We start from the raw sequence: 42609 nt of genomic DNA on the forward strand, positions 1-42609 counted from the left end.
TCGAGATGAGTTCTCACTAGACTTTTAAAGTCTCTGAAGGGCCGTTGAAGACTACAACGTTGATAGGCAGGATGTGGAAGTGGTGCGAGCCATTAAGCTAACCTGTACTAATTACCCGTGAGGCTTAACCATACAACGCCAAACGCGTTTTRTGACAGCGTAACAGACAGAAGTTAAGAAACTAAAGTAGACATTTACTTGATATCAGAATTCCRRATTTTAGTTGATTGCTAAGGCGATTAACGACCCAAATTTGCTTGGTGACAATAGCGTTTTGGACCCACCTGACCCCATGCCGAACTCAGTAGTGAAACGAAACAGCGCCGATGATAGTGTGGCATTTGCCATGTGAAAGTAGGACATTGCCAGGCTCCAAATTAAAGAAAGCCCGATTCGAAAGAGTCGGGCTTTTTTGCGTCTGGAGCTGTCAGCTTTCAGCCGTCAGCTGAAATGTGGGGGTGTTTTACAGAGTCTCCCTCAGCAACAAAACCCTGTAGGAGGCACGTCAGTGCCGTATCTAGACCTTAACCAACACATTCATGGCTAAAGCCATTCCTACAACGACACTCTTCCTAGAACCTAGAACCTAGAAGCTAGAACCTAGAAGCTAGAACCTAGAAGCTAGAACCTAGAAGCTAGAACCTAGAAGCTAGAACTTAGAGCCTTTATGACTTACTCTTTCTAACTCGCAAATCGTGTTTTGTTCAGCTTACTCCCCTTGTCTTTGTTCAGCCTTGGCTAATTGAATGTATTTGGTTTCTACTAGCTGTGAGAGTGGAACAAGTTCGAAGCCTTGCTGTTGTAGTTTTGGGAGTGCTTGCTGTAGAAATGCAACGGTTTCTGGGTAGGGGTGTGCAATAGCGATTGCATAGTTGAAGTGCTCAGCTTTGGTCTTTAGTTCTTCAAGTTGATGTTGTAGCTGGCTTTGGGTGATATTGTTATCAAGGAATACATGACGAGATACGTTTGCGACACCATAAAGGTTGGCAACATTTTGCGCTTCACTTTGGCTAGTTGTTCGACTATCTAAGAAGTACAAACCACGCTTTTTTAGGACTTCCATGGTCCATTTCATAGGCTCAGTAAGCTGTGTTAGCTCAGACCCCATATGATTATTGACACCTTTTACTTGTGGCAATGAGGCTAACGCATGGCCGAGAGTAGTTTGTAACTCGGACTTAGTCATGGTATCTGTTAGGGCTCCTGGACCAAGCGCTTTGCTTTTATCAAGCGCTTGCATTGGAACATGTAAAAGCAATTCTTTATGAGTTTTACTGGCACGCTCTGCAAAAATTTGCGAATAGGGGGTATGGGGCAAGATTGAGAATGTCACTTGCCCTGGTAATTTTAATATTTCAAGATCGCGCTGATGATTACCTATATCATCGATTACTATGGCTATTTGCTTTGCTTGGCAGAATAGCGGTAGGCAACATACGGCGAGTAATAAGCCTGTTCGTAGATTCACTTTTTGTAATTATTATATCCATTGTGAGCATTTACTTACTGCATAATAACTAGCTGCTTTGCTGTAAGTTGCTTTTTGTCTTGTCTATCTAGAAGTGAGCTAAAAAGCGCCAATTCTTGAATGTTTTTTATTATAACGTCTTGGTCAATTTCTGAAAGCATTGTTTGATTAATACTCACATCTGGGGGAATCCCTTTACCATCGATTGATTGACCTGCAGGTGTATAATAGCGTGCTGTGGTCAGTTTTAATGCCGTATTACCGTTACCTAATGGAATAAGCGACTGCACAGAGCCTTTACCAAATGAGGTTTCGCCAATTAGCACTGCTCGTTGATTATCTCTTAATGCTGCTGCGAGTATTTCAGCCGCAGATGCTGAGTTCTCGTTAATAAGTAGGGCGATAGGGGCACCATTGAGTATGTCACCCTTATGCGCTTGATACTTTTGATTGGCTTCGTTGAAGCGACCTCTGGTTGAAACAATAGTGCCGTTATCTAAAAACAGATCAGCGACTTCAATGGCCCCTTGTAATGTACCACCAGGGTTGTCACGTAAATCAATTATTAGCCCAGAAAGTGGAAAGCTATTGGTGACTTGCATTTTTGCAAGTTCTCTAGCAACATCGTGCAATGTGTGATTGTTAAATGCATTGATACTGATTAGTGCAACGCCTGTATCTGCTAAATAGCCACTAACGCTCTGCAAATTAATTTGTTGGCGTTTAATCGAGAAGTTGAGCTCAGCTTCTGTCTCCCTTTTAACTGCTACATCGACAGCGCTTTGCCCGCTTTCACGAATTAATTTCGCTACTTCTTCAATGCTTTTATCTATAATTGGCTGTTGATTTATACCAATAACTTCATCATTTACTTGTAAACCAGCAACTGCTGCAGGTGATTTATCAATGATGTTGACTATAAATACTCGACCATCTTCTACTTTGACTTCGATACCTAGTCCTGTGTATCGACCATTAGTGCTACTGAAGATGGCATCGAGCTCATTCTCATCCAGATACTTTGAATAAGGGTCAAGGCGTTCGAACAATTCTTCGACTTGTAAATTATCTGGCTGGTTAACAAATGAATTTTGTAGTTTAAGATCATCTACATAATACGTATGAATATTAAAAAGGATTTCGTTTAATTCATGATGCTGAAGAGACTGTAACGAGGGCTTAGAATGAGCCTGAAACGATTGCAGCATCAGGCAGAGAAAGGTTATAAGCATCACTAAAGACAGCTGAGTGAAAAACTTAGCTGGGGAAAAGTGTGCTTTGCAAGAATGTTTAGTTTTTAGCATCAGCTGCTCCTCATAGAGTGCAGCTATTTAATCAATTAAATGCGTCTGCACCATTTTACAGGATTTACTGCGCGTCCTTTGTGGCGTATTTCGAAGTATAGACCAGGATCCGGTTGTCCGCCGCTTTGACCTACTAAAGCAATTGTCTCCCCTTCTCTAACAAGGTCGCCAACATCGCGAAGTAGAGTTTGTGCGTGGCCATACAAGCTCATGAAACCATCGCCATGATCAATAGCGATAACCCAACCAAAGCCATTTAGCCAGTCAGCGTAAACAACTTGGCCGTTCTGTACGCTTTTTACATTACTGCCTTCTTTAGCGCTGATAAGTACGCCTTTCCAATCTATGTTGCCGTGCTTACGTTGCCCAAAGCGATGGCGTAATGACCCTTTAGTTGGCCAGTCAAGTTTGCCTTTACTACTTTGTAAGCCTAGTAGTTCTACTTTTTGGTTTCGTTCTTGTTCTAGCTCTTCTATTGCGGTTATTAGGGTTTGCTCGTTTTCTTTTAAATAATCAATTGAGCTCTTTGTTTCTTTTAATGCTGATTGTAGTTTATTGAGGTTAGTTTTACGTTCTTGCTGTGCATTGACTAAGGCTTGCTGACGTCTTTTTTGTTCGTCATATAAAGCAACTAGGCGTTGTTTAGTTTTTTCAAGTTCAGCTTGGTTGTCTGCAATTTCTTGCTGCAGTGCTTTGAGCTCTTCAATTTGTTCGATGCGTGCTTTATTTAAGTAATTATAATAACTTAGTGTACGTTCAATTTTGGCAGTGTCTTGCTGGTTAAGCAGCATTTTTGAGTAGTCATGGCTACCAGCCATGTAAGCACTTTTTAACTGTGCAGCTAATAAGGTTTGTCGCTGTGCTTGTTGGGCTTTCAGCTTTTGTGCCTTTGCTTGCTGTTCACGCTGTTGTTGCTCGTTTTCTTTAACCGATTGGGCTGCAAGATTTAATGCTTTTGCATTTTTAGCAATGTCGAGTTCATGGGCGCGGAGATCTTTGCGCATTTGGGCAATTGACTTGCGTTGACCTTTAAGTTCAGCCTCTGTTTTTTGTAAAGCTGATTGAATATCTGATAGGTCTTTTTTGGTTTGATCTTCATTAGCAACAACCGAAGTTGCTACTAATGAAGTCAGTATTAAACCAATTTTAAGGAAGTGGTTAATACATTTACTCATAGCTTATTTCAGCGTCATGATTGGTTTACCAGTCATTTCACTTGGCTGCTCTAAGCCGAGTAGGTGGAGCATGGTTGGTGCCACGTCACTTAATGTCTTACCATCATGCGGTGTTGCATCACGGCCAACATAGATAAATGGCACAGGCTCACTTGTATGTGCAGTATGTGCTTGCCCCGTTGCTGGGTTAGCCATTTGTTCAGCATTGCCATGATCGGCTGTGATCAGAGCTTCACCGCCATGTTCTTCAAGTGCTGCAACCACACGACCAATACAGTGATCAACTGCTTCACAAGCTTTAACTGCAGCTTCAAATACACCTGAGTGACCTACCATGTCTCCGTTAGGGTAGTTACAGATGATAGCATCGTATTTACCGCTAGCGATTGCTTCAACAAGTTTATCGGTCAGCATTTCAGAGTTCATTTCTGGTTGCAGATCATAGGTTGCTATTTGAGGTGATGGGATCAGTTCGCGAGTCTCACCAACAAACTCATCTTCACGGCCACCGCTGAAGAAGAAGGTAACGTGTGCGTATTTTTCTGTTTCAGAAATACGTAGCTGTGTTTTACCTTGTTTCTCTAACCATTCGCCCAATACGTTTGTTAAGGGTTCCGGTGCAAATGCAATCGGCGCTTTGATGTCTGCTGCATACTCAGTCATCATTACAAAAGCGCTTAACTTAGGTGATTTTTTCTTATCAAAACCACTGAAGTCAGCATCAACAAAGGCACGAGTCATTTCTCGTGCTCGGTCAGCTCTGAAGTTAGCAAAAATAACTGTATCACCGTCATTAATTTCAGCAGCTGATTGGCCCTCTGGCACAACAGTTGTTGCAGCAACAAATTCATCGTTTTCGTCACGTGCATAAGCGGCTTCAAGTGCGGTAACGCCATCTGTATAGCTGTATTCAGCAATGCCACTAACCATAACGTCATAAGCAAGTTCGACACGGTTCCAACGGTTATCACGATCCATTGCATAGTAACGACCAACAAGCGTAGCTAAACGGCCGCAGCCAACTTCTGTAAATACTGCTTCGATTCGTTCAATTGATGCTTTTGCACTGCGTGGCGGCGTGTCACGGCCGTCTAAGAAACCGTGAAAGTAAACTTCTTTTGCACCGCGCTTGGCTGCAAGTTCAATCGTTGCGACAATGTGATCTTCATGACTATGAACACCACCTGGGCTTAAAAGACCCATAATATGAACGGCTTTGCCAGCCTTTACAGCTTTGTCAATATTATCAACAAGTGCTGGGTTGCTATCGAACTCACCATCATCAATCGCTTTAGTAATGCGAGTGAAATCTTGGTAAACAATACGGCCAGCACCTAAATTTACGTGGCCTACTTCAGAGTTACCCATTTGTCCTGCAGGTAAACCAACATCAAGTCCCGAACCTGAAATTAATGTATGTGGGCGGGTTGCCCAAAGGTTATCGAGTACTGGGGTATTAGCAGCAAGAATAGCGTTACTTTCTGTGTCTTCACGGTATCCCCAACCGTCTAAGATCATTAATACCAATGGTTTTTTATGCTCTGTCATTATAGCTCCTGAAGATTGGCACTTATATATCACTAGCATACCGTGTTTTATGGTTTTGATCAGCTATCAATATGTCATATTAAAATATTTCACGCCCTAGCATTTTCAATTCAAGCACGTATACTTGCGTGGCAAATTTTAATTAACCCATGGCTATGCGCTGTGGCACCTAAATTTCTTAGTGGAAAACGCATGGATCAATATATTGAATTTATCTCAAATCATCCGGTTTTGAGCATTATCTGGTTGGCATTAGTCGCAATGCTGATCAGCAGTTGGTTTAAAAGTAAATTTTCGGCTATTCGTCAAATCAATCCACAGCAACTTACTTTGCTAATTAACCGTGATGATGGTCAAGTCGTTGATATACGTTCACAAAAAGAGTTTAACTCTGGCCGTATTGCAGGCGCAACTCACTTAAATCCAGAAAAAGCAAAGCAATCTGATTTTTCAAGCCTTGAAAAGTTTAAGACTAAACCCATTATACTAGTATGTACCACGGGCATGACTGCCTCAGGTATCGGAACTGCAATGCATAAAGCAGGTTTTGAGCGTGTTTATGTATTAGCGGGCGGTATGGGCGCTTGGCAATCAGCTAGCTTACCAACAACGACCGGTCGTTAAACAAAGCAGCTAACAGCCCGATAGAGGAATTATTATGAGTAAAGTTGTTCTTTACACCAAAGCATACTGTCCATTCTGCCAACGCGCTTTGGCGTTATTAGAGAGCAAAGGTGTAAACTACACGAATATCGATATTGGTGTTCACCCTGAGCGTCGTGATGAAATGATCGACAAAGCTAATGGTGGTTACACGGTTCCGCAAATTTTCATTAATGATGAACATATCGGCGGTTGTGACGACATGATGGCAATTGAAGCGCAAGGCCTTTTAGACGCAAAGCTTAACGCTTAATAAATTTTAAATATAAAAACGAATACAAGTTAGGAATTACAATGAACGAAGAAAATCAAAACGCAGCAGCAGAACAACAAGCAGGCGCTCAATTCTCAATTCAACGCATTTATACTAAAGATGTTTCTTTTGAGACACCTAATTCACCTGCTATTTTCCAAAAAGAGTGGACCCCTGAAGTTAAGCTAGACTTAGATACTCGTTCTAACAAATTAGAAGAAGGCGTGTTTGAAGTTGTTCTTGCTTTAACTGTGACGGCTTCAATCGGTGAAGAAACAGCATTCCTTTGTGAAATCCAACAAGCGGGTATTTTCACTATCGGTGAAGTTGAAGAAGTTCAGCTTGCGCACATGTTAGGTGCTTTCTGCCCGAACGTACTTTTCCCTTACGCTCGTGAAGCAGTATCAAACCTAGTTAACCGTGGTACTTTCCCACAATTAAACTTAGCGCCAGTTAACTTTGACGCACTATTTGCTCAATACATGCAACAACGTGCTGCTCAAGACCAACAGGCAACTGCAGACGCATAAGCTATGAGTACAGCACAATCAGCTGTTACAGTATTAGGGGCGGGGTCTTATGGCACCGCCCTTGCTATTTGCTTTGCCAGAAATGGTCACCCAGTTACCTTGTGGGGCCGCAATAGCGATGACGTTGCTACGCTTGCAGCTGAGCGGAAGAATCAACGTTATGTTCCTGATGTTAGCTTTCCTGAAACGCTTCAACTAGAAGCTAATTTAGAAACGGCAGTTAAAGCAAGCAAGATCATTCTTGTTGTTGTGCCAAGTCATGCGTTTGCAGGCACGCTTCAAAAAATTAAACCTTGGTTGTCAGAAGGTGCCGAAGTTGCATGGGCTACTAAAGGTTTAGAACCTAATACTGGCCGTTTATTGCAAGAAGTAGCAGTGCAAGAGCTTGGGGATGATATCCCATTGGCTGTGCTTTCTGGGCCTACTTTTGCTAAAGAAATGGCAATGGGCTTACCAACGGCTATTTCGGTATCGTCGACTTCTAAAGATTTTGCAAAGCAGCTGGCAGACCTTTTACACTGTGGACGTTCATTTAGGGTGTATAACAATGATGATTTCATTGGTATACAACTTGGCGGCGCGGTTAAAAATGTGATTGCAATTGGCGCAGGTATGTCTGACGGCTTTGGTTTTGGTGCTAATGCACGAACAGCCTTGATCACTCGTGGTTTAGCTGAGCTTTGTCGTTTAGGTTGTGCATTAGGTGCTCGTTCAGATACCTTTATGGGGATGGCTGGCCTTGGTGACTTAATCTTAACCTGTACAGATAACCAATCTCGTAACCGTCGTTTTGGTCTTGCGCTTGGTAAAGGTGAAGGGGTTGAAGCTGCGATTGAATCAATAGGTCAGGTCGTAGAAGGCTATAGAAATACCAAGGAAGTGTACCTACTTGCTGAGCGTACAGGCATAGAAATGCCAATTACGGAGCAAATTTACAAAGTGCTTTATGAAAATAAAGATGTAAAAGAAGCTGCGATGGCGTTGCTTGGCCGTGAGCAAAAATCCGAATAAACAATCTTAAAAATTCAGATTGTGCACTGTAAAATAAAAAACGCGATTCATGAATCGCGTTTTTTATTTGCAATTTTAACTGCTAGCTAGATTGCTGGTTCTCTAACGTGTCATTAATAAATTCGCTGACTTGCTCGGCTTTTAATGGTTTACAGTAATAATAACCTTGCTGGAAATGACAACCCATAATATGCAGCATATAGGCCTGCTCCTCAGTTTCCACTCCTTCAGCAACCACATTTATATCCAAATATTTAGCTAGTCGCACTATGGTGGCAGTGATATTGCGATCTTGTTCATTCTTATCGATGTCTTTTACGAATGACTTGTCGATTTTGAGCGTATCTATTGGAAAACGCTTTAGGTAACTTAGCGATGAATGGCCAGTGCCAAAGTCATCAAGCGCGATATGTACACCAATTGATTTAATCCGTTTCATTTGCTGTTCTGCAAACTCAGGGTTATCCATCATGGCGCTTTCAGTGATTTCAAGTTCTAAGCAATGTGCAGGCACGTCAAATTTAGCCAAGTTGTCGATTAGCGTTTCGATAAGGCTGCTTTGTTGAAAGTGTAAGGCTGAAATATTAATAGCTACATTACCAAATGAAATGCTTTGCTTTCGCCACTGAGCCAGCTGATTAAGAAGTTGCTCCATCAGTAATTGGGTGAGCGGAATAATTGCCCCATTTTGTTCTGCGAGAGGAATAAACTCATCAGGAATAATGATGCTGCCATCCTCTTGTGGCCAACGAACTAAAGCCTCAAAACCGTACAATTGGTTGTGCTGAGCATCAAACTTAGGTTGAAAGTAAAGCTCAAACTCATTGTTGGTAATCGCTCTAAATAAAGCGCTTTCTTTGGTTAATTCGGTTGGGTCGAGCGTGTGGCGGTCTTTATCAAAAAACTGATAAGTATTACGGCCCATTTTCTTAGCATGATTTAGGGCACTATTTGCGCTGCGCATTAAGTTTTCACAGTTGTATGCATTGTCTGGGTAGATAGCAAGGCCACAACACGCTGTTAGCGAGGTTTCAAAACCATCTAACATAAAAGGGGTCTTAAATTGTTGTAGTACGATGTCTGCGGTCTTTTTGGCGAAGAACACCGTTTTGCCAGAGTATAGGTAGGGCGGCACCAGTACCGCGAATTCATCAGCACCAATTCTTGCAATAGTAAAGCCTGAATTTAGGGAGTCGGTTAAACGACAGGCGACTTCTTTTAACAGAACATCGCCAATCGTGTGGCCTAGTGAGTCATTAATTTTTTTGAAATTGTCTATGTCGATAAAGATGATCAACAGGCTTGGGTAAGTGTCATTACAGGCTTTAATTGCTTTTTCAAGTGATTCTATAAAAATGGCGCGGTTTGATAAGCCTGTTATGCTGTCTTTGGTAGTGAGCTTGAGCATAGCTCGCTCGTTATTCTTACGAGCAGTCACATCAGAAAACATACCAACGTATCTTACAGAGCTTTTCGCAAAGCGTGGTGTGGTCACTTTTGTTATACACAAATCAATGGCGTAGGGTTGCCCATCTCTACGTAAATTCCAAATTTCGCCAGACCAATAACCGTCATTACTTAACTCCTGTTGTATGATTTCTTCGAGTTGCTTATCGCGACCAGCTTGCGTTAATGCTTTGAATTTTTTGCCAAGTACATCGTTTTTTTTATAACCCGATATTTCACTAAATGCGTTATTGATTTCTATGATCCGAAACTGCTCATCGCTGACCCAAATTCCATCTTTAGACTGAGAGAGTAGGGCATCCAATAGCGTCATCTTTTGATTTCTTTGATAATAGATGACCGCTCCAATAAGGATGACAATAGCTAAAAGAATCAGCAGTAAAAGGGGCGCTATGTTTGGGGCTTGCGAGATAGTGGGATTTGAAACAGCAGTAGAAGCAGCACTAGAAAAGTGCTGCATCAGCAAAATGATACTGCCTACTTGGGCGAAAAAGCGCATTAAAATCCATCTTTAGGGAACAAACTAACCTATTTAGGTTAGTCCATAAAAAATGGTCGTGCTAAACAATTAGTAAATATTTATTACGAGCGTTTTTTCAATAAGTTATTGACCGTTCACAAACCCCAGTTGACGCCAAGACTCATAAACAAATACAGCCACAGAGTTAGATAAGTTCATGCTACGGCTATCTTTTTGCATCGGAATGCGAACTCGCTGCTCTTTAGGTAATGATTGAATGAGCTCATCAGGTAGGCCGCGGGTTTCTGGACCAAACACTAAACAATCGCCTGGTTGGTATTGCGCTTGGTGGTGAAATTGGCTGCCTTTAGTGGTACACGCATAGACTTTTTTCGGCTGGCACTTTTCAAGATATGCTTCAAACGACGCATGGCGCTGTACATGGCTAAATTCATGATAATCAAGACCAGCACGTTTGACCCGTTTATCATCCCACTCAAAACCAAGTGGTTCAATTAGGTGCAGCGCATAACCCGTGTTCGCGCATAAGCGAATGATATTACCCGTGTTCGGTGGAATTTCTGGTTGGTACAACACAATATCAAGCATTTGAATCTCATTTAAAAAGGATTAGATCTGCTGCTGAGTATACACGAACTAGAATGAAAAGATGATATACTCAGTCTAGTTACTCTCTGAAGGTAAGTTGTTGTGCAGCATCGTAGTTATGAGTTTTGGGTTAGAACAGCAAGTCTAGTCACCATTGTAATGGTGAGTTTGATGATTGCGGCAAAAAGCTGGGCTTGGCTTGCATCAGGCTCAGCCTCGATGCTCGGTTCATTGACTGATTCGTTAATGGATATCACTGCATCACTGATGAGCTTTTTAGTCCTAGGTTATGCATTACGTCCTGCTGATGATGATCATCGCTTTGGTCACGGTAAAGCTGAAGCGTTAGCTGGGCTTGCACAAGCCGCTTTTATTGCCGGCTCGGGTTGTTTCTTAGCTTTTCATGCTGTTGAGCGCTTATTTAACCCTGTTATTTTAAAGCACTCTGATCTCGGTATTTGGGTTAGTATTTTTGCTATCGTTTGTACGCTTGTGGTGGTATTTGTTCAAACAAAAGTGATTAATCACACTGAGTCAATTGCGATTAAAGCAGACTCTATTCATTATAAAGGCGATTTAATCTTAAACTTGGCTGTATTACTGGCAATCGTATTAGCTAAGTACGGTGTCGCTTATGCCGATCCATTGTTTGCTATTGGTGTGGCTGTTTATTTGCTTTATAACAGCTGGGATATTGCTCGTGAAAGTGCTGACCACTTAATGGATAAAGAGCTCCCAGACGAAGAGAAACAACAAATACTGGCCATTGTGAATAGTCATCAAGACGTGTTTGGCGCCCATGATATCCGTACTCGCCAAGGTGGTAAAATTAAGTTTATTCAGATGCATTTAGAGCTTGAAGATTCATTATCATTGATCAGGGCGCATCAAGTTGCAGATGAAGTAGAGGCCTTAATTCAAACTCATTTTGATTGTGAAATGGATATTCTCATGCACCTAGACCCGCTTTCAGTGGTTAATAAAACACGTCAAAGTGCAGCACAAAACTGATAAAAATCACTGAGTACAGCCTGCCTTATCTCGTCGCGTTCGCATAAAAGTTCGTGGCGAGCACCAGCATAGCTTTTTAGTTGTGCCTGTTTTTGTTTATGTGTAAGTGCAAACTGAGCGGCGTTATCGACTACGGTATCTTGCTCAGCACTGGCGATAAACAAAGGAATATCGACTTTTTTATCGACTAAAGAGGCGATAAAATCAAACGATGCATTGAGCCAACCATAGGTTACCCCACCTAACTGTAAATCATTTTCTGCAGCATACAGCTCTCTGAACAGTTTATAGCGAATTTCACTACTGGTTAGCTCATTGGCTGCAAAGTCGACCGGTAAGTAGTCGCTTTGGCCAAATGCATAACTGTGGCTAAGACCAATTAAAGATGCAATTTTAGCAGCCAGTTTTGCTACAGGCTTTGGTGTCCCTTTGGTATAAATATCAAACATGGGCGCTGACAAAAATGCCCCCGAAAATTGATGTTGATATCGTGACAGGTAATCATAGGCAATGGCGCTCCCCATTGAGTGTCCGAGCAGTACTTGTTTTCCTTGCCAGTGTTGCTTCACTACTGTATCTATAAACATAGCAAAGTCATCAGCATAATCAGTAAAGCGGTTTACATAGCCTTTATGTGTGTTTTCTAAATGGCGATAAGAGCGGCCTTGTCCTTGGTGATCAACACTAAAAACAGCAAAGCCATTTTGATATAGCTCCCATAGCAACTCTTTGTATTTAACCAAAGACTCTATTCGACCACTACTAATAACAACAGCGGTTTTTGCTTGGCGAGGAATAGCATAACCGTAATAAAGCTTACCATGAGCTGTACTCAGAAAGTCTTGCTGTAATTGCTCAGAAAAGAACTTATTAATATTAGGTATGTTACTGACAAGGCTTGCTTCGCTGCTATAAAACATTTACTCACTCTTAAAAGGAAGGCGGATGTTTACACAAAGTCCACCGTGTTCTTGGTTTTCAAGTGTTAGTGTACCATCATGTACTGAGATAGCATTCTTTGCAATTGCAAGACCTAAACCGGTACCACCTGTACTCCTATCGCGGGAATGCTCTTGACGAAAGAAAGGTTCACAAAGTCTTGCAAGGTTACTTTCTTCAACCCCTTTACCGTCATCACAAATAGTGATGTAGATAGCATCTGATTCAATTAAACCTATTGAAATAGAGTGCTCAGCGTATTTAATCGCATTACGTAGAACATTCTCGAGGGCGCTGGCAATTAAGGTTTCGTCACATTTGATGTCGGCTGTTAGTGCCCCATTGACAATGAGCTCTTTATTATTTTGCTTGGCTTCAAATTTAGCATCGTTTAGTACGTGATCAACAATCACTTGCAGAGATTGTTTACTTAACGCCAGTGTTTGGCTTTTAGCCTCTAAGCGAGATACTTGGAGGACATCAGCAATCATTTTATCGAGCTGATTTGCCTCTTTTTCAATGCGTTCTAAATAAGCGTTTTGTGCGTCATCGGCTTGCATTTGCGCAAGTCCTGTGGCCATTTTTAAACGCGTTAATGGTGAGCGTAGTTCATGGGAAATATCTGCGAGTAATCGCTTTTGGGCGCTAATAAGCTGCTCAAGTTGCACTGCCATGGTATTAAAGTCTCGGCCAAGTACACCTAGCTCATCTTGACGAGTAGGGGATACATCGGCACGGGCAGTTAAATCACCATGAGCCAGTTTTTTTGCGGTTTCTTTTAGACTATTAATAGGGGCAATTAAATTACGGCTAAAGAAGAAACTAAGCATTAATGAAGCAATTAAAGCAATGAGTAGTTTTAGCCAAATTGGCATCAGCCATAAGCTGACAAAAAACGGTTTTTTGCGTTTTTCATCAATCTCGTAGAGATAAAATTTACCTTCAGGTACATTCAATACTACAGGCCCATAGGCTTGATATTCATCGGTAAAAATAATTTGCGGACGCATATATTTGGTAAAGTTAAGCAAGCTCAAATCAATGTCTTTGGATACCGGTTCGCTGAGCATCTCAACACCATGCACCTCACCATTTAAGTACAATAATTTATGTTTGGATAAGCGCGGATGAGATAGTACCTCTTGAGTAGATTTACCGTGTTTAGCAACTATGCGTTCAATACTTTTAGCGGTGTACTCAAGATTTTTAAGCATCGGTCCACGCAGGTCATCATTGCCTACATTGCTCGTTAACTGGCTTAAAAACACCAATATAGTGATAGTGGCTATGACAGTAACCCAAAACCAGGCAAAGATTTTTAAAAATAAATAGTGGCGGGGATGCTTTAGCCAGCTCGGTGTTTGCATATTATTCGCCTTGTATTAGTACATAACCACTGCCACGCATGGTTTTGATCCGTTCATTACTCACGTGTTCTGCAATCTTTTTACGAATGTTACTTACATGCATATCGATTGAGCGGTCAAAAGGGGCGAGGCGTCTACCCAGGACTTGCTCACTTATTTGTTCTTTACTTATCACTTCACCTGCATGCTGTACGAGCATAGTAAGAATTTCATATTCAGTGCCTGTTAGGCTCAGTACGATGTCGTTTACCGAAGCCTCTCGCGTTGCGAAATTGATATTGATACTGTTTACACTCAATGAGCTGGCATGTTGACTCGATAAGCTATTGATATGCTCTATACGACGGGTTATTGCTTTAACGCGGGCTAGCAGCTCTCTGTGGTTAAATGGCTTAGGAATATAATCATCTGCGCCCAGTTCTAAACCAAAGATGCGATCAAAGTCTTCGCCTTTCGCGGTTAGCATGATCACTGGGGTAAGCTTATGCTGTCTTAATTGTTTTAACACCTCAAAGCCATCCATAGATGGCAACATAACATCAAGCAATATGAGCTCATAGCTATGCTTAATAGCTTGTTTTAGGCCCTCAGCACCATCATGAACACACTCTACTGTAAAACCTTGTGCTGATAAGTACTCACTGAGTAATTCACACAATCCTGTATCGTCGTCGATCATCAATAGTTTCATTTTGACACCTAGCTATTTACTTCTTTAAGGCTATTTTACTCACTAAATTGTGTAAAGGTGAATCTTTACACAACCTTTACACTGGTTTGCGTTCCTTTGCATTGAGTTAGATATAGTTATCACATTGGTCGGAAACGACAACAGAGCACAACCCAACAAAAGGTAATGATTATGACTATTTCAAAAAAGCTTTCTAAATTCGTACTTGTTTGTGGTTTAGCAGCAGCCAGTGTAGGTGCTACTTCAGCAATGGCGAAAGGTGACTTTAACCGTGGTATGAACTCACAGGCTCGTTTTTTACTTTCTGAGCGTGGCATTGATAAGTTACAACTTAGCGAAGATCAGCAAACGCAACTAAAAGCGATTTTTGCTGAGCAAAAATCGCAATTTGCAGCACTTCGAGGTGATAAAGATGCAATGAAAGCCTCTCGTGCAGCACACAAAGAGAAAATGGATGCGTTATTAGCAACGAAAGCATTTGACGAAAATGCCGCATTGGAGCTGATTAAAGCTCGCCAAGAAAAAGGCCAGCAGTTTGCAATGCTGAAAATGAAATCTGACCATGCAATTTGGCAAGTTTTGAATGCAGAGCAGCGCGAAAGTTATCAAAAAATCAAACAGCACCTTCGTAAAAAAGGTCACAAAAAGGGCCATTATGGCCTGAATAAAGGCGAGCGTTCAGAAGGTTAAAAGTAAATGTATATGAAAATGCGGCAAATGCCGCATTTTTTGTATTACACTGCAATCAGACTTTATTCTTTAAAGAATGCATCATCATTTTTAGCCAGCATCGCTTCGATGTCTTCAATCATATCTTGGCTTAGCTCATTGGCATTGTTGATAGGACTAGAAATTTTATTATTTTCAAACGACCACTCGCCTAAATCAATTAGCTGGCAGCGTTTTGAACAAAATGGGCGATGCGGACTCTGCTCCGACCATTCGACTTTTGATTTACATGTTGGGCAGTTTACAACTGTTGGCATGGAATAACTCTTAAATAAGCACTTTAGTCAGATCTTACTGAACAGTTAGCTGATAATCCAGTAACGAATTTGTTTTAAAAACTCGTTACTCGGTTTATTTCTTTCAATGAGGTAACTCCATCGGCAGCTTTTTTAAGACCAGATAAACGCAGATTATTAAAGCCTGAACGAAGCGCTACTTCAGCAATTTCTAGCGAATTACCACCACGCATAATGATTTGCGCGATTTCAGGGGTAATTTGCATTACCTCGTAAACGCCAACTCGCCCCTTATAGCCATCTGTACAACTATCACAACCATTTGGTGCAAATAACTGGACTTCACTGAGCTTATCTTTATCAAAACCTTGGCGAATCAGCTCTTCTTCAGGAAGTGTTTCTGGCGTTTTACACTTAGGGCAAAGACGTCTCGCTAGACGCTGAGCAATAATAAGGCTGATTGAGCTAGCTACGTTGTAAGCTGGTACACCCATGTTCAAAAGACGGGTGAGGGTTTCAGGTGCTGAGTTTGTATGCAGGGTAGATAATACCAAGTGACCTGTTTGTGCCGCTTTAATAGCAATTTCAGCTGTTTCAAGGTCACGGATCTCACCAACCATCACCACATCAGGATCTTGTCGTAAAAAGGCTTTTAATGCATTGGCAAAGGTCATATCTGCTTTCGGATTGATCTGTACTTGGTTAATCCCTTCAAGGTTTATCTCAACAGGATCTTCGGCTGTACTGATGTTACGTTCTGGCTGGTTGAGAATATTCAAACCTGTATACAATGATACTGTTTTACCAGAACCTGTAGGACCCGTTACTAAGATCATGCCTTGTGGTTGATCAAGTGCATCCATATACAGCTTTTTCTGCTCTGGTTCATAACCAAGAACATCGATACCCAGCATAGCACTTGATGAGTCGAGAATACGCATAACGATTTTCTCGCCCCAAAGGGTCGGTAATGTACTGACACGGAAATCGATACTTTTTCGTTCAGTAATTTTAAGCTTAATACGGCCGTCTTGAGGTTTACGTTTTTCTGCGATATCAAGTCGTGACATTACCTTGATCCGCGCCGATAAACGGCTGGCTAAGCTATTGGGTGGGCTTGCCATTTCATGCAAAATACCATCGATACGGAAACGCACACGGTAGCGGTGTTCATAAGGTTCAAAATGCAGATCCGAGGCACCTTTTTTAATCGCATCCATCAAAATTTTATTGATGTAAACAATAATAGGTGCATCGTCTTTGTCTTCATCTTTAGGTGCTAAGTTTTCTGGGCTCTCTGATTCTAAATCCCCAAGTTCTTTGAATTCGCTTTCACTTAGATGCAAGCTTCCTGCAGCATCAAGTAATTGCTCAATTTTGTTTTCAAGTTGAAGATAATCAACAACGACCACTTCGCATGAAAGACCGGTACTAAATTCAAAGTTTTCAAATGCACCGTAGTCGGTCGGATCTGAGGCGGCAATATAGAGCTTACGGCCTTTTTTTACTAACGGCAGAATATGGTGTTCACGAATGAGTTTGTCTTTAATAAGCTCTTCAGAAATATACGCTACATCAAAATCTCTAATATCAAAATAAGGCACACGAAATAGGTCTGTACATTGCTCCGCAAGTTCATGCCCATCCATTCCACATGTTTTAGAAATAAGCTCGGCAGTAGAGCTGTATTCGCGCTGCTTTGATTTTACGGTCTCTGCATCAATACGACCGAGTGTAATAAATTTTCTAAGTAGCGGTGAGTTTATATTCATTGAACACCTAGTTTGATCCTTTATTTGCCACAATCTAACAGAAAAAGTAAGGCTATTACATCAGTCTTGTCTGATTTAGGAAAAATTGCAAAATAATTTCACCATAAACTCAGTCATTTAGAATGCTTGTTGGTACTTTTGTATTGGTTTTGGGTAGGCTTTGTTTAATGAAAATCTATAAACAAAATCAATAGCCTAGTTCGAGTGTGGCAGGTACTTTTTATGTAGCTTTAGCACATCAATTTTTACCTCCTCAAGAGGGCGGTTGTTATCTAATATATCCGTTGCTTTTTTTTGCTTGTCAGCTCTCGACATTTGTGAGGCTATGATTTGCTTAGCTAATTCAGTAGAAACATTATCACGAGCTGTAGTTCTTGTTATTTGCACTTCAACCGGAACATCAATTAGTAAGGTGTGATCGCAGTATTTTTCTAGGCCATTTTCAAAAAGTAAGGGAGCAACTAAGATGACATACTGGCTGGTGGCTTGCTTTAATTGCGTGATCATTGACTCCCTAATAAGTGGGTGTAATAAGCTGTTTAGCCATTGCTTTTCTGATTCATCTGCAAAGATAATCGTTCTTAGTTTTGCACGATCAAGCGTGCCTTCGCTAGTAAGTATTTCATTACCAAAATGTTCAGTAATTTTTTTGAGGCCAATAGAGCCTGGCTCGACGACTTCTCTGGCTACGATATCGGCATCAACAACTTGAATACCAAGCTCTTCAAACATGGCGCTTACAGCACTTTTGCCAGAACCAATACCACCGGTTAACCCTAAAACCCAGTTTGCCATAATTAGTAACCTAAATAGTTAAAGTAATAGCTTTGAATTTGCTGACCCCAAAGCAAAGTTACCCAACCTGCTATGGCAAGGTAGGGTCCAAAAGGGATTGGCGTGGTTTTGTCCTTACCTTGAATAAAGATTTGCGCAATGCCGATGATAGCACCGACGACACTTGATAATAGCACTATGGTTAATATATCTTGCCAACCTAGTAGCGCACCGAACACGGCTAATAGTTTAAAGTCACCATAACCCATGCCTTCTTTACCAGTGGCAAGCTTAAATAACCAGTAGACACTCCATAAGCTTAAATAACCAACCGCGGCACCTATTATGGCATCGGTTGGGGCAATGGTAATATCAATAGTAGCGGCAATCAGCGCTAGCCAAACCAATGGGAGGGTTAGCTGGTCAGGCAGCAACATGTGATCTATATCGATAAAGGTTAAAGCGACTAAAACCCAAGTAATCACTATATAAAGAAGAGCAAGCTTCGTTGGGCCAAAAACAGCAGCAACAATTAAACTTAAAACTGCTGTAAGCATTTCAACAATAGGGTAACGAACAGATATAACGGTTTTACAATTTGCACAGCGACCCTTTAATAATAACCAACTTAGCACAGGGATATTTTGCCAAGCTTTGATCGGTGCTTTGCATTTAGGGCAGGTCGAATTTGGCTTTACCAGATTAAATGGCGCTTGTTCTGTCTGTTGTTTTGAATTGAGCTCACTGGCCAATAAGACACGGCATTCAGTTTGCCATTCTCTTTTCATCATCAGTGGTAAACGATAAATCACCACATTTAAAAAGCTACCAATACATAGGCTAACTAAGCCGACGGTCAAAAAATAAAACCACTGCTGAGTTTGCATCGCAGTGGTTATATCAAGAAAAAAGTTTTCCATTAAAATACCTAGTTTTTTATTCTTAGAGCAAATAACCTGACAGTTGATGAGGCAGTATAGTTGCAGCTATTTATCGCAAATAAATTTACTATTTTGTCGCGGGGTAAACTCGCTGCTACATGCACAAATTAAAGAATTTGTTGAAACTGTTTTATTATTAATTTTATCTTGAAAGCGATCAACTAGCGTTTAGAATTTTGCTTAGAGCTATATTTTAGATTACCGATCCTAATTGGAAGATAGGTAAGTACATAGCAACAATTAAACCACCGACAAGAACACCTAAAACCGCCATAATAAGTGGCTCAAGTAAACTTGATAAACCATCAACGGCATCATCGACTTCTTGCTCATAAATGGTGGCTACTTTTGCAAGCATGCCATCGAGTGAACCCGACTCTTCACCTATAGCCACCATTTGCACCACCATATCGGGGAAGATCTTTGAGTTTCGCATCGCCCAGTTCATTTGATTACCTGAGCTTACTTCGGCTTTAATATCCAAAATTGCATAGCGGTAAACTGCATTACCAGAAGCGCCAGCTGCAGAGTCGAGGGCATCAACCAAGGGAACGCCAGCAGCAAAGGTTGTAGAAAGCGTGCGGGCATAGCGAGCAACCGCCGCTTTATTCAAAATCATGCCAATAACGGGCAGTTTTAATATGGCTCTGTCGTTGGCATCTCTGAGTTTTTTGCTTTTAAGAAGGGCTTCTTTATAAATAAAGCCTGCTGCTATAGCAACTATAAGCATCATCCACCAATATTCTTGCATAAACTCTGAGATACCAATCACCATTAAAGTAAATGCAGGTAACTCAGCACCAAAGCCATTAAAAATATCTTGGAATTGCGGTACTACAAATATCAGCAAGATAGATGTAACGATTAGAGCAACCACTAACACCGCAATAGGGTAAAACATGGCTTTTTTAATTTTTGACTTTAATGCTTCTGCTTTTTCTTTATAAAGGGCTACGCGGTCAAAAATTTTATCAAGTGCACCTGACTGTTCACCTGACGCTACAAGGTCACAATATAAATCATCGAAATAACGTGGATGTTTACGAAGACTTTGTGAGAGAGGAATACCAGCCTTTACATCATCAGCAATTCCTTCCATAAGCTTAGTGACACTTTTATTCTTTGCACCTGAGCCTATCATCTCAATTGATTGTATTAGTGGTACACCCGCCATCAGCATCGTGGCTATTTGTCTGGTTATGAGGGCTATGTCTTTTGCTGTAATTTTTTGTACGCGAGAGCTAAATAAAGGTTTTGCTTTGCGCTTAACTTGTGAAGGTGTAATACCTTGCTTACGCAACTGCGCTTTTACTAAAGCAATACTTTGCCCGGAAAGTTCACCTTCAAGTTTTTTACCTCGGGTATTTACACCCACCCACTGAAAGGTTGATAAACTATTAGAATTTGAGTTCTGCTTCATGGGTTATTCTGACATGGTGAAAGTAGAAACCAGAGTCAAAAATTTGACTCTGGTTAAAAAATCAATTAAGGCGTGAAAGTTGATGCACAAGTTGCTGGGGCTAATTTTTCTTCAACGGTAGTGCTGCAAGACCAAGTCCCTTCTTGTGTTCTGATTAATGTTATAGTTCCACCTTGAACAGTTCCTGAACCAGACATTGTGCAAGAAATAGCATTTGTTGAACCTGTAGCAGCAGGAGATGTCACGCTAAATGCACTACAGCGAGAAGTTGATGCCGCTAAGCCCAAATTGGCCACAGTATAAAATGCCGCTGCTCTATCTTCTGAGACTGCAACATCATAAGCAGTTCTTGCTCCTGATATTTCAGCTAAAGAGGCCGCTACCTGTGTTTTTTGAGTATAATCTTGATACGCAGGCAGTGCTACCGCTGCCAAAATACCGATGATTGCAACTACAATCATTAATTCAATTAGGGTGAAACCCTGTTGCTTTTGTTGTGTCATTTGTTCCTCTCCTAAAGGATATAATTATTCAGTAAGTTTAGCTGTAACTTCAGCGTTGTAAAACCAAGGCTCAATTTACAGGATAAATCTTACAGTTTTACTTAAAGTCAGTTTGAGTAAAGCTTGATGATTAACAAAGTTTTACTAGAACATCCTATGTTCAGAGTTCATAAAATTTACTTTAGCATTATTAAGCGTTTTTGGAAGCCATTTTCCTGTTCAATAAGCAGTTTTTCAGAACTTTCCTACCTTTGTTTGATGTAAAATAAGCTTAGATCTAGTTCTTTGTACTATTTATAAACACCGCATCTCTTTAGGAACTTATTGAATTGATTGCAATCTTGTGTAGGTTCAGGACATGGGTATACAAAATAATTAAAAACGCTGAATGAATGTTGGTTTTTTGTTACTAGCTCAGGCTTTTTACGTATTTAATGCTTTTTTTAATTTCTTGTCAACGAATTAGGTAAAACATTAAATACGTAAAGCAGAATTTTAGCCGTTAAATCGCATTGAAAGATCGATTGATTGTAAATTTTTTGTAAGTGCGCCACTTGAAATAAAGTCAACACCTGCCTGTGAATAGGCTTTTAAGGTTTCAAGTGTCATATTGCCAGATACCTCAAGTTTTGCTCGCTTATCTGTAAGCACGACTGCTTGTTGAATTTGCTCTACGGTAAAGTTATCAAGCATGATGATGTCAGCCCCTGCGTTAATCGCTTGTTCAAGCTCATCAAGTGATTCCACTTCCACTTCAACTGGCTTTGTGGGGTGGTTGATTTTAGCCTGTGCGACTGCTTTATCAATTCCACCACAGGCAGCAATGTGGTTTTCCTTAATTAGGAAGGCATCAAACAAGCCGATGCGATGATTCGCGCCGCCACCACACTTTACAGCATATTTTTGTAGGGCACGTAAGCCCGGAATGGTTTTGCGCGTATCGAGTAGTTGCGTGCTCGTGCCTTCAAGTTCTTTTACATAATGAGCGGTTGTTGTTGCTGTACCACAGAGGGTTTGTACAAAGTTAAGGGCAGTTCGCTCTGCAGTTAAAATAGCCCGAGCTGAGCCAGATGCAGTGAAGAGCGTAGAATTTGCTTTGACTCTGTCGCCGTCATTTACTAGTACCTCAACTTTTACTGAAGGGTCGACTTGGTTAAATACTTCTAAAATAATGTCTTTACCACAAAATACACAGTCTTCACGGGTAATTACCTTGGCATTGGCTAGCTCGTTTTCTGGAATTAGTTGCGCGGTAATATCACCGTCATTTGCGCTTTGGTAATCTAAATCTTCATCAAGGGCAAGTTTTACCAGTTGGCTAATTAAAGTGTGAGGGACTGACATGTCTAAAGCTCATTGTTTATTAATAAATTGGCGAAATTTTACTATGTTTAACTTCTTAATAGAAGACAAAGATTGCCCATATTTATGTAACCTTAGCCTCACTTTAAGCGAGTAAATTAAAGCAACTAGACCCTGAGTTTTTAACCCTTTACACTATTTAACTTTATTGTCATCGTTAGTTTTTAATATGCATATAAATGAATTAGGGCAATTAAACAATGTGTTACAAAGGCCTTGTACACATTTTGATGAGCGCCCTGAAAACGAAGTATCATTACTTGTTATTCATAATATCTCATTGCCAGCGGGGCAGTTTGCAACGCCCTATGTTGATGATTTATTTATGGGGGTAATTGATTGTACGGCACATGAAACCTTTGTTGATTTAAAAGGGTTAAGAGTGTCTGCGCATTGCTTTATTCGTCGCACGGGTGAAATTATTCAGTACGTGCCTTTTGAGAAGCGAGCTTGGCATGCGGGTATCTCAATGTTTGAAGGCAGAGAGCAGTGTAATGACTTTAGTGTGGGCATTGAGCTTGAAGGCACAGATACGCAAGCGTATACCCAAGCACAATATAATGCATTACACTTAGTGACTAAGGCGTTAATGGATAAGTATCCTGCAATAAACCGTTCACGCATTGTTGGCCATTGTGATATTGCTCCCGGCAGAAAAACTGATCCGGGTAGTAGTTTTGATTGGCAGTACTATTTTGATTTAGTGTTTTAGTTGAAAGGATATAGGTAAAAGCATGATCTTAATTTCAATAATTATTGCTTTGGTGATTGAACGTTTAGGAGCTCGAGCTGATTACTGGCAAATCGGTTTTTATGCCAATACCTATTTAAAGCATTCGCAAAAGCAACTGTCAGAAAAGGGGTTGTTTAATTCGCCAATTGGTTTTTTGATATGGTTAATGTTACCTGTACTTGCCGCGGGGTTAGTTTATCAACTCTCTGATTTTATTATCTGGCAGTTGGCTGTGAATGTTGCTGTGCTGCTGGTTTGTTTTGGCTGTGCTAAGCAACGTGCTTTGTATAAGTCTTACTTAAATGCCTTAACACGAAACGATCAAGAAGCGGCTACCTTATATGCATTACAAATGGGCCAAAAGAAAACAGAAGATGAGCCGCTTGGAGAGACCTTTGGACAAACTTTAGCTTGGTTAAATTTTCGCTTTTATTGTGCCGTTATTTTTTGGTTTGTGGTTTTAGGTGTACCTGGTGCGGTTCTTTATGCGCTGGTTCGTACTTTTGCTGACAAAGTAAGAGATGATCACCATGTTCCCTACGCTAAGCGTTTTAAACTAATCCATAGTTTATTATTCTGGCTTGACTGGTTACCAGCACGGGTTGCGAGCTTTGGTTATTTAGTAATTGGTAACTTTAATAAAGGTACTAGTTGTTGGCTGAAGTATGTGCTCGACTTTTCAGTGAGTAACCGAAAAGTTGTTACGCAAACCGCTCTTGCCGCTGAGCAAATCGAGCAACAACATTTTGGCTGTACTTATGAAGCCACTTGCATGATGAAGCTTGTAAAAAGAAATGTCTTGTTCTTTTTAGTGATTATCGCTGCATTAACCCTGTTTGGTGGCTTGGCGTAGGCGCGATTTTATATCGCGTTTTGATTTATAGGTGTGTTCGAGTTTTGTCGCGGGGTAAACCCGCTGCTACAAAGCTACTCAATTCAACTAACATTTAAAACCTGACCTCTACCCGCTGCTACAAAGCTACTCAATTCAACTAACATTTAAAACCTGACCTCTAAAAGCTCAGCTGCCCAATCTGGTCTGACCATTTATTTTTTATTGTTTTTTCCTTTAGAAAAAGCCACTTTAATCCATACTGTTTAATCTTTAGACGAATTGCGTTAGGGTGTAACCGGGCGCTGAGTGTAGTGAAATTGACAGAAATTCGGGTTTTTGATAACGTATGCGATAAATTTGGTATGACCAATTTACCTTTTTGGTCAAAGCACAAGGCTAAGTACCCGATATTTATGGGGTTAGCGCATAATAATGCGGACGTTAATAAATGTCTTTAAAGATTAAAGCAGCAAAGTTATCTGATGTAATTTTACAACAACTTGAGAATATGATTCTTGAGGGGTCGTTAGCGCCAGGCGAAAAGCTGCCTCCTGAACGTGAATTAGCGAAACAATTTGAAGTATCGCGACCATCATTACGAGAGGCAATTCAAAAACTTGAAGCCAAGGGATTAGTAACGCGTCGCCAAGGCGGTGGAACGTTTGTAAAAAATCAGCTTGAAGAGGGGCTCACTGATCCGCTTTTTGATTTGATTAGTAAGCATCCAGAGTCACAATTTGATTTACTAGAATTTCGTCATGCCCTTGAAGGAATTGCTGCATACTATGCGGCTATGCGCGGTACGACAAATGACTTTAAAAAAGTAAAACAAAGCTTTGACAATATTGCGCTCGTTAATGACGACCTTGTGCAAAAAGCAAAAGCAATTAACGCATTTCATTTTAGTGTGGCAGAAGCATCTCATAACGTTGTGTTACTACATTTAGTACGTGGCATGCAGGCATTGCTTGAGCAAAATGTATTACAGAATTTAACTGTACTGTTAAAAAAACCACAGATCAGCCAACAGCTCGCAGAACATAGACGACTGTTGATGGATGCGGTTATTGAAGGAAACCCAGAGCAAGCTCGTCTTGCTAGTAATGCTCACTTAGCCTTTATCGAAGAAGCCTTACTTGAGGCTGGCAAAGAGCATTCGCGGATTGAACGTAGTTTAAGACGCACCAAACAACATTAAGCAAGTGATTAGCTAAGTTTAGTTAACAACTTAATTTTAAGATTTATTAAAATAATTAGTATTTTAAACATAAGGAAACCTCCATATGTCTGAAGTCAATAAAATTGACGTAGACGCGCTAGAAACACAAGAGTGGTTACAAGCCCTTGAGTCTGTTGTGCGTGAAGAAGGTGTTGAACGTGCTCAATTCTTACTTGAGCAAGTGTTAGAGCAAGCCCGTTTAGACGGTGTTGATATGCCTACTGGCACAACCACTAACTACGTTAATACCATTCCGGTAGATCAAGAACCTGCTTACCCAGGTGACGTAAACATTGAACGTCGTATTCGTTCAATTATCCGTTGGAATGCGATCATGATCGTATTACGTGCGTCGAAAAAAGATCTAGACTTAGGCGGCCATATGGCTTCTTACCAGTCTTCAGCTGCATTCTATGAAGTATGTTTTAACCACTTCTTTAAAGCACCAAACGATGTAGATGGCGGTGACTTAGTTTATTACCAAGGCCACATCTCTCCTGGTATTTATGCTCGTGCATTCGTTGAAGGTCGTTTAACAGCTGAGCAGCTTGATAACTTCCGTCAAGAAGTTGATGGTAACGGTCTTCCTTCATACCCACACCCTAAATTAATGCCTGAGTTTTGGCAGTTCCCTACAGTATCGATGGGTCTTGGTCCAATTGCATCAATCTACCAAGCTCGTTTCTTAAAATATTTAGATGGTCGTGGCTTAAAAGATACTAAAAACCAACGTGTATACGCTTTCTTAGGCGATGGTGAGATGGATGAGCCAGAATCACGCGGTGCAATCTCATTCGCAGCTCGTGAGAAATTAGATAATCTATGTTACCTAATCAACTGTAACTTACAGCGTTTAGATGGCCCAGTAATGGGTAACGGTAAGATCATTCAAGAGCTTGAAGGCCTATTCAAAGGTGCTGGCTGGAACGTAATTAAAGTTGTATGGGGTAGCGGTTGGGATATCTTACTAGCTAAAGATACAACAGGTAAATTGCTTCAGTTAATGAACGAAACCATTGACGGTGATTACCAAACATATAAAGCAAAAGATGGTGCGTACGTACGTGAGCACTTCTTTGGTCGTTACCCTGAAACAGCAGCGCTTGTTGCTGATATGACTGATGAAGAGATCTTCGCGCTTAAGCGTGGCGGCCATGAGCCATCAAAACTTTACGCTGCATTCAAAAAAGCGGAAGAAACCAAAGATCGTCCAACAGTAATCCTAGCGAAAACTGTAAAAGGTTACGGCATGGGTGACGCTGCTGAAGGTAAAAACATCGCACACCAAGTTAAGAAAATGGATATGACCCATGTTGAACACTTACGTTCACGTTTAGGTCTACAAGACTTAGTTTCAGACGAAGAAATTAAAGACTTACCATACTTAACTCTTGAAGAAGGCTCTGAAGAGTATAAGTACCTTCATGCACGCCGTGAAGCGCTACAAGGTTACACGCCTAAGCGTATTCCAAAGTTTTCTGAAAGCCTAACATTGCCAGAAGTTGACGCGTTCAAGCCGCTACTTGAAGAGCAAAAACGTGACATCTCTACAACAATGGGCTTTGTACGTGCACTTAACGTGTTACTAAAAGATAAAGGCATTGGTAAAAACATCGTTCCTATTATCGCCGATGAAGCACGTACCTTTGGTATGGAAGGTTTATTCCGTCAAATTGGTATTTATAACCCGCATGGCCAAAACTACACACCTCAAGACCGTGATATCGTTTCTTACTATAAAGAAGCTACATCAGGTCAAGTACTACAAGAAGGTATCAACGAGTTAGGTGCAATGTCATCATGGGTTGCTGCTGCAACATCATACAGCACTAACGATTTACCAATGATCCCATTCTACATCTACTACTCAATGTTTGGTTTCCAACGTGTAGGTGATATGGCGTGGATGGCTGGTGACCAACAAGCTCGTGGTTTCTTACTAGGTGCTACTGCAGGTCGTACAACGCTAAACGGTGAAGGTTTACAGCACGAAGATGGTCACAGCCACATTCTTGCTAACACGGTTCCTAACTGTATTTCTTATGACCCGACATTCGCATACGAAGTAGCGGTAATCATGCAAGACGGTATCCGTCGCATGTACGGTGAAGACCAAGAAAACGTGTTCTATTACCTAACGCTAATGAACGAAAACTACCATCAACCAGCTATGCCTGAAGGCGCTGAAGAAGGTATTCGTAAAGGTATCTACAAACTTGAAACTGTGGCTGGCGAGAAAGCAAAAGTACAGTTACTAGGTTCAGGTACTATCATGATGGAAGTGCGTAAAGCAGCACAAATCCTGAGCGAAGAGTATGGCATTGGTTCTGATGTATTCTCTGTAACTTCATTCAATGAGTTAACACGTGACGGTCAAGATGCTGAGCGTTTCAACATGCTTAACCCTGAAGCAGAACAGAAGACTGCTTACATCACCAACGCATTAACAGATGCCGTGACTGTAGCTGCAACAGACTATATGAAGAACTATGCTGAGCAAGTTCGTTCATTTGTACCAAGCAGCAACTATAAAGTGTTGGGTACTGATGGTTACGGTCGTTCTGATAGCCGTGAAAACTTGCGTCGTCACTTCGAAGTGAATGCTGGTTATGTTGTGGTTGCAACACTATCTGAGCTTGCTAAACGTGGTGAAGTTGAGAAGTCAGTGGTTGTTGAAGCAATCAAGAAATTTGACATCGACACAAACAAAGTTAACCCGCTATACGCATAAGAGGTTCCAATGAGTATTGAAATTAATGTACCAGATATCGGTGGCGATGAAGTTGAAGTAACCGAAATCCTTGTTAGCGTTGGCGATAAGGTTGAGGTTGACCAATCGTTACTAACGGTTGAAGGCGACAAAGCATCAATGGAAGTACCTGCTGCACAAGCAGGTACGGTTAAAGAAATTAAAGTAGCTGAAGGTGATACAGTAACCACAGGTTCACTTATCATGATCTTCGAAGGTGAAGAGCAAGCTTCTGCACCTTCTGAAACAAAAGAAGCTGCTAAAGCAGAACCTGCTCAGCAATCTTCAGGTTCAGCTACACAAGAAGTCACTGTACCAGATATCGGCGATGATGAAGTTGAAGTAACTGAAATCATGGTTGCGGTAGGTGACACGGTTGAAGAAGAGCAATCTTTATTAAGCGTTGAAGGCGATAAAGCGTCAATGGAAGTACCAGCGCCAATCGCAGGGACTGTTAAAGAGATCAAAATCGCGACTGGCGATAAAGTAAAAACGGGCTCTTTAATCTTTGTGTTTGAAACTGCATCAAGTGGCTCAGAATCACCAGCTGCAGAATCAGCTCCAGCAGAAGCGGCTCCAGCTGAATCAAGCACTAAAGAAGTAAATGTGCCTGATATTGGTGGTGATGAAGTTGAAGTAACCGAAGTGATGGTTGCTGTTGGCGATAAGGTTGAAGAAGATCAATCAATCTTAAACGTTGAAGGCGATAAAGCATCAATGGAAGTACCTGCACCATTTGCCGGTACAGTTAAAGAAATCAAAGTAGCAGCTGGGGATAAAGTATCAACTGGCTCACTTATCTTTGTATTTGAGGTAGCGGGTAGTGCACCCGCAGCAGCGGCACCTGCTCCTGCAAAAACTGAAGCAGCTCCTGCACCTGCAGCAAAAGCGCCTGCGGCTGAAAAGCCTGCATCAGCACCGGCAAGCAACGAAGGTTTTGCAGATAACAAAGCCTATGCACATGCATCGCCAGTTGTACGTCGTTTAGCGCGTGAGTTTGGTATTAACCTAGCAAACGTAAAAGGCACGGGTCGTAAGAGTCGTGTTGTTAAAGAAGACGTACAAAATTACGTGAAAGACCTTGTGAAGAAAGTTGAGTCAGGTCAGCTTTCTGCAGGTAAAGGTAATGCCGGTGGCGGTGAGTTAGGTCTTATCCCTTGGCCTAAGGTAGATTTTGCTAAGTTTGGTGAGATCGAAGAGAAGAAACTTTCTCGTATCCAGAAGCTATCAGGTGCTAACTTACACCGTAACTGGGTACAAATCCCACATGTTACACAGTTTGATGAAGCGGATATCACAAGCCTAGAAGCATTCCGTAAAGAGCAAAATGCCCTTGCAGAGAAGAAAAAGCTAGGTGTTAAAATCACGCCGCTTGTGTTCGTAATGAAAGCTGCTGCGAAAGCACTTGCTGAATTCCCAACGTTTAACTCTTCTCTATCTGAAGACGGCGAAAGCTTAATCTTGAAGAAGTACATCAACATTGGTGTTGCAGTTGATACGCCAAATGGTTTAGTTGTTCCTGTTTTCAAAGATGTTGATAAGAAAGGCATCATTGAGCTTTCTCGCGAATTGATGGATATTTCTAAGAAAGCACGTGAAGGCAAATTAACTTCATCTGATATGCAAGGCGGTTGTTTCACAATCTCAAGCCTCGGTGGTATCGGTGGTACAGCGTTCACACCAATTGTGAATGCGCCAGAAGTTGCTATCTTAGGTGTATCTAAATCAGAAATGAAGCCTAAGTGGAATGGCAAAGAGTTTGAGCCTAAATTAATGGTTCCATTATCAATGTCATACGACCATAGGGTTATTGACGGTGCACTAGCGGCACGCTTTACTGTGACACTAGCAAGCTATATGAGCGATATCCGTCAATTGGTGATGTAATCGTTTCATAATTTATAAGAATCAAATCCCAGCAAGTTGTTTTTTGCTGGGATTTTTACCATTGGCAATGATACAATCTTTGCCATAGAACAATCTTGGTATAGATATCTGCTCTCCCTTTCTGCCTTGCAGAAACATGGCAGTTAAACTTAAGGGCAGTGTCCCGTTCAAACATTTAAGGTAATAGCATGAGCAACGAATTAAAAACTCAAGTTGTTGTACTAGGCGGTGGTCCTGGTGGTTATTCTGCGGCTTTCCGTGCTGCTGACTTGGGCTTAGAAGTTACATTAGTAGAATCTCGCAACACGTTAGGCGGTGTATGTCTAAATGTGGGTTGTATTCCTTCAAAAGCACTTTTACACGTAGCTAAAGTGATTGATGACGCAGCTGAAATGTCATCTCACGGCGTTACTTTTGGTAAGCCTGAAATCGACCTAGACAAAATCCGTGATTGGAAAGAGTCTGTAATCGGCCAATTAACTGGCGGCCTAGACGGCATGGCTAAAATGCGTAAAGTGAAAGTAGTTAGCGGCTACGGTAAATTCACTGGTAGCAACACCCTTGCTGTTGAAGGTGAAGACGGTACAACAACGATCACTTTTGATAATGCTATTATTGCTGCAGGCTCTCAACCTGTTAACTTACCTTTCATCCCTGAAGATGACCGTGTAATTGATTCAACGGGTGCTTTAGAGCTTAAAGACGTTCCTGAGAAACTACTTGTTTTAGGTGGTGGTATCATCGGTCTTGAGATGGGTACTGTATACCGTGCGCTAGGTTCTGAAATCGACGTAGTTGAGTTTGCTGATCAATTAGTACCAGCAGCTGATAAAGACGTTATTAAGATTTACCAAAAATACGTTAAGAACAAGTTCAACGTAATGCTTTCTACTAAAGTTGTTGGCGTTGAAGCGAAAGAAGACGGTCTATACGTTTCATTCGAAGGTAAAAACGCACCGGCTGACGCAGTACGTTACGACAAAGTACTTGTTGCTGTGGGTCGTACACCTAACGGTAAATTACTTGACGCTGACAAAGCGGGCGTTAACGTTGATGAGCGTGGTTTCATCAATGTTGATAAACAGCTTAAAACAAACGTTGATCACATCTTCGCTATCGGTGATATCGTTGGTCAACCAATGCTTGCGCACAAAGCGGTTCACGAAGCTCACGTTGCTGCAGAAGTTATTTCTGGCCAGAAACATTTCTTCGATCCTAAGTGCATTCCTTCAATCGCATACACAGATCCTGAAATTGCATGGGTTGGTGTAACTGAGAAAGAAGCTAAAGAGCAAGGTTTAAGCATCGAAACTGCAGTATTCCCTTGGGCAGCTTCTGGTCGTGCGATTGCTTCTGCACGTACTGAAGGTCAAACTAAGCTAATCTTCGATAAAGACTCAGGTCGTGTTATCGGTGGTGCTATGGTTGGTATCAACGCAGGTGAAATGTTAGGCGAAATCGGCCTAGCAGTTGAAATGGGCGCAGACGGTGAAGACCTAGCGTTAACTATTCACGCTCACCCAACGTTAAACGAATCAATCGGTCTAGCTGCTGAAATCTTCGAAGGTTCAATCACTGACCTTCCAAATAAAAAAGCAGTTAAAAAGAAGTAAGTTCTTTTGACGAATAGCTTAAAAACCCAGCTTCTGCTGGGTTTTTTGTTTTAGTTTAGAGCTATAACAAACCACTCAGATTAATATCTATTCCCCTTATTTTTAGCTACAATACGCGCCGTTCAATTTTCTGGTAAATACAGTGGCTACTATCTCAAATAACTCCGTGTTAGTACTTCGTGCTTTACAAATGGCTGAGTCTCGTCGTGAATTTAAAGCGCGAGGAGCTAAATTAACGCGTTGTGAGCGCTGTTTATTAGCTGAGCATTATTGTATCTGCGAAGGGGTAGAGCAGGCTGAGAGTGAATCGGCGGTCTGCTTACTTATGTATCACAATGAGAGTTTTAAGCCATCAAATACTGGGCGTTTAATTGCTGAGATCGTTCCAGATAACCACGCTTTTAAATGGGATAGAACGAACCCAGATGATGCTTTGTTAAGCTTATTGGCAGATCCACAGTATCAGCCCATGGTTATTTTTCCTGCTAGTGATGTTGAAGATGAAACCCGTGTGATCACTGAAGTAGTGCCTGAGGACGGTAAACGTCCATTGTTTATCTTTTTAGACGGTACATGGCGCGAAGCAAAGAAAATGATCCGTAAAAGCCCTTATCTAGATAACTTACCTGTGCTTTCTATTACGCCTGAAAAGCTCTCAGATTATCGATTGCGTGTTGCCCCACATGAGCATCAATTAGGCACCGCTGAGGTTGCTATTATGGTGCTTGAGCTAGCTGGTGAAATGGATGCTACGAAAAAGCTAGAGGAACATTTTTTTAAGTTCAGAGATGCATACTTGCTTGGTAAGAGAAATAAAGGGCGTCCAGAGTAGTTCCTTTTGGATAAAAGAAAAGCGCGAACTATCTCTAGTCGCGCTTGCGGAATCTTCTTAATTTTTTGCATCCTGCAATTGAATCTAATCAACTCCCTAAACTTTGCCACTCCATGCGATTACACTTTACTTATTGGTTCTGTGTAATATAAGGCAATCCCGCCTTGTTTCCTTGTAAGTCCATTACATCCTTGCTGGTAATTACTTTACCCTTCCCTTACGTGTCATCCAGACACTATCCCTTTATTTGCAAATCCGTTGCGATGCCCTAACGGCCTGTCCTTTGTTCCACTTTTTTAACTTCCTGTATAACAACATCCTGCTGTTATTCCATTCCACATCATCCTGATGCTGTCCGTAGGTTGTCACTCCTTTGCGTTACTCTTCCTGAGCCTGTCCTTAATTCCTTATTCTCCAAATGAACCTTATTCCGCGGTTTTATGAGTAATGCTTCCTTATCCATCTACTCATTAAGCTTCTTGCTTAGTTGATGTAAATAATTATAGAGAAATGGTCAAAGCTGAGTAGGTCAAAATCCTACTTAATCTATTGGTTATTTTATTGTCATTTAATATATATTATTAAATTTCAATTGGTTATGTGTTTTTTGGCAGTGTTTTCTGGTGCTTTTTACTCAATTGCTGCCATATAGGTGAGACATCTCTTACATGTAAATTCCTAAATGACAGCTAGGTTGATTGAAATATGAGTTTAAACGGGTGCACTTTGCGCTAACTCTAGGTAAAATATTTTGATAATTGTTATTATTTAGGTGCTATAAAATGAAGAAAACAGCCTTAGTATTAGTTAGCGCATTATTGAGCGTGCCGGCATTTGCTGCAGACGTAGTAAATATTTACTCGTTTCGCCAGCCATTCTTAATTCAGCCTATTTTGGATGATTTCACTAAGCAAACTGGCATTAAAACTAATGTGGTATTTGCGAAAAAAGGTCTGATTGAGCGTGTAAAGCGTGAAGGCAAGCACAGTAAAGCTGATTTAGTATTAACCTCAAATTTTAGTGCACTTATTCAATTAGAAGATTTAGGTTTAACACAATCAATTAATAGTGATGTGGTAAATGCGAATGTGCCAAGCACCTTTCGCGATGCGGATGGTCAGTGGATAGCGCTTACTAAACGTGTACGTAATGTATACTCTGCAAAAGAGCGTATTGGTGCTCTTTCTGAGTTAACATATGAAGATTTAGCCGATCCAAAGTACAAAGGCAAAATTTGCACGCGCTCAGGCAAACACCCATACAATTTAGGTTTAGTTGCTTCGATGGTTGCTCACCATGGCGAAGTAAAAACTAAGCAATGGCTAGAAGGTGTTAAAGCTAATTTAGCGCGTAAGCCGCAAGGTAATGACAGAGCACAAGTAAAAGCTGTGAAAGAAGGCTTATGTGATCTGGCGTTAGGCAACAGCTACTATTTCGGTAAAATGCTGCAAGATGAGCAGCAAAAGTCTTGGGCAGAAGCTGTTTATATTAACTTCCCTAATCAAACTAACCGTGGTTCTCATATTAACGTATCGGGCGTTGTTATGACCCGTTACGCTAAAAACCCTGAAAATGCCTTGAAACTGATTGAGTATATGACCGACAATAAGGCGCAAAATATGTATGCTTCAGTTAATATGGAATACCCAGTAAAGCAAGGGGTTGCATTATCTGAGATGGTTGCATCATGGGGGGAATTTAAAGAAGACAGTCTTCCTCTTGATGAGATCAGCAAATATCGCCCTGTGGCACTGAAGCTAATTGACGAAGTAAAATTTGATTTATAACGAGAACACACCTCGTTTTATAAAAGCTGTTTTTTAACAGCTTTTATTTTATCTGGTATTAATCCACTTATGCATGTGAAGTTTTCGCTGTCGCGTTGGCAGCTTATAGCCTGGCTTATTGGCCTGTTGCTTGTTACGCCATTAGGCTTTTTGTTATTTGAATCTCTGCAAGGGGATTCAGACGTATTTCAGCACCTATTTGACACGGTGCTTTGGGATTATACCCGTAATACGCTATTACTCATTGTCGGAGTGGGACTATTAAGCTGCGTTATTGCTTTACCGTTAGCTTGGTTAACTGCCTATTGTGATTTTCCGGGACGTAAGCAGTTTGAGTGGGCTTTAATGCTGCCATTAGCAATGCCAACGTACCTCATAGCTTATGTGTATACTGACTTACTTGATTATGCTGGGCCAATTCAAATAGCGCTAAGAGAGTGGTTTGGTTGGCAATCACCAGATGATTATTGGTTTTTTGATATTCGTACGTTAACCGGGGCCATTATTATGATTGCTCTGGTACTCTATCCATACTTATTCCTTATTTTTAAAACAGCGCTTAGAGAGCAGTCTTTTAAATTAGTACAAGCTAGTCAGTTGATGGGGTTATCGCCATTTAAAAGTTTCTTAAGAGTTAGTTTGCCCCTTGGTCGAGGGGCTATTGTGGCAGGAATAACATTAATCAGCATGGAAGCAATGGCTGACTTTGCCACCGTTAATTATTTTGCGGTGAGTACATTAACGACTGCTGTTTACGATACTTGGCTTGGCTATTACTCATTGACGGCTGCAGCGAAAATCTCTGGCATTATGCTACTCATTTTGTTTTTAACCATCATGGTGGAGCGCTTTAGCCGACGTAATCAAGCTGTATATGAACGTCAGTCAAGTATCAACAGCGCAACATTATATCGCTTAAAAGGCTGTGCTGCATGGGCTGCAAGCTTAGCTTGCATGTTAGTTCTGTTACTTGCTTTTATACTGCCTGTTGGGGTGTTAATTAAGTACGCCATTGCGTATTCCGATGAAGCATGGAATGGGGCATTTTTTAATTACGCTTGGCAGAGTTTTAAAGTCGCTGTTGTGGTGAGTATTGCAACCATCCTATTGAGCTTGTTGGTATTGTTTTATCAGCGAATTGCTAAACAAGCTTACTCTTTACTTCCTGGACGTTTAGCAAGTACAGGTTATGCCTTGCCAGGTACAGTGTTGGCCATTGCCGTATTACTCCCATTAACTCAGCTAGATGATGCATTAAATAACTGGCTTGAGCCTTTTGGTTTATCGCCTGGGTTACTTTTGAGTGGCACTTTATTTGCCATGATCTTTGCTTATGTTGTGCGTTTTTATGCGATTGCGCATGGTGCGCTTGAAAGTAGCTTTCTGCGTATTAGTCCATCGCTAGATATGGCTAGTCAATCAATGGGCAAAGGACCATTACAAACCTTATGGCGGGTACATTTACCGTTGTTAAAACGAGGGATTCTTACTGCTGGTTTGTTAGTATTTATTGAGTGCATGAAAGAGTTGCCAGCAGCTTTATTACTTAGGCCTTTTAATTTTGAAACGCTTGCGACCCATGTTTTTCAGTATGTTAGTGATGAGCAGTTAGAGCTTGCGTCTATTTCAGCTTTGTTTATCGTGTTAGTTGGATTAATTCCTTTGTATTTCGTTAATCGTTCGATGGAGCAAAATCACTCATGAGTCATTTGATAATTCAAGACCTAGCTTATCAGTATAATGGCACTAAGGTGTTGAGTGAGCTCAATCTTAATGTTGAGCAAGATGAAATTGTTTGTTTGCTTGGCGCAAGTGGCTGTGGCAAAACCACCACCTTAAAGGCAATCGCGGGGATTTTACAGCCCGAGCAAGGCTATATGAGCATAGATTCAAATGTGGTCAATGATAGCGGACTATTTGTTGCACCTGAAAAACGTAATATCGGCATGATGTTTCAAGACTATGCGTTATTCCCTCATCTAACGGTTAGTGACAACATTGCGTTTGGCCTCAGTAATATGAGCAAAGCACAAAAGCGTGAGCGCGTGGACGAAATGCTCAGCCTTGTTAAATTAGATGGTTGTGCTGGACGTTACCCTCATCAACTTTCAGGTGGTCAGCAGCAACGAGTCGCGATTGCTCGTGCTCTTGCTTATAAGCCAAGCTTATTATTACTTGATGAGCCATTTTCGAATATTGACACACAAGTACGCTTTGAGCTTATTGCAGATATACGTCGCATTATTAAAGATCAGCAGGTATCTGCGGTATTTGTTACCCACTCGAAGGAAGAAGCTTTCGCCTTTGCCGACACGCTTGCGGTTATGCATGGTGGAAAAATCGCCCAACAGGGCTCCGCGGAGCAGTTATTTAGCCAACCTAACTCAAAGGTGGTTGCAGAGTTTCTTGGTACGGGCATATACTTAACGGCGAAAGTATTAACGCCAACTGAATACGAAACGGCGTTTGGTGTGGTTCACTCATTGACGGCGAACAATGTAGATTGTCAGCAAGGTCAAGTGTACATAAGACCGCACTATATTCAGTTGTGCGAAGCTGCTCACAGTGACGCAAACAGTTTAACAATCTTGCAAAGACGCTTTATCGGTACGCGTTATGTGTATCGTATCAATATTGCAGGGCAAGAGTGTGAAGTTGCCGCAGAGCAAGATCGCGTGTTAGCTGTTGAGCAGCCTGTAAAAATAAAAATAATGCCGCACACAGTCAATTTTTTTCATGATTAATCAATCTTGAATCCTTGGCTAGGTGCAAATAACGAGAAGCTAAGGATTCACTATGGCGCAAGCGCAATCTGGGATTTGTGCTGAAGCAAACTTACATGGTTTGCACCTGTTTTTTAATGTTTACGATGGCCATGATGAGTCATTACGTAAAAAACTAAAACGCGTCAGCGTTATTCAAGATGAGTTTGCAGATCAGTTCTCTGAAGCCATGCTGTCGTGCGTGGTTGCCCTTGGTGCTCAGTATTGGCCGCATATCCTGCCCGAATTTATTCCAAGTCAATTACAAAGCTTTCCTAATGTGACTCATAGTGAGCATGTGATCAGTGCACAGCCTTTTGACTTGTTTGTACAAATTCGCTCAGACCGCGAAGATGTAAACCATCTATTTGCTCTGCAAATTCTAAAGTTATTAACACCGGATGTAGAGCTGGTGGAGCAGGTACGTAATTTTCGGTTTTTAGATGGGCGTGATTTTAATGGCTTTATTTATGCTGGTGATACCCCTCATGGTCGTCAAAAGCGTAGCACGGCTCTTATCAACAAACCGGGGCACTTTGAAGACCAAGGCAGCTATATTCATGTGCAGCGTTTTGTGCATGACTTGAGTGTCTGGCAGCATTTGTCGTTGTTCGAGCAAGAACAAATCATGGGGCGTACGCGTCTTGATAATACCTTGATTGTGCCTGCTGTAGAAACTAGTCATGCGGTTCGCAGTGAACTAAAAGATGAGCACGGTCAGCCACTATTACTTAATCAAAGCATGCCATTTGGTGATGTGCATAAACAGGGGATTTTGATGGTTTCGTGTGCGGCGCAAGGGGATGCGTTTGAGCAGGTATTAAAGAGCCGGTTGGGGCAGGGCGATTGCTATGATCATTGGCTCGATTTTACTCAAGCCGATATGGGATCTGCGTTTTTCGCCCCGTCAGTAAACTTTTTAAAGCAGCTTTAAACTGTATCGAATAAAGTGCGCACGCGATCAAGCGTGACATCGATTTCTGAAATCTTCGCAGGGGCGATAAAAATAGTGTCGTCGCCTGCAATAGTGCCTAGTACACCATCCGCCTTACCTAGAGAATCAAGTAATCGAGCAATTAATTGAGCTGCGCCTGGGCTAGTACGAATAATGATCATCATTTCGTTATGCATAATATCGATAACAAGCTGACGCAGCGGGCTTTTCGCTGTTGGTACACCCATTTCAGCCGGTAAACAATAAACCATTTCTTGCTTTGCATTACGGGTACGTACAGCACCGAACTTGCTTAACATGCGAGAGACTTTACTTTGGCTAATATTATCAAAGCCTTGCTCTTTCAATGCTTCGACAATCTCACCTTGTGAGCCGAAGTTTTCTTCTTTTAATAGCGCTTTAAACGCTTTGATTAGTGCTTCTTGTTTGTCTTGTGGTTGCATGTTGCCGTTTCTTTATTCATAAAATGTGGAGTAATTCTACACAACTCTGCATATTTATGCAGTATTAGTTTACAAAGTCGTCCAAAATGCTGTGTCTTTACAGCTAAGTTTACAACTATGGTCGAAATTATACGCGAAATAAGCAGGATAAATTTGTTTTTAGTCGCTAATTTCATTATCTTTAGGGCCACAAATATTTCCTACCTCAAATTACGGAGAATTCCAATGAAAGTTGCTGTTTTAGGCGCAGCTGGCGGTATCGGCCAAGCATTGTCTTTATTATTAAAAACAAGTTTACCTGCAGGTTCTGAATTATCGTTATATGATGTTGCCCCTGTTGTTCCTGGTGTAGCGGTTGATCTTTCTCACATTCCAACAGACGTTAAAGTTGAAGGCTTTGGTGCTGACAACTTAGACGCAGCATTAGCTGGTTGTGATATCGTTCTTATCCCAGCGGGTATGCCACGTAAGCCTGGCATGGACCGTGCGGACCTTTTCAACGTAAACGCAGGTATCATCAAAACATTAGCTGAAGGCATCGTTAAAAACTGTCCTAAAGCGTTAGTAGGTATTATCACTAACCCAGTAAACGGCACTGTGCCAATCGTTGCTGAAGTATTCAAAAAAGCGGGTACTTACGATGCTAACCGTGTATTCGGTATCACAACGCTTGACGTGATCCGTTCAGAAGCTTTTGTAGCTGAACTTAAAGGTTTAAGCGCAACTGAAGTTAAAGTTCCAGTGATCGGTGGTCACTCAGGTACTACAATCCTTCCTCTTCTTTCTCAAGTTGAAGGTGTTACTTTCACTGATGAAGAAGTTGCAGCATTAACACCACGTATCCAAAACGCAGGTACTGAAGTTGTTAACGCTAAAGCCGGTGGCGGTTCAGCAACTCTTTCAATGGGGGCAGCAGCAGCGCGCTTCTGTATGTCTTTAGTGAAAGGCCTACAAGGTGAAGAAGTTGTTGATTATGCATACGTTGCAGTTGAAAACGGTGACGCAGCATACTTCGCACACCCAGTACGTCTAGGTAAAAACGGCGTTGAAGAAATCCTTTCTTACGGTGAGTTAAGTGCATTCGAAGAGCAAGCTAAAAACGACATGCTAGCTACACTTAACAAAGACATCCAAGAAGGTGTTGATTTCATCAACGGTTAATTCCGCCAGATGATAGGCGCTTTGCTTATTCGTTAACTTAGTAAAAGCGCTGAAAACAAAAAAGCCTGCAAATGCAGGCTTTTTAATGGCTCGAATAAATAGAGTTTAATGATCGCGGGCAACGGCGATGCGGGCCAAACTCTCTAATGCTTGTTTGTAAGGTGTGTCTGGTAAGAAAGCAATACAAGCAATCGCTTTGTCAGCTTCTTGTTCTGCTTTTTGCATCGCAAACTCAAGCGCTTTAGTGTCAGCTAGTGCTGCTAGAATGCTCTCTAAGTGATCCATACCATTACCAAGCTCAATAGCTTCTCGTACCAGCTTAACTTGCTCGGGAGTGCCTTTTTGCATTGCGTAGATAAGCGGTAGGGTAGGTTTACCTTCAGCTAAATCATCGCCAATGTTTTTACCAAGTTGCTCGGCATCGGCGTTGTAATCAAGGACATCATCTACTAGTTGGAATGCAGTCCCAAGATGCATTCCGTATAAGTTTAATGCTTCAAGGGTTTGTTCATCTTGCTCAGTAATAATTGCGGCAAGGCCTGTTGCAGCTTCGAACAATTTGGCTGTTTTGCTGTAAATAACCTGCATGTAGCTTTGTTCTGTGGTGTCAGGGTCGTTACAGTTCATTAGCTGTAATACTTCACCTTCAGCGATGACATTCGTTGCATCAGCCAAAATTTGCATAATTGGCATTTTTCCAAGGCCAACCATTAGCTGAAACGAACGTGTATAGATAAAATCACCCACCAATACGCTTGCTGCATTACCGAACTCAGCATTTGCTGTAGGTGTGCCGCGGCGCAAATGTGACTCGTCGACAACGTCGTCATGCAATAAAGTAGCGGTATGAATAAATTCGATGATAGTGGCAAGCGTAATGTGGTCTTTACCCTCATAACCGAGTGCTTTTGCCGCTAAAATGGCCAACATAGGACGAACGCGTTTACCGCCGCTGTTTACTATGTATAAACCGAGTTGGTTAACCAATGCGACATCTGAACGCATTTGGGCATGTATAAGTTGATTGACGTCATCCATTTCATTTTCGATTAACGTCTGGATAGCTTTTATATCCATTGATCTCCGAGCCAATATTTATGGGTATACGGGGCTGATTGTACAACAAAAAAAGCACTTGCTCGATATTTTGTGATGATTCATTAAAAAAACACTGTAAAGTTTTTTATTTGAGATCAATTTTGCCAAGATAAATTTATAACCTTGATTAATAAGTGATCAGCTTTTTGAATTTTCAAGGTGCGTATTATTAGCGTAATTTAATTGTCATGAGATCGTAAAAACCGCTTGGCATGTGGTGTTTTTAAGATAGAATAGAGAAAAATATTGAATTGCTCTCAATGCAGCTATTTTTTATTCATTTTATCGAAAAAGAGGCTTGCTAGTTTTTGCACATTAGCGTAAACTTCGCGCCCTATTGAAGAATATTTTAGTTGCGTCGATTTGAGGGCGCACAGACGGAGTTAATTATGTACGCGGTTTTCCAAAGTGGTGGTAAACAGCACCGTGTGACTGAAGGTCAAACAATTCGTCTTGAGAAATTAGACGTTGAAACTGGTGCAGCAGTTGAATTTGATTCAGTACTTTTAGTTGCTGATGGTGAGAAAATCGAGATCGGTGTACCGTTCGTAAACGGTGGTAAAGTAACAGCTGAGGTTGTTTCACACGGTCGCGGTGAGAAAGTTAAGATTGTTAAATTTAGACGTCGTAAGCATTCTCGTAAGCAAATGGGCCATCGTCAATGGTTCACTGAAGTTAAAATCACTGGCATTAGCGCTTAATTAGAGGTACTGAGAAATGGCACATAAAAAAGCAGCTGGTAGTACTCGTAACGGTCGCGATTCAGAAAGCAAACGCCTAGGTGTTAAGCGTTTTGGTGGCGAATCAGTTCTAGCGGGTAGCATCATTGTTCGTCAACGTGGTACTCGTTTCCACGCTGGCGCAAACGTAGGTATCGGTAAAGACCACACTATCTTCGCAAAAGCAGATGGTAAAGTTCAATTCGAACAGAAAGGTCCTTTAAACCGTAAATACGTAAATATCGTAGCTGAGTAATCAACTCGATATTTGAAAAACCCCGCCTTTGCGGGGTTTTTTGTTTTAAGGCACATAATAGTGCGTATAAATATATACCTAAGCACCTTGGCATTGGGTGCTGAATAGGGCACTTAGGTATATAATAGAGTTATTAACAAGCCAATCTTAAAGTGAGTAATCATGAAGTTTGTAGATGAAGTAGAAATTCGTTGTGACGCGGGTGATGGCGGCAGCGGTGTCGTATCTTTCCGACGTGAAAAATATGTACCAGATGGCGGTCCTGATGGCGGCGACGGCGGCGATGGCGGCAGCGTGTATCTACAAGCCGATGAAAACTTAAATACGTTAATTGATTACCAATTTGAGCGTTTTCATAAAGCAGAGCGCGGCACAAATGGTCAAAGCCGTAACATGACTGGTAAAAAAGGCGCTGATTTAACGCTTAAAGTACCTGTGGGTACACGTATCATTGATGTTGATACTGAAGAGTCATTAGGTGATTTGACCAAGCATGGTCAAAAGGTTGTTGTTGCAAAAGGTGGTTTCCATGGCTTGGGGAATGCACGTTTTAAATCAAGTACAAACCGTGCGCCTCGTCAAAAAACATTAGGTACACCTGGTGAAGTTCGCAGCTTACGCCTAGAGCTAATGCTACTTGCGGATGTTGGCTTACTTGGTTTACCAAATGCCGGCAAATCAACGTTTATCCGCAGTGTTTCTGCAGCTAAACCAAAAGTGGCTGATTACCCGTTTACGACGCTTATTCCTAATCTTGGTGTAGTACGCCCAGACGCTAATAAGTCATTTGTAATTGCTGATATCCCTGGTCTAATCGAAGGCGCTTCAGATGGTGCTGGCCTGGGTATTCGCTTCTTAAAGCACTTAGAGCGTTGTCGTGTATTACTGCATATCATTGATGTTATGCCTGTTGATGGCACAAATCCGGTTGATAATGCCTTTGCGATTATTAATGAGCTGCACCAATACAGCCCTAAACTTGCTGAAAAGCCGCGCTGGTTAGTGTTTAACAAAATTGACCTATTACCAGAAGGTGAAGCTGAAGCCCTGTGTAATGAAATTGCCGAAGAGCTAGGTGAAGAGGCTAATGTTTACCGTATCTCTGCTGCGAATAAACAAAATACTCAAGCACTTTGTCATGACATTATGGCGCTACTTGATAGTATGCCGAAAGAGAAATTCGCTGAAGAAGAGAAAGAAGAAGTTGAATTTAAGTGGGATACTTATCATCAGAAAGCGACCTCTCAAGACGATGATGATTGGGATGACGACTGGGATGATGATGACTACGATGTAGAAGTTATCTACCAACGATAAAATTTAAAAC

39 protein-coding genes and 2 rRNA genes are annotated in these 42609 nt (G+C 41.4%); 23 read left to right on the forward strand and 18 right to left on the reverse strand.

The genetic code is table 11. The features are described from left to right. Both L1D46_RS07095 and rrf read left to right on the forward strand, forming a co-directional pair. A 23S ribosomal RNA gene (locus L1D46_RS07095) occupies positions 1 to 132 on the forward strand; the annotation flags it as partial. A 124-nt stretch (positions 133 to 256) separates the two neighbouring features. Then, positions 257 to 371 (forward strand): 5S ribosomal RNA (gene rrf, locus L1D46_RS07100). A gap of 338 nt (positions 372 to 709) precedes the next feature. Here rrf and L1D46_RS07105 read toward each other — a convergent pair. Genes L1D46_RS07105 through gpmM form a run of 4 tightly spaced genes read right to left on the reverse strand, consistent with a single transcriptional unit; the run spans position 710 to position 5495 of the window. Beyond that, positions 710 to 1468 carry a divergent polysaccharide deacetylase family protein gene (locus L1D46_RS07105; RefSeq protein WP_239977169.1) on the reverse strand — a complete coding sequence of 253 codons (759 nt, stop codon included), beginning with the start codon at positions 1466 to 1468 and terminating at the stop codon, positions 710 to 712. A gap of 35 nt (positions 1469 to 1503) precedes the next feature. Next, entirely contained in the window at positions 1504 to 2772 is a 1269-nt protein-coding gene (locus L1D46_RS07110) for a S41 family peptidase (RefSeq protein ID WP_239977170.1), read from the reverse strand. 35 nt (positions 2773 to 2807) lie between these two features. Next, positions 2808 to 3947, reverse strand: coding sequence for a peptidoglycan DD-metalloendopeptidase family protein (locus L1D46_RS07115; RefSeq protein ID WP_130049718.1), 1140 nt, complete (start codon positions 3945 to 3947; stop codon positions 2808 to 2810). A 3-nt stretch (positions 3948 to 3950) separates the two neighbouring features. Continuing rightward, positions 3951 to 5495, reverse strand: a complete 1545-nt coding sequence (gpmM, locus tag L1D46_RS07120; protein WP_239977171.1) for a 2,3-bisphosphoglycerate-independent phosphoglycerate mutase — start codon at positions 5493 to 5495, stop codon at positions 3951 to 3953. Positions 5496 to 5687: 192 nt separating this feature from the next. Between gpmM and L1D46_RS07125 the strand changes: the two genes are divergently transcribed. From L1D46_RS07125 to gpsA, 4 genes are read left to right on the forward strand one after another with little or no spacing between them, the layout of a single operon-like run. Beyond that, positions 5688 to 6119, forward strand: coding sequence for a rhodanese-like domain-containing protein (locus L1D46_RS07125; protein ID WP_167658223.1), 432 nt, complete (start codon positions 5688 to 5690; stop codon positions 6117 to 6119). A 34-nt stretch (positions 6120 to 6153) separates the two neighbouring features. Beyond that, positions 6154 to 6411: a glutaredoxin 3 gene (grxC, locus tag L1D46_RS07130; RefSeq protein WP_130049715.1), complete on the forward strand. Its 258-nt coding sequence runs from the start codon at positions 6154 to 6156 to the stop codon at positions 6409 to 6411. A gap of 41 nt (positions 6412 to 6452) precedes the next feature. Continuing rightward, positions 6453 to 6941, forward strand: a complete 489-nt coding sequence (gene secB, locus L1D46_RS07135; protein WP_058586639.1) for a protein-export chaperone SecB — start codon at positions 6453 to 6455, stop codon at positions 6939 to 6941. 3 nt (positions 6942 to 6944) lie between these two features. Next, positions 6945 to 7952 carry an NAD(P)H-dependent glycerol-3-phosphate dehydrogenase gene (gene gpsA, locus L1D46_RS07140; protein ID WP_130049714.1) on the forward strand — a complete coding sequence of 336 codons (1008 nt, stop codon included), beginning with the start codon at positions 6945 to 6947 and terminating at the stop codon, positions 7950 to 7952. 82 nt (positions 7953 to 8034) lie between these two features. Here the strand turns inward: gpsA and L1D46_RS07145 are convergent, their stop codons facing one another. Next, positions 8035 to 9732, reverse strand: a complete 1698-nt coding sequence (locus L1D46_RS07145) for a GGDEF domain-containing phosphodiesterase (protein ID WP_167658222.1) — start codon at positions 9730 to 9732, stop codon at positions 8035 to 8037. Between the two features lie 291 nt (positions 9733 to 10023). Beyond that, the gene (trmL, locus tag L1D46_RS07150) at positions 10024 to 10488 is read right to left on the reverse strand and encodes a tRNA (uridine(34)/cytosine(34)/5-carboxymethylaminomethyluridine(34)-2'-O)-methyltransferase TrmL (protein ID WP_054550977.1); all 465 of its coding nucleotides are present in this window, start codon (positions 10486 to 10488) and stop codon (positions 10024 to 10026) included. Between the two features lie 102 nt (positions 10489 to 10590). On the opposite strand from trmL, the gene L1D46_RS07155 reads away from it, so the two are divergent. Further along, positions 10591 to 11499, forward strand: coding sequence for a cation diffusion facilitator family transporter (locus L1D46_RS07155; RefSeq protein ID WP_239977173.1), 909 nt, complete (start codon positions 10591 to 10593; stop codon positions 11497 to 11499). On the opposite strand, the gene L1D46_RS07160 is transcribed toward L1D46_RS07155, so the two are convergent. From L1D46_RS07160 to L1D46_RS07170, 3 genes are read right to left on the reverse strand one after another with little or no spacing between them, the layout of a single operon-like run. Further along, on the reverse strand, positions 11478 to 12419 hold the full coding sequence (locus L1D46_RS07160) for an alpha/beta fold hydrolase (protein ID WP_130049711.1): 942 nt from the start codon (positions 12417 to 12419) through the stop codon (positions 11478 to 11480). The two genes, L1D46_RS07155 and L1D46_RS07160, sit on opposite strands and share 22 nt — an antisense overlap. After that, positions 12420 to 13805, reverse strand: coding sequence for an ATP-binding protein (locus L1D46_RS07165; RefSeq protein WP_130049710.1), 1386 nt, complete (start codon positions 13803 to 13805; stop codon positions 12420 to 12422). A 1-nt stretch (position 13806) separates the two neighbouring features. Next, entirely contained in the window at positions 13807 to 14496 is a 690-nt protein-coding gene (locus L1D46_RS07170) for a response regulator (protein ID WP_130049709.1), read from the reverse strand. 171 nt (positions 14497 to 14667) lie between these two features. On the opposite strand from L1D46_RS07170, the gene L1D46_RS07175 reads away from it, so the two are divergent. Continuing rightward, positions 14668 to 15186, forward strand: a complete 519-nt coding sequence (locus L1D46_RS07175; protein WP_239977174.1) for a Spy/CpxP family protein refolding chaperone — start codon at positions 14668 to 14670, stop codon at positions 15184 to 15186. Between the two features lie 62 nt (positions 15187 to 15248). On the opposite strand, the gene yacG is transcribed toward L1D46_RS07175, so the two are convergent. The 7 genes from yacG to nadC form a co-directional block, all read right to left on the reverse strand. Then, positions 15249 to 15482, reverse strand: coding sequence for a DNA gyrase inhibitor YacG (gene yacG / locus L1D46_RS07180; protein WP_130049707.1), 234 nt, complete (start codon positions 15480 to 15482; stop codon positions 15249 to 15251). 74 nt (positions 15483 to 15556) lie between these two features. Then, the gene (gene pilB, locus L1D46_RS07185; RefSeq protein WP_239977175.1) at positions 15557 to 17233 is read right to left on the reverse strand and encodes a type IV-A pilus assembly ATPase PilB; all 1677 of its coding nucleotides are present in this window, start codon (positions 17231 to 17233) and stop codon (positions 15557 to 15559) included. Between the two features lie 195 nt (positions 17234 to 17428). Next, positions 17429 to 18028, reverse strand: a complete 600-nt coding sequence (coaE, locus tag L1D46_RS07190) for a dephospho-CoA kinase (RefSeq protein ID WP_239977176.1) — start codon at positions 18026 to 18028, stop codon at positions 17429 to 17431. 2 nt (positions 18029 to 18030) lie between these two features. Further along, a complete protein-coding gene (locus tag L1D46_RS07195; RefSeq protein WP_275668414.1) occupies positions 18031 to 18927 on the reverse strand; it encodes an A24 family peptidase in 897 nt (298 codons plus the stop codon). 214 nt (positions 18928 to 19141) lie between these two features. After that, a complete protein-coding gene (locus L1D46_RS07200; protein WP_239977177.1) occupies positions 19142 to 20368 on the reverse strand; it encodes a type II secretion system F family protein in 1227 nt (408 codons plus the stop codon). Positions 20369 to 20433: 65 nt separating this feature from the next. Then, a complete protein-coding gene (locus L1D46_RS07205; protein ID WP_275668415.1) occupies positions 20434 to 20871 on the reverse strand; it encodes a pilin in 438 nt (145 codons plus the stop codon). A 495-nt stretch (positions 20872 to 21366) separates the two neighbouring features. Continuing rightward, positions 21367 to 22215 (reverse strand): carboxylating nicotinate-nucleotide diphosphorylase, encoded by an 849-nt coding sequence (nadC, locus tag L1D46_RS07215; protein ID WP_239977178.1) that lies wholly within the window; start codon positions 22213 to 22215, stop codon positions 21367 to 21369. A 187-nt stretch (positions 22216 to 22402) separates the two neighbouring features. Here nadC and ampD point away from each other — a divergent pair, with 187 nt between their 5' ends. The 11 genes from ampD to L1D46_RS07270 all read left to right on the forward strand — a co-directional run bounded on the left by ampD (position 22403) and on the right by L1D46_RS07270 (position 37584). After that, positions 22403 to 22945: a 1,6-anhydro-N-acetylmuramyl-L-alanine amidase AmpD gene (gene ampD / locus L1D46_RS07220; protein ID WP_178926590.1), complete on the forward strand. Its 543-nt coding sequence runs from the start codon at positions 22403 to 22405 to the stop codon at positions 22943 to 22945. A 22-nt stretch (positions 22946 to 22967) separates the two neighbouring features. After that, on the forward strand, positions 22968 to 23819 hold the full coding sequence (gene ampE, locus L1D46_RS07225; protein ID WP_178926591.1) for a beta-lactamase regulator AmpE: 852 nt from the start codon (positions 22968 to 22970) through the stop codon (positions 23817 to 23819). 430 nt (positions 23820 to 24249) lie between these two features. Continuing rightward, on the forward strand, positions 24250 to 24999 hold the full coding sequence (gene pdhR, locus L1D46_RS07230; RefSeq protein WP_130049698.1) for a pyruvate dehydrogenase complex transcriptional repressor PdhR: 750 nt from the start codon (positions 24250 to 24252) through the stop codon (positions 24997 to 24999). 85 nt (positions 25000 to 25084) lie between these two features. Continuing rightward, complete coding sequence (gene aceE, locus L1D46_RS07235; protein WP_239977179.1) at positions 25085 to 27751, forward strand: pyruvate dehydrogenase (acetyl-transferring), homodimeric type; 2667 nt, start codon at positions 25085 to 25087, stop codon at positions 27749 to 27751. Between the two features lie 9 nt (positions 27752 to 27760). Beyond that, entirely contained in the window at positions 27761 to 29656 is a 1896-nt protein-coding gene (aceF, locus tag L1D46_RS07240; protein WP_239977180.1) for a pyruvate dehydrogenase complex dihydrolipoyllysine-residue acetyltransferase, read from the forward strand. Positions 29657 to 29844: 188 nt separating this feature from the next. After that, a complete protein-coding gene (lpdA, locus tag L1D46_RS07245) occupies positions 29845 to 31269 on the forward strand; it encodes a dihydrolipoyl dehydrogenase (RefSeq protein ID WP_054562783.1) in 1425 nt (474 codons plus the stop codon). A 190-nt stretch (positions 31270 to 31459) separates the two neighbouring features. Next, positions 31460 to 32101, forward strand: coding sequence for a tRNA-uridine aminocarboxypropyltransferase (locus tag L1D46_RS07250; RefSeq protein ID WP_275668417.1), 642 nt, complete (start codon positions 31460 to 31462; stop codon positions 32099 to 32101). 782 nt (positions 32102 to 32883) lie between these two features. Further along, a complete protein-coding gene (locus L1D46_RS07255; protein ID WP_130049695.1) occupies positions 32884 to 33888 on the forward strand; it encodes a Fe(3+) ABC transporter substrate-binding protein in 1005 nt (334 codons plus the stop codon). 69 nt (positions 33889 to 33957) lie between these two features. Beyond that, the gene (locus L1D46_RS07260) at positions 33958 to 35592 is read left to right on the forward strand and encodes an iron ABC transporter permease (RefSeq protein ID WP_239977181.1); all 1635 of its coding nucleotides are present in this window, start codon (positions 33958 to 33960) and stop codon (positions 35590 to 35592) included. Then, positions 35589 to 36632, forward strand: a complete 1044-nt coding sequence (locus L1D46_RS07265; protein WP_130049693.1) for an ABC transporter ATP-binding protein — start codon at positions 35589 to 35591, stop codon at positions 36630 to 36632. The genes L1D46_RS07260 and L1D46_RS07265 overlap by 4 nt, the downstream gene beginning before the upstream one ends. A gap of 52 nt (positions 36633 to 36684) precedes the next feature. Then, positions 36685 to 37584, forward strand: coding sequence for a Dyp-type peroxidase (locus tag L1D46_RS07270; RefSeq protein WP_130049692.1), 900 nt, complete (start codon positions 36685 to 36687; stop codon positions 37582 to 37584). Here the strand turns inward: L1D46_RS07270 and argR are convergent. Continuing rightward, the gene (gene argR / locus L1D46_RS07275) at positions 37581 to 38048 is read right to left on the reverse strand and encodes a transcriptional regulator ArgR (RefSeq protein WP_054551012.1); all 468 of its coding nucleotides are present in this window, start codon (positions 38046 to 38048) and stop codon (positions 37581 to 37583) included. The two genes, L1D46_RS07270 and argR, sit on opposite strands and share 4 nt — an antisense overlap. 225 nt (positions 38049 to 38273) lie before the next feature. Between argR and mdh the strand changes: the two genes are divergently transcribed. Then, positions 38274 to 39209: a malate dehydrogenase gene (mdh, locus tag L1D46_RS07280; protein ID WP_130049690.1), complete on the forward strand. Its 936-nt coding sequence runs from the start codon at positions 38274 to 38276 to the stop codon at positions 39207 to 39209. Between the two features lie 105 nt (positions 39210 to 39314). Here mdh and ispB read toward each other — a convergent pair whose 3' ends face one another. Next, on the reverse strand, positions 39315 to 40286 hold the full coding sequence (ispB, locus tag L1D46_RS07285; RefSeq protein WP_054562777.1) for an octaprenyl diphosphate synthase: 972 nt from the start codon (positions 40284 to 40286) through the stop codon (positions 39315 to 39317). Between the two features lie 410 nt (positions 40287 to 40696). On the opposite strand from ispB, the gene rplU reads away from it, so the two are divergent. The 3 genes from rplU to cgtA all read left to right on the forward strand — a co-directional run bounded on the left by rplU (position 40697) and on the right by cgtA (position 42599). Continuing rightward, complete coding sequence (gene rplU, locus L1D46_RS07290) at positions 40697 to 41008, forward strand: 50S ribosomal protein L21 (protein WP_036965957.1); 312 nt, start codon at positions 40697 to 40699, stop codon at positions 41006 to 41008. 16 nt (positions 41009 to 41024) lie between these two features. After that, the gene (gene rpmA / locus L1D46_RS07295; protein ID WP_054551015.1) at positions 41025 to 41282 is read left to right on the forward strand and encodes a 50S ribosomal protein L27; all 258 of its coding nucleotides are present in this window, start codon (positions 41025 to 41027) and stop codon (positions 41280 to 41282) included. A 162-nt stretch (positions 41283 to 41444) separates the two neighbouring features. After that, positions 41445 to 42599 (forward strand): Obg family GTPase CgtA, encoded by a 1155-nt coding sequence (gene cgtA, locus L1D46_RS07300; protein ID WP_130049689.1) that lies wholly within the window; start codon positions 41445 to 41447, stop codon positions 42597 to 42599. Positions 42600 to 42609 lie beyond the last annotated feature (10 nt).

Source organism: Pseudoalteromonas sp. Isolate3, from assembly GCF_022398505.1.
Taxonomy (GTDB): domain Bacteria; phylum Pseudomonadota; class Gammaproteobacteria; order Enterobacterales; family Alteromonadaceae; genus Pseudoalteromonas; species Pseudoalteromonas apostichopi.

What these genes read in the sequence shown, in the direction of transcription:
- argR (WP_054551012.1), bottom strand. Translation starts at nt 38,048, where the DNA reads ATGCAACCACAAGACAAACAAGAAGCACTAATCAAAGCGTTTAAAGCG.
- cgtA (WP_130049689.1), top strand. Translation starts at nt 41,445, where the DNA reads ATGAAGTTTGTAGATGAAGTAGAAATTCGTTGTGACGCGGGTGATGGC.
- L1D46_RS07205 (WP_275668415.1), bottom strand. Translation starts at nt 20,871, where the DNA reads ATGACACAACAAAAGCAACAGGGTTTCACCCTAATTGAATTAATGATT.
- rplU (WP_036965957.1), top strand. Translation starts at nt 40,697, where the DNA reads ATGTACGCGGTTTTCCAAAGTGGTGGTAAACAGCACCGTGTGACTGAA.
- lpdA (WP_054562783.1), top strand. Translation starts at nt 29,845, where the DNA reads ATGAGCAACGAATTAAAAACTCAAGTTGTTGTACTAGGCGGTGGTCCT.
- pilB (WP_239977175.1), bottom strand. Translation starts at nt 17,233, where the DNA reads ATGAATATAAACTCACCGCTACTTAGAAAATTTATTACACTCGGTCGT.
- L1D46_RS07260 (WP_239977181.1), top strand. Translation starts at nt 33,958, where the DNA reads ATGCATGTGAAGTTTTCGCTGTCGCGTTGGCAGCTTATAGCCTGGCTT.
- L1D46_RS07270 (WP_130049692.1), top strand. Translation starts at nt 36,685, where the DNA reads ATGGCGCAAGCGCAATCTGGGATTTGTGCTGAAGCAAACTTACATGGT.
- mdh (WP_130049690.1), top strand. Translation starts at nt 38,274, where the DNA reads ATGAAAGTTGCTGTTTTAGGCGCAGCTGGCGGTATCGGCCAAGCATTG.
- yacG (WP_130049707.1), bottom strand. Translation starts at nt 15,482, where the DNA reads ATGCCAACAGTTGTAAACTGCCCAACATGTAAATCAAAAGTCGAATGG.
- L1D46_RS07195 (WP_275668414.1), bottom strand. Translation starts at nt 18,927, where the DNA reads ATGGAAAACTTTTTTCTTGATATAACCACTGCGATGCAAACTCAGCAG.
- coaE (WP_239977176.1), bottom strand. Translation starts at nt 18,028, where the DNA reads ATGGCAAACTGGGTTTTAGGGTTAACCGGTGGTATTGGTTCTGGCAAA.
- gpmM (WP_239977171.1), bottom strand. Translation starts at nt 5,495, where the DNA reads ATGACAGAGCATAAAAAACCATTGGTATTAATGATCTTAGACGGTTGG.
- L1D46_RS07110 (WP_239977170.1), bottom strand. Translation starts at nt 2,772, where the DNA reads ATGCTAAAAACTAAACATTCTTGCAAAGCACACTTTTCCCCAGCTAAG.
- trmL (WP_054550977.1), bottom strand. Translation starts at nt 10,488, where the DNA reads ATGCTTGATATTGTGTTGTACCAACCAGAAATTCCACCGAACACGGGT.
- L1D46_RS07160 (WP_130049711.1), bottom strand. Translation starts at nt 12,419, where the DNA reads ATGTTTTATAGCAGCGAAGCAAGCCTTGTCAGTAACATACCTAATATT.
- L1D46_RS07170 (WP_130049709.1), bottom strand. Translation starts at nt 14,496, where the DNA reads ATGAAACTATTGATGATCGACGACGATACAGGATTGTGTGAATTACTC.
- L1D46_RS07145 (WP_167658222.1), bottom strand. Translation starts at nt 9,732, where the DNA reads ATGACGCTATTGGATGCCCTACTCTCTCAGTCTAAAGATGGAATTTGG.
- nadC (WP_239977178.1), bottom strand. Translation starts at nt 22,215, where the DNA reads ATGTCAGTCCCTCACACTTTAATTAGCCAACTGGTAAAACTTGCCCTT.
- aceF (WP_239977180.1), top strand. Translation starts at nt 27,761, where the DNA reads ATGAGTATTGAAATTAATGTACCAGATATCGGTGGCGATGAAGTTGAA.
- ispB (WP_054562777.1), bottom strand. Translation starts at nt 40,286, where the DNA reads ATGGATATAAAAGCTATCCAGACGTTAATCGAAAATGAAATGGATGAC.
- L1D46_RS07115 (WP_130049718.1), bottom strand. Translation starts at nt 3,947, where the DNA reads ATGAGTAAATGTATTAACCACTTCCTTAAAATTGGTTTAATACTGACT.
- L1D46_RS07265 (WP_130049693.1), top strand. Translation starts at nt 35,589, where the DNA reads ATGAGTCATTTGATAATTCAAGACCTAGCTTATCAGTATAATGGCACT.
- L1D46_RS07175 (WP_239977174.1), top strand. Translation starts at nt 14,668, where the DNA reads ATGACTATTTCAAAAAAGCTTTCTAAATTCGTACTTGTTTGTGGTTTA.
- aceE (WP_239977179.1), top strand. Translation starts at nt 25,085, where the DNA reads ATGTCTGAAGTCAATAAAATTGACGTAGACGCGCTAGAAACACAAGAG.
- L1D46_RS07125 (WP_167658223.1), top strand. Translation starts at nt 5,688, where the DNA reads ATGGATCAATATATTGAATTTATCTCAAATCATCCGGTTTTGAGCATT.
- ampD (WP_178926590.1), top strand. Translation starts at nt 22,403, where the DNA reads ATGCATATAAATGAATTAGGGCAATTAAACAATGTGTTACAAAGGCCT.
- secB (WP_058586639.1), top strand. Translation starts at nt 6,453, where the DNA reads ATGAACGAAGAAAATCAAAACGCAGCAGCAGAACAACAAGCAGGCGCT.
- ampE (WP_178926591.1), top strand. Translation starts at nt 22,968, where the DNA reads ATGATCTTAATTTCAATAATTATTGCTTTGGTGATTGAACGTTTAGGA.
- rpmA (WP_054551015.1), top strand. Translation starts at nt 41,025, where the DNA reads ATGGCACATAAAAAAGCAGCTGGTAGTACTCGTAACGGTCGCGATTCA.
- L1D46_RS07165 (WP_130049710.1), bottom strand. Translation starts at nt 13,805, where the DNA reads ATGCAAACACCGAGCTGGCTAAAGCATCCCCGCCACTATTTATTTTTA.
- gpsA (WP_130049714.1), top strand. Translation starts at nt 6,945, where the DNA reads ATGAGTACAGCACAATCAGCTGTTACAGTATTAGGGGCGGGGTCTTAT.
- pdhR (WP_130049698.1), top strand. Translation starts at nt 24,250, where the DNA reads ATGTCTTTAAAGATTAAAGCAGCAAAGTTATCTGATGTAATTTTACAA.
- grxC (WP_130049715.1), top strand. Translation starts at nt 6,154, where the DNA reads ATGAGTAAAGTTGTTCTTTACACCAAAGCATACTGTCCATTCTGCCAA.
- L1D46_RS07200 (WP_239977177.1), bottom strand. Translation starts at nt 20,368, where the DNA reads ATGAAGCAGAACTCAAATTCTAATAGTTTATCAACCTTTCAGTGGGTG.
- L1D46_RS07255 (WP_130049695.1), top strand. Translation starts at nt 32,884, where the DNA reads ATGAAGAAAACAGCCTTAGTATTAGTTAGCGCATTATTGAGCGTGCCG.
- L1D46_RS07250 (WP_275668417.1), top strand. Translation starts at nt 31,460, where the DNA reads ATGGCTGAGTCTCGTCGTGAATTTAAAGCGCGAGGAGCTAAATTAACG.